General features: G+C 67.2%; 58 protein-coding genes and 1 tRNA gene (2 of these 59 running past the window's edge). 17 read left to right on the top strand and 42 right to left on the bottom strand.

The window, feature by feature from the left end; translation table 11 throughout:
* From pheT to MLP_RS08300, 7 genes are all read right to left on the bottom strand, one after another.
* On the bottom strand, positions 1–1,357 hold the 5' portion of the coding sequence (pheT, locus tag MLP_RS08335; RefSeq protein WP_013862613.1) for a phenylalanine--tRNA ligase subunit beta. The gene continues 1,166 nt to the left of window position 1, outside the view; the window shows 1,357 of its 2,523 coding nt (coding positions 1–1,357); it begins with the start codon at positions 1,355–1,357; its stop codon lies beyond the left edge, outside the window.
* Positions 1,354–2,463, bottom strand: coding sequence for a phenylalanine--tRNA ligase subunit alpha (gene pheS, locus MLP_RS08330; RefSeq protein WP_013862612.1), 1,110 nt, complete (start codon positions 2,461–2,463; stop codon positions 1,354–1,356). Before pheS ends, pheT begins: the two co-directional genes overlap by 4 nt.
* 570 nt (positions 2,464–3,033) lie before the next feature.
* A complete protein-coding gene (locus tag MLP_RS08320; protein WP_407939011.1) occupies positions 3,034–3,816 on the bottom strand; it encodes a TrmH family RNA methyltransferase in 783 nt (260 codons plus the stop codon).
* Between the two features lie 106 nt (positions 3,817–3,922).
* Positions 3,923–4,306, bottom strand: a complete 384-nt coding sequence (gene rplT, locus MLP_RS08315; protein WP_013862609.1) for a 50S ribosomal protein L20 — start codon at positions 4,304–4,306, stop codon at positions 3,923–3,925.
* Between the two features lie 49 nt (positions 4,307–4,355).
* Positions 4,356–4,550: a 50S ribosomal protein L35 gene (rpmI, locus tag MLP_RS08310; RefSeq protein WP_013862608.1), complete on the bottom strand. Its 195-nt coding sequence runs from the start codon at positions 4,548–4,550 to the stop codon at positions 4,356–4,358.
* Between the two features lie 90 nt (positions 4,551–4,640).
* The gene (infC, locus tag MLP_RS08305) at positions 4,641–5,417 is read right to left on the bottom strand and encodes a translation initiation factor IF-3 (protein ID WP_083843754.1); all 777 of its coding nucleotides are present in this window, start codon (positions 5,415–5,417) and stop codon (positions 4,641–4,643) included.
* Positions 5,418–5,624: 207 nt separating this feature from the next.
* Positions 5,625–6,161 carry an SseB family protein gene (locus MLP_RS08300; RefSeq protein WP_013862606.1) on the bottom strand — a complete coding sequence of 179 codons (537 nt, stop codon included), beginning with the start codon at positions 6,159–6,161 and terminating at the stop codon, positions 5,625–5,627.
* Positions 6,162–6,249: 88 nt separating this feature from the next.
* Between MLP_RS08300 and MLP_RS08295 the strand changes: the two genes are divergently transcribed.
* A complete protein-coding gene (locus MLP_RS08295) occupies positions 6,250–6,741 on the top strand; it encodes a hypothetical protein (RefSeq protein ID WP_013862605.1) in 492 nt (163 codons plus the stop codon).
* Between the two features lie 60 nt (positions 6,742–6,801).
* Here MLP_RS08295 and MLP_RS08290 read toward each other — a convergent pair whose 3' ends face one another.
* The 8 genes from MLP_RS08290 to MLP_RS08255 all read right to left on the bottom strand — a co-directional run bounded on the left by MLP_RS08290 (position 6,802) and on the right by MLP_RS08255 (position 12,589).
* Positions 6,802–7,272, bottom strand: a complete 471-nt coding sequence (locus MLP_RS08290) for a PH domain-containing protein (RefSeq protein WP_013862604.1) — start codon at positions 7,270–7,272, stop codon at positions 6,802–6,804.
* 3 nt (positions 7,273–7,275) lie between these two features.
* Positions 7,276–8,121 carry an ATP phosphoribosyltransferase gene (gene hisG / locus MLP_RS08285; protein ID WP_041791683.1) on the bottom strand — a complete coding sequence of 282 codons (846 nt, stop codon included), beginning with the start codon at positions 8,119–8,121 and terminating at the stop codon, positions 7,276–7,278.
* A gap of 56 nt (positions 8,122–8,177) precedes the next feature.
* Complete coding sequence (locus MLP_RS08280; protein ID WP_013862602.1) at positions 8,178–8,447, bottom strand: phosphoribosyl-ATP diphosphatase; 270 nt, start codon at positions 8,445–8,447, stop codon at positions 8,178–8,180.
* 77 nt (positions 8,448–8,524) lie between these two features.
* Positions 8,525–9,778 (bottom strand): cysteine--1-D-myo-inosityl 2-amino-2-deoxy-alpha-D-glucopyranoside ligase, encoded by a 1,254-nt coding sequence (gene mshC / locus MLP_RS08275; protein ID WP_013862601.1) that lies wholly within the window; start codon positions 9,776–9,778, stop codon positions 8,525–8,527.
* 59 nt (positions 9,779–9,837) lie between these two features.
* Positions 9,838–10,635, bottom strand: a complete 798-nt coding sequence (locus tag MLP_RS08270; protein WP_231851435.1) for an SCO1664 family protein — start codon at positions 10,633–10,635, stop codon at positions 9,838–9,840.
* The gene (locus MLP_RS08265) at positions 10,628–11,251 is read right to left on the bottom strand and encodes a DUF3090 domain-containing protein (protein WP_013862599.1); all 624 of its coding nucleotides are present in this window, start codon (positions 11,249–11,251) and stop codon (positions 10,628–10,630) included. The genes MLP_RS08270 and MLP_RS08265 overlap by 8 nt, the downstream gene beginning before the upstream one ends.
* A gap of 47 nt (positions 11,252–11,298) precedes the next feature.
* A complete protein-coding gene (locus tag MLP_RS08260; RefSeq protein WP_013862598.1) occupies positions 11,299–12,024 on the bottom strand; it encodes an MSMEG_4193 family putative phosphomutase in 726 nt (241 codons plus the stop codon).
* Positions 12,025–12,052: 28 nt separating this feature from the next.
* Positions 12,053–12,589, bottom strand: coding sequence for a flavin reductase family protein (locus tag MLP_RS08255; RefSeq protein ID WP_041791681.1), 537 nt, complete (start codon positions 12,587–12,589; stop codon positions 12,053–12,055).
* Between the two features lie 113 nt (positions 12,590–12,702).
* Between MLP_RS08255 and MLP_RS08250 the strand changes: the two genes are divergently transcribed.
* Together MLP_RS08250 and MLP_RS26210 are read left to right on the top strand one after the other, a co-directional pair.
* Positions 12,703–13,536: an undecaprenyl-diphosphate phosphatase gene (locus MLP_RS08250; RefSeq protein WP_041791679.1), complete on the top strand. Its 834-nt coding sequence runs from the start codon at positions 12,703–12,705 to the stop codon at positions 13,534–13,536.
* 96 nt (positions 13,537–13,632) lie between these two features.
* Positions 13,633–15,474 carry a sigma-70 family RNA polymerase sigma factor gene (locus tag MLP_RS26210; protein ID WP_013862595.1) on the top strand — a complete coding sequence of 614 codons (1,842 nt, stop codon included), beginning with the start codon at positions 13,633–13,635 and terminating at the stop codon, positions 15,472–15,474.
* A gap of 236 nt (positions 15,475–15,710) precedes the next feature.
* On the opposite strand, the gene MLP_RS08240 is transcribed toward MLP_RS26210, so the two are convergent.
* Positions 15,711–16,760, bottom strand: a complete 1,050-nt coding sequence (locus MLP_RS08240) for an LLM class F420-dependent oxidoreductase (RefSeq protein WP_013862594.1) — start codon at positions 16,758–16,760, stop codon at positions 15,711–15,713.
* Positions 16,761–16,899: 139 nt separating this feature from the next.
* Between MLP_RS08240 and MLP_RS08235 the strand changes: the two genes are divergently transcribed.
* Positions 16,900–17,862 carry an aldo/keto reductase gene (locus MLP_RS08235; RefSeq protein ID WP_013862593.1) on the top strand — a complete coding sequence of 321 codons (963 nt, stop codon included), beginning with the start codon at positions 16,900–16,902 and terminating at the stop codon, positions 17,860–17,862.
* A 21-nt stretch (positions 17,863–17,883) separates the two neighbouring features.
* On the opposite strand, the gene MLP_RS08230 is transcribed toward MLP_RS08235, so the two are convergent.
* Complete coding sequence (locus tag MLP_RS08230) at positions 17,884–18,081, bottom strand: DUF5703 family protein (protein WP_013862592.1); 198 nt, start codon at positions 18,079–18,081, stop codon at positions 17,884–17,886.
* A 183-nt stretch (positions 18,082–18,264) separates the two neighbouring features.
* Between MLP_RS08230 and MLP_RS08225 the strand changes: the two genes are divergently transcribed.
* From MLP_RS08225 to MLP_RS08205, 5 genes are all read left to right on the top strand, one after another.
* A tRNA-Leu gene (locus MLP_RS08225) sits at positions 18,265–18,351 on the top strand.
* Between the two features lie 194 nt (positions 18,352–18,545).
* On the top strand, positions 18,546–18,917 hold the full coding sequence (locus MLP_RS08220) for a DoxX family protein (RefSeq protein WP_013862591.1): 372 nt from the start codon (positions 18,546–18,548) through the stop codon (positions 18,915–18,917).
* 154 nt (positions 18,918–19,071) lie between these two features.
* The gene (locus MLP_RS08215; RefSeq protein ID WP_013862590.1) at positions 19,072–20,322 is read left to right on the top strand and encodes a serine hydrolase domain-containing protein; all 1,251 of its coding nucleotides are present in this window, start codon (positions 19,072–19,074) and stop codon (positions 20,320–20,322) included.
* Between the two features lie 108 nt (positions 20,323–20,430).
* Positions 20,431–21,780 carry an NAD-dependent succinate-semialdehyde dehydrogenase gene (locus tag MLP_RS08210; protein WP_013862589.1) on the top strand — a complete coding sequence of 450 codons (1,350 nt, stop codon included), beginning with the start codon at positions 20,431–20,433 and terminating at the stop codon, positions 21,778–21,780.
* 79 nt (positions 21,781–21,859) lie between these two features.
* Positions 21,860–23,254, top strand: a complete 1,395-nt coding sequence (locus MLP_RS08205; protein WP_156821086.1) for a YncE family protein — start codon at positions 21,860–21,862, stop codon at positions 23,252–23,254.
* Between the two features lie 117 nt (positions 23,255–23,371).
* Here the strand turns inward: MLP_RS08205 and MLP_RS08200 are convergent, their stop codons facing one another.
* The 3 genes from MLP_RS08200 to MLP_RS08190 are packed head-to-tail and all read right to left on the bottom strand — an operon-like array spanning position 23,372 to position 24,545.
* The gene (locus MLP_RS08200) at positions 23,372–23,596 is read right to left on the bottom strand and encodes a hypothetical protein (RefSeq protein ID WP_013862587.1); all 225 of its coding nucleotides are present in this window, start codon (positions 23,594–23,596) and stop codon (positions 23,372–23,374) included.
* A gap of 41 nt (positions 23,597–23,637) precedes the next feature.
* Positions 23,638–24,000, bottom strand: coding sequence for an SIP domain-containing protein (locus MLP_RS08195; RefSeq protein WP_156821085.1), 363 nt, complete (start codon positions 23,998–24,000; stop codon positions 23,638–23,640).
* Positions 24,001–24,059: 59 nt separating this feature from the next.
* The gene (locus MLP_RS08190) at positions 24,060–24,545 is read right to left on the bottom strand and encodes a Dps family protein (RefSeq protein ID WP_013862585.1); all 486 of its coding nucleotides are present in this window, start codon (positions 24,543–24,545) and stop codon (positions 24,060–24,062) included.
* Between the two features lie 136 nt (positions 24,546–24,681).
* On the opposite strand from MLP_RS08190, the gene MLP_RS08185 reads away from it, so the two are divergent.
* Both MLP_RS08185 and MLP_RS27920 read left to right on the top strand, forming a co-directional pair.
* Positions 24,682–25,914, top strand: coding sequence for a cation:proton antiporter (locus MLP_RS08185; protein ID WP_013862584.1), 1,233 nt, complete (start codon positions 24,682–24,684; stop codon positions 25,912–25,914).
* Between the two features lie 17 nt (positions 25,915–25,931).
* Entirely contained in the window at positions 25,932–26,111 is a 180-nt protein-coding gene (locus MLP_RS27920; protein ID WP_013862583.1) for a hypothetical protein, read from the top strand.
* Here MLP_RS27920 and MLP_RS08175 read toward each other — a convergent pair.
* The 7 genes from MLP_RS08175 to MLP_RS08140 form a co-directional block, all read right to left on the bottom strand.
* Positions 26,108–27,166 carry a toll/interleukin-1 receptor domain-containing protein gene (locus MLP_RS08175; protein WP_013862582.1) on the bottom strand — a complete coding sequence of 353 codons (1,059 nt, stop codon included), beginning with the start codon at positions 27,164–27,166 and terminating at the stop codon, positions 26,108–26,110. The two genes, MLP_RS27920 and MLP_RS08175, sit on opposite strands and share 4 nt — an antisense overlap.
* A gap of 686 nt (positions 27,167–27,852) precedes the next feature.
* Positions 27,853–31,374 carry an error-prone DNA polymerase gene (locus MLP_RS08165; RefSeq protein ID WP_041789863.1) on the bottom strand — a complete coding sequence of 1,174 codons (3,522 nt, stop codon included), beginning with the start codon at positions 31,372–31,374 and terminating at the stop codon, positions 27,853–27,855.
* Positions 31,375–31,594: 220 nt separating this feature from the next.
* Complete coding sequence (locus tag MLP_RS08160) at positions 31,595–33,172, bottom strand: DNA polymerase Y family protein (RefSeq protein WP_013862579.1); 1,578 nt, start codon at positions 33,170–33,172, stop codon at positions 31,595–31,597.
* Positions 33,169–33,855, bottom strand: a complete 687-nt coding sequence (locus MLP_RS08155) for a hypothetical protein (protein WP_013862578.1) — start codon at positions 33,853–33,855, stop codon at positions 33,169–33,171. Before MLP_RS08155 ends, MLP_RS08160 begins: the two co-directional genes overlap by 4 nt.
* A 106-nt stretch (positions 33,856–33,961) precedes the next feature.
* Entirely contained in the window at positions 33,962–35,173 is a 1,212-nt protein-coding gene (locus MLP_RS08150; protein ID WP_013862577.1) for a multidrug effflux MFS transporter, read from the bottom strand.
* Positions 35,174–36,067, bottom strand: a complete 894-nt coding sequence (locus MLP_RS08145; RefSeq protein WP_013862576.1) for a MurR/RpiR family transcriptional regulator — start codon at positions 36,065–36,067, stop codon at positions 35,174–35,176.
* 27 nt (positions 36,068–36,094) lie between these two features.
* On the bottom strand, positions 36,095–36,823 hold the full coding sequence (locus tag MLP_RS08140; protein ID WP_013862575.1) for a dienelactone hydrolase family protein: 729 nt from the start codon (positions 36,821–36,823) through the stop codon (positions 36,095–36,097).
* A gap of 85 nt (positions 36,824–36,908) precedes the next feature.
* Between MLP_RS08140 and MLP_RS08135 the strand changes: the two genes are divergently transcribed.
* Together MLP_RS08135 and MLP_RS08130 are read left to right on the top strand one after the other, a co-directional pair.
* Entirely contained in the window at positions 36,909–37,682 is a 774-nt protein-coding gene (locus tag MLP_RS08135; protein WP_013862574.1) for a trans-aconitate 2-methyltransferase, read from the top strand.
* 9 nt (positions 37,683–37,691) lie between these two features.
* A complete protein-coding gene (locus MLP_RS08130) occupies positions 37,692–37,979 on the top strand; it encodes a GNAT family N-acetyltransferase (protein WP_013862573.1) in 288 nt (95 codons plus the stop codon).
* 52 nt (positions 37,980–38,031) lie between these two features.
* Here MLP_RS08130 and MLP_RS08125 read toward each other — a convergent pair whose 3' ends face one another.
* Positions 38,032–39,279, bottom strand: coding sequence for an ATP-grasp domain-containing protein (locus MLP_RS08125; protein WP_013862572.1), 1,248 nt, complete (start codon positions 39,277–39,279; stop codon positions 38,032–38,034).
* 59 nt (positions 39,280–39,338) lie between these two features.
* Positions 39,339–40,097 (bottom strand): esterase family protein, encoded by a 759-nt coding sequence (locus MLP_RS08120; RefSeq protein ID WP_156821084.1) that lies wholly within the window; start codon positions 40,095–40,097, stop codon positions 39,339–39,341.
* A gap of 111 nt (positions 40,098–40,208) precedes the next feature.
* Here MLP_RS08120 and MLP_RS08115 point away from each other — a divergent pair, with 111 nt between their 5' ends.
* The 3 genes from MLP_RS08115 to MLP_RS08105 all read left to right on the top strand — a co-directional run bounded on the left by MLP_RS08115 (position 40,209) and on the right by MLP_RS08105 (position 42,935).
* Positions 40,209–42,197, top strand: coding sequence for a penicillin-binding transpeptidase domain-containing protein (locus MLP_RS08115; RefSeq protein ID WP_013862570.1), 1,989 nt, complete (start codon positions 40,209–40,211; stop codon positions 42,195–42,197).
* A 148-nt stretch (positions 42,198–42,345) separates the two neighbouring features.
* Positions 42,346–42,624 carry a hypothetical protein gene (locus tag MLP_RS08110; RefSeq protein ID WP_041789860.1) on the top strand — a complete coding sequence of 93 codons (279 nt, stop codon included), beginning with the start codon at positions 42,346–42,348 and terminating at the stop codon, positions 42,622–42,624.
* 50 nt (positions 42,625–42,674) lie between these two features.
* Complete coding sequence (locus tag MLP_RS08105) at positions 42,675–42,935, top strand: hypothetical protein (RefSeq protein ID WP_070100547.1); 261 nt, start codon at positions 42,675–42,677, stop codon at positions 42,933–42,935.
* 229 nt (positions 42,936–43,164) lie between these two features.
* Here the strand turns inward: MLP_RS08105 and dprA are convergent, their stop codons facing one another.
* The 11 genes from dprA to MLP_RS08050 form a co-directional block, all read right to left on the bottom strand.
* Positions 43,165–44,277 (bottom strand): DNA-processing protein DprA, encoded by a 1,113-nt coding sequence (gene dprA / locus MLP_RS08100; protein WP_013862566.1) that lies wholly within the window; start codon positions 44,275–44,277, stop codon positions 43,165–43,167.
* A complete protein-coding gene (locus tag MLP_RS08095; protein ID WP_041789858.1) occupies positions 44,274–45,827 on the bottom strand; it encodes a YifB family Mg chelatase-like AAA ATPase in 1,554 nt (517 codons plus the stop codon). Before MLP_RS08095 ends, dprA begins: the two co-directional genes overlap by 4 nt.
* Entirely contained in the window at positions 45,827–46,210 is a 384-nt protein-coding gene (locus MLP_RS08090; protein WP_083843749.1) for a YraN family protein, read from the bottom strand. The genes MLP_RS08095 and MLP_RS08090 overlap by 1 nt, the downstream gene beginning before the upstream one ends.
* 137 nt (positions 46,211–46,347) lie before the next feature.
* Positions 46,348–46,659, bottom strand: coding sequence for a DUF2469 domain-containing protein (locus MLP_RS08085; protein ID WP_013862563.1), 312 nt, complete (start codon positions 46,657–46,659; stop codon positions 46,348–46,350).
* 19 nt (positions 46,660–46,678) lie between these two features.
* Positions 46,679–47,350, bottom strand: coding sequence for a ribonuclease HII (locus MLP_RS08080; protein WP_013862562.1), 672 nt, complete (start codon positions 47,348–47,350; stop codon positions 46,679–46,681).
* On the bottom strand, positions 47,350–48,120 hold the full coding sequence (lepB, locus tag MLP_RS08075) for a signal peptidase I (RefSeq protein WP_013862561.1): 771 nt from the start codon (positions 48,118–48,120) through the stop codon (positions 47,350–47,352). Before lepB (MLP_RS08075) ends, MLP_RS08080 begins: the two co-directional genes overlap by 1 nt.
* Positions 48,121–48,147: 27 nt before the next feature.
* Positions 48,148–48,954: a signal peptidase I gene (gene lepB, locus MLP_RS08070; protein ID WP_013862560.1), complete on the bottom strand. Its 807-nt coding sequence runs from the start codon at positions 48,952–48,954 to the stop codon at positions 48,148–48,150.
* A gap of 13 nt (positions 48,955–48,967) precedes the next feature.
* Entirely contained in the window at positions 48,968–49,318 is a 351-nt protein-coding gene (rplS, locus tag MLP_RS08065; protein ID WP_013862559.1) for a 50S ribosomal protein L19, read from the bottom strand.
* A gap of 668 nt (positions 49,319–49,986) precedes the next feature.
* The gene (locus MLP_RS08060; protein WP_013862558.1) at positions 49,987–51,441 is read right to left on the bottom strand and encodes a type II toxin-antitoxin system HipA family toxin; all 1,455 of its coding nucleotides are present in this window, start codon (positions 51,439–51,441) and stop codon (positions 49,987–49,989) included.
* Positions 51,438–51,725: a helix-turn-helix transcriptional regulator gene (locus MLP_RS08055; RefSeq protein ID WP_013862557.1), complete on the bottom strand. Its 288-nt coding sequence runs from the start codon at positions 51,723–51,725 to the stop codon at positions 51,438–51,440. The genes MLP_RS08060 and MLP_RS08055 overlap by 4 nt, the downstream gene beginning before the upstream one ends.
* 70 nt (positions 51,726–51,795) lie before the next feature.
* Positions 51,796–53,364 carry an ABC-F family ATP-binding cassette domain-containing protein gene (locus MLP_RS08050; RefSeq protein WP_013862556.1) on the bottom strand — a complete coding sequence of 523 codons (1,569 nt, stop codon included), beginning with the start codon at positions 53,362–53,364 and terminating at the stop codon, positions 51,796–51,798.
* 218 nt (positions 53,365–53,582) lie between these two features.
* Here MLP_RS08050 and MLP_RS08045 point away from each other — a divergent pair, with 218 nt between their 5' ends.
* The gene (locus MLP_RS08045; RefSeq protein WP_013862555.1) at positions 53,583–54,374 is read left to right on the top strand and encodes a hypothetical protein; all 792 of its coding nucleotides are present in this window, start codon (positions 53,583–53,585) and stop codon (positions 54,372–54,374) included.
* A 22-nt stretch (positions 54,375–54,396) separates the two neighbouring features.
* Here the strand turns inward: MLP_RS08045 and MLP_RS08040 are convergent, their stop codons facing one another.
* Both MLP_RS08040 and MLP_RS08035 read right to left on the bottom strand, forming a co-directional pair.
* Positions 54,397–55,155, bottom strand: a complete 759-nt coding sequence (locus MLP_RS08040; protein ID WP_013862554.1) for a succinate dehydrogenase/fumarate reductase iron-sulfur subunit — start codon at positions 55,153–55,155, stop codon at positions 54,397–54,399.
* A 268-nt stretch (positions 55,156–55,423) separates the two neighbouring features.
* Positions 55,424–56,966: the 3' portion of a fumarate reductase/succinate dehydrogenase flavoprotein subunit gene (locus MLP_RS08035; RefSeq protein WP_013862553.1), read on the bottom strand. 425 nt of this gene lie beyond the right edge of the window; only the last 1,543 of its 1,968 coding nucleotides appear in the window; the start codon falls outside the window, past its right edge; its stop codon occupies positions 55,424–55,426.

The following is a 56,966-nucleotide window of genomic DNA, read 5'->3' as shown; positions in this document are numbered from 1 at the left end:
CACCGACCGCCTCGAGTAGCTCGATCACGGTGTCGGGGGCAACCTCCGTGCCCAGGATCCGTCCCGGCAGGTCGGCGGCGATCGTGGTCGAGCCACTCGCCGGCACCTCGCCGACGACCGTCTCGGCCGACTCGATGGTGCCACCGGCCAGCATGACGAGCAGCTCCGCGACGCGATGTGCTGCCGCGTACGCCGCCGCCGGGTCGACTCCACGCTCGAATCGCCGCGACGCCTCCGAGCTCAGCTTGTGGCGACGAGAGGTTCGGGCGATCGTCATCGCATCGAAGTGGGCGGCCTCGATCACCACGTTGGTGGTGTTCGGGTTGATCTCGGTGGTGGCGCCGCCCATCACACCGGCCAGGCCGATCGGCCCGCTGCCGTCGGTGATCAGCAGGTCCTCGGGGTCGAGATCGCGGACCACATCATCCAAGGTGGTGAGCTTCTCCCCCGGTTCGGCCCGACGGACCACGATCGGACCGTCCAGCAGATCGGCGTCGTAGGCATGGATCGGCTGCCCGGTCTCCAGCATCACGTAGTTGGTGATGTCGACGGTCAGTGAGATGGACCGCATCCCGGCCAGCTGCACCCGGCGGGCCAGCCAGCGTGGGCTGGGCCGGGACGGATCGATGCCGGTCACAGTGACCGCGGTGAAGAGCGGGCAGGCAGCTGACTTGCTGTGGACGGGGTAGCCGTCGACCCGCGGGGTTGGCGTGGTCAGCCAGACCGGGTCGGTGAACGCCACGCCGGTGGCCTGCGCCGACTCCCGTGCCAGTCCGCGCAGCGAGAGACAGTAGCCGCGGTCCGGGGTGACGGCGATGTCCAACACCTCATCTCGCAGGTGCAGCACGGTCACCGCATCGGCGCCGGACACCGGTTCCACGCCTCCCTCGGCATCGGGATGCAGCACCATGATCCCGGCGTGGTCGTCGCCGAGTCCGAGCTCGCGCGCCGAACAGATCATCCCGTCCGAGATGTGCCCGTACGTCTTCCGCGCCGCGATCGCGAAGCCACCCGGCAACACCGCACCCGGCAGTGACACGACCACCAAGTCACCGACGGCGAAGTTGTGCGCCCCGCAGACGATCCCCCGGGAGGCTGGCAGGTCACCTTCGGCCGGGTCATTGTGCTCCGGACCGACATCGACCCGGCACCAACGGATGGTCTTGCCGTTCTTCTGCGGCTCGTCGACGTAACTCAGCACTCGTCCGACCACGAGCGGACCGGTCACATCGGCGCCCGCCTGCTCGACGGTCTCGACCTCCAGACCGGCGCGGATCAACTCCTCGGCCAGACCGCGACCGTCGATATCGGCAGGCAGCGCGGCGTAGTCGCGCAGCCAGCGCAGCGGCGCCCTCATCGGGCCAGCCCCTGCAGTGAGCGGCTGTAGCGGACGTCTCCCTCGATCATGTCGCGCATGTCCTCGGCATCGTTACGGAACATCAAAGTGCGGTCCACGCCCATCCCGAACGCGAACCCGGAGTAGACGGATGAATCCACTCCGCAGGCCTCGAGGACCCGGGGGTTGACGACTCCGCAGCCGCCCCATTCGATCCAACCCTCGCTCCGGCAGGTCCGGCAGGGCTGATCCGGATTGCCCACCGAGGAGCCGTGGCACACGAAGCACTGCAGATCGACCTCGGCCGACGGCTCGGTGAACGGGAAGTAGTTGGGCCGCATCCGGGTCCGGGTATCACCGAACATCGCACGGGCGAAATGGTCCAGCGTGCCGCGCAGGTCGCCCAGAGTGATGCCCTTGTCCACGACCAGGCCCTCGATCTGGTGGAACACCGGCAGATGGGTCGCGTCGTACTCGTCGGCTCGATAGACCTTGCCCGGGCACACGACATAGACCGGCAGCTCGCGGTCGAGCAGCGCCCGGGCCTGCACAGGCGACGTATGGGTACGCAGCACCACTCCACTGTCCGGCTCACCGACGAACAGGGTGTCCTGCATGGTCCGGGCCGGATGATCGGGGATGAAGTTGAGGGCGTCGAAGTTGAGCCACTCGGCCTCCATCTCCGGACCTTCGGCGACCTCCCAGCCCATCGCGACGAAGACATCGATCATCTGGTCCATCAACGCGGTGATCGGATGGATCGCACCCTCGGGTCCGAGGTCGACCGGCAGCGTGACATCGACCCGCTCATCGATCAGCCGGTTGGCCAATTCGACCTCGGCAATCTCGGCCTCGCGAGCCTTCAACGCGGCGTTGATCTGGCCGCGGGCTTGCCCGATCCGGCGGCCGGCATCCTTGCGCGCTTGTGGTGGCAGCGAACCGATCTCCCGGTTCGCCAGCGCGATCGGCGACTTGTCGCCGGCGTGGGCCAGCCGGGCGGCCTTGAGCTCGGCCAGCGAAGTCGCCGCCGCAAACGCGGCCAGCGCCTCGGCGACGGCCGCCTCGACGTGGTCGGCGTCCAACGGAGTGACCTGGACTGGGTCGTAGCTCGTGTTCGGGCCGGACATGGCTCCTGCTTCGTACGGGGTCTGGTTCGCGGTGCCGGTGCTCGCCCGGCGCCCGGGACAGTCTAGGAGGAACAGCTTCGGTGAGTCCGCTCCTTTACCCCGCGCGGGACCGGTTCCGTCACCGAACCGGCAGGACCGGGACTGGAATGCTGACCTCGACCCGTGACAAGTGAGTGGCTCAATGATGGAATCTCGGCGTGTTGGACGTCTCCACCGTGTTGAGCCGCACGCTTGTCACCCTTCCCCCGCCACATTCCGCGCCGCCTCACGACTACCATGAGGCCTTCAAGCGAAGCGTCCCTCAGAGATCGAGAGGGGAGGACGCAGATGTCCAGCATGACCTGGCCAGATCATCTGCTCTCCCTGGACGAATGGGCCGAGCTCTCGGTGGAGGAAGACCGTCACTGTGGACTGGTCGAGCCGGGATCGCCTCCTACTGGATCGTCGACCTGGATACCACCACGGTCACCGTCTTCGAGAACACGAGCGGTGTGTACAGCATCCACAGCGACGGCCCGACCGCTCACGTGACCAGGCCCACGTCACTTCACATCGACCTTCCCGCACTGCTCACCCGCCGGTAGCTCGTTGGGCCGTGGCGCTCGCATAGAGCAGCACTGCGGCCGCGGTGGAGAGATTCAGGCTCTCAGCTCGGCCATAGATCGGCAGGGCGACCAGTCGGTCCAGCAGGGCGACGTGCTCGGCGGGCAGGCCCCACGCCTCGTTGCCGAACACCCAGAGCGTGGGTGCGGCGAGCTCACCAGCGGTCGCCAGATCGTCGACGGTGCAGTCAGCCGCACCGTCGGCGCCGAACACGGCCAACCCGGCGTCGCGGGCCATCGTGGCAGCCTCGGCGAGATCGACACCGACAGAGAGGGGCAAGTGGAAGATGCTGCCCGTGCTGGCCCGGACGGTCTTGGGGTTGTAGAGGTCGACCGACTCGGTCGAGATGAGCACGGCGTCGGCCCCGAAGGCGTCCGCGCAGCGGATCACGGTGCCGAGGTTGCCGGGGTCGCGGATCTGGTCACAGAGCACAACCAGTCGGGCGTCGGCGATCAGGGCGTGTTCCAGCGGCACGTCGACGGTGCGGCAGATCGCCAGGATGCCTTGTGGAGTCACAGTGTCGCTGAGCTCGCCGATGGTCTTGGCGGTCGCCGTCGCCACCGGCACGTTCGCCCGTGCGGCGATATTCAGCAGGTCTTGATGTGCGTCAACGGCGGTTTCGCCGACCAGCACTCGGCGTACGACCCCGTCAGCGGCGAGCGCCTCGGAGACCGCCTGGCGGCCCTCCGCCAAGAACTCGCCGAGGGCGAGCCGGTCCTTGCGGCGTAGCAGGCGACGAGCCGACCGCAGCGCCCCTGCCGAAGCAGGAGGCGGTGCGATCGGCTCGTCGAAACTGAGTTCGAGACGCGAGCTGTAGGCGCCCGAGTCGGATCCGGTCAGTATCGGTCCGGGAGCGTCAGGCAGCCGACGCGGCGGCGGCCGGGGCCGGCTGATGGGCCTTGGCGACCTCGACCAATGCGGCGAACGCCTTCGGGTCGGTGACGGCGAGGTCGGCGAGGATCTTGCGGTCGACCTCGACCTCAGCGGTCTTCAGCCCGGAGATGAACCGGTTGTAGGTCATCCCCTCGGCGCGGACTGCGGCGTTGATCCGCTGAATCCACAGCTTGCGGAAGTCGCCCTTCTTGGCGCGGCGGTCACGGTAGGCGTAGACGCCGGAGTGAGTGATCTGCTCCTTGGCCTTGCGGTACAGCCGGGAGCGCTGGCCCCGGTAACCGGACGCCTGCTCGAGGACCTCCCGACGCTTCTTCTGGGCATTGACTGAGCGCTTGACGCGAGCCATGCGAGTTACTCCTTGATATCAGTGATGGCGGTGGTGGGGTGAGGGCGCTCTAGAGGCCCAGCAGCTTGCGGGCCTTGGCCGCGTCGCCCGGCGCAAGCACCTTGTCGCCGGCCAGCCGACGGGTGCGGGTGCTCGGCTTGTGCTCGTTCAGGTGCATCTTGCCCGCCTTGCGGTGCATGAGCTTGCCCGAACCGGTCACCTTGAACCGCTTCTTCGCACCGGAGTGCGTCTTCATCTTCGGCATGGCTGCCGCTCGCTTTCTTCGTCAGTCGGCCCGTCTGCGCGGTGGCGCCCACGGGGTCATACGGGTCTTGCGTGAACTTGGTTCCCGACCTCAGAGATCGACGTCGGGATCCAGATTGTCGGCGGGTCCCCGCCGCCGGCGCGGAGCCTGCTCCGCAGCGGCCTGGATCCGCCTGGCTTCCTGCTCGGTGCGCTCTGCCTCGGCGTCGGCGGCCCGCTCCGCAGCCCGGCGATCACGCTCCGCGCGTACGTCGGCGCGTGCCTCGGTCTTCTTCTTCAGCGGTCCGAGCACCATCAACATGTTGCGGCCGTCCTGCTTCGGTGCGGACTCGACGAAGCCGAACTCGTCCACGTCCTGGGCCAGCTTGCGCAACAGGTTGTAGCCCAGCTCAGGACGCGACTGCTCCCGGCCACGGAACATGATCGTGATCTTGACCTTGTCACCGGCCTTGAGGAAGCGCACGACGTGACCCTTCTTGGTCTCGTAGTCGTGGCTGTCGATCTTGGGCCGGAGCTTCATCTCCTTGATCACGGTGTTCGTCTGGTTGCGGCGACTCTCGCGGGCCTTCTGGGCGTTCTCGTACTTGAACTTGCCGTAGTCCATGAGCTTGGCGACCGGCGGCCGGGCCATGGGTGCGACCTCGACGAGGTCGAGCTCGGCCTCACGCGCCAGGCGCAGAGCGTCATCGATGCGTACGATCCCCACCTGCTCGCCGGCTGGGCCGACGAGACGGACCTCGGGGACGCGAATGCGGTCGTTGATCCGCGGTTCAGTGCTGCTGATTGGTCCTCCATGTGCGTTCTTGTGGCGAAGAGGATCCTTCGCCGTCGGGGGCGATCGGTCCGGCTTGGCTGCTGGAGCCGCCATGCCCGGAAACCGCGAAAGGTCTCCGCGCAACGCGGAGACCCTGATTGAGCAGGCACGCGAACCCCGTAGGGCCACGGCCGCTGGACCGACCCGACCACAAGCTCTGGTGAGCTGTCGTGCGGGTGGGAGATCAGGTCTCCACTTGGCGGATCCGGCAGTGCTGCCGAATCGGTCGCAAGCCAGGTTAGCACCCCCAGCCCAAGGCGGTCACATCCCGGCGGGCATGGCCCAGCCGAAGCCGTCACCGAGATCGACCAGCCGGTGCCCCTGGGCCAACGCGGCCAACACCTCGCCATCGATGACCAACGGGTATGGCCCGCCGACATCGATCAAGACCGCCACCGCGCTCTCTGCCATGGCGGTCTCGGCGACCTTGTCGAGCGTGACCGGTACGGGACGGGCCCGCGGATCCCAGGACTGCAGCGCGTCCAGCCCGGTGAACCCGAGCAACGCCTTGCCTCCGTCGGCACGCTGCATCATCACCACCGCCATCTCGGCCTCCTTGTCCGAGGTCAGTCCGCCGGTGGTGGTGCCCAGCCGCGTGGCCGTGGCGACGACCGGGACCAGCACCCGGTCACCGCACAGAACCGCGACCGCACGCAGATAGTCCTCCGGACTGTGGCTGGCGGCGAATCGGGCCAGGGCCCGACGCACATCCTGCTGCGCCACTCCGTCGTCACCGGGGAACGGCGACGGCGCCAGGGTGCGCTCGTGGCCGCCGGGGTGTCGGGGATCAGCAGGCATCGGACCACCGTAAGAGCTTGGCGACCACGGGGCAACATGGGTGGTTATCCCCATCGTGAGGTCTGCCGGGCTGCGGCAGACTGGAAAGATGCCTGCCTCGGACCTCGTCCTCCTCCCGCTCTGCATCGGTATCGCCCTGATCGGCGTCGTCATCGCCGGGCTCGCCTGGCGCAAAGGCGAGCGCGGCCGGGTCGTCCAGGGAGCCGCGCTCGCAGTGGCGCCAGTGGGGCTCTACTTCACCGGATTGCTGCGTCTGGTGTGGGACGCCGCGGTGGCCGTCGTCGGCTGGGCCACCAGCATCATCTTCAGTCCGACGATGTGGTTCGGCATCTCCTTGCTCGGCCTGTGCGTGGTGTTGTGGGTGGTCGGCGGGATGCTGACTCGCCGGTCGGCGGCCAAGAACCCGGTGACCGCAGGCTCGACCAAGCCGGCCGTCACGAGCGGGCGTACGGCGCGGGGTTCGGCTCCGGCGGTCGCAACTCCGGCCACCAAGCCGGCCAAGGGCAAGGCAGCCGCAGCCGAGATCGATCCCGAACTGGCCGAGATCGAGGCGATCCTGAAGAACCGCGGCATCAACTGACCGGTGGGACTTCTGTCGAGCTATCCGCAACCATTGACGGTAGCTCGACAGAAGTTTGGGCTAGCCGGCGGCGTTAGCGCGGCGATTGAGTTCGCCGATCGCGTCGAGGGCGTACTGGCCGTCACCGGTCTGGATCCCCATCAGCATCCGATGCTCCAGGTCGGCCGGCTCGTCGACCGGGCGGTCCAGCGGCACCAGCAACACCTGGGCCCAGGCGTCACCGGGTCGCAGCACCACCCGGCTCACCTGTGACCAGGGGTAGCGATGCCGGCTCAGTCCGTTGCGAAAATACAGTGCGTCGGGCTCAGCGCGTACGACGCCGCTACCGACGATCAGCAGCGCACCAACGAAGAAGACCAGGATGCCCAGCAGCGTCATCGCCTGGGACAGCGTGAACTGTGCCTTCAGATTGGCCGGCAGCGCCACCCAGAACAACCCGCTGAGCAACACCAGCGAGACAGAGGCCACCAAGACCAGGACCCGCAACCGGGTCGAGCGGTAGACGATCGTGCGATCAGCTGACTCGGTCATCAGCTACAGGCGGCAGGCCGCGATGTCGGTGACCAGGATGGCCCGAGCGCCGATCGCCCACAGGTCATCCATGATCTGCTGCGCCTCGGTCCGCGGCACCATGGCCCGGACCGCCAGCCAACCCTCCTTCGCCAACCGTGCGACGGTCGGCGACTCCAGGCCGGGAGTGATCGAGCAGGCCAGGTCGACATGCTCGTCGCTGACGTCGTAGTCCATCATCACGTAGTTGCGCGCGACCAGCACGCCGTTCAGTCGGCGCTGCAACTGCTCCAGACCGGTCGGCGCCTCGGTGTCCCGCCGCTTGATCAGCACCGCCTCGGAATGCAGGATCGGCTCCCCGAACAGCTCCAGACCGGCCTGCCGCAGCGTCGTACCCGTCTCGACGACGTCGGCGATCGCATCGGCCACCCCCAACCGGATAGCGGTCTCCACGGCACCGTCCAGGGTGATCAGCCGCGGGTGGACGCCTCGCTCGGCGAGATAGCCACCGACCAGTCCCGGATAGGAGGTCGCCAGCCGCTGCTCGTGCAGATCATCGATCGTGTGCTGACTGCCGGCCGGTGCGGCGAACCGGAATCGGCTGCGACCGAAGCCGAGCGGCATCACCTCGTCGGCGTGGGCGGCGGAGTCAATCAGCATGTCCCGGCCGGTGATCCCGACATCGAGAGTGCCCTCCCCCACGTACACGGCGATGTCGCGCGGCCGCAGATAGAAGAACTCGACCCCGTTGGCCTCGTCCAGCAGCACCAACTCCTTGGGATCGGTGCGCTGGGCGTACCCGGCCTCACGCAGCATCTGCGCCGCAGCTTCGGACAGCGAGCCCTTATTGGGCACCGCGATCCTGATCAAGGGGTTCGAACTCACGGCGGTGAGTCTAGTTGCGCTGCGTCGACTGACCGGCGCGATCACAGCTGGCGGTACACGTCCTCGGGGGTCAGTTCGAGCGCCAGCATCAAGACCTGCAGGTGATAGAGCAGCTGGCTGATCTCGAGTGCGGCGTCGTCGCGCGACTGATATTCGGCAGCCATCCAGACCTCGGCCGCTTCTTCGACGATCTTCTTGCCGATCTCGTGTACGCCGGCTTCGACCCGCTTGACCGTCGACGAATCGGGGTCGCCGGCCGCCACCTTCGCGCTCAGTTCGGCGTACAGGTCTTCAAAGCTCTTCCCGGCCACGGGTGGTCACCCTATGCCACGCCTGAAATTCTGGTGTTCTGTCCACGGCTCAGGTGGACAGGAAACCGGAAATCGTTCTAGAGGCGCACACCGAGCAGCGCGTCCACGGCGCGCGCCACCAGCGAGGGAGCCTCGGTGTCGTCACCGTCGATCACGGTCGAGGCGCCGGCCCAGCCGTCGACGGCGGCCAACGCGGCCGGAGCATTGAGATCGTTCGCCAGCGCGGCCCGGATCGCAGTCACCACATCGTCGGCATTGAGTCCAGCGTCCAGCCGGACCGCTTCGCGCCACCGGTCGAGCCGCTGCGTCGCCGCGGTCAGCACCTCGTCGGTCCACATCCAGTCGTCCCGGTAGTGCTGGGCGAGCAGCGCCAGCCGGATCGCCATCGGATCGACGCCACTGGTCCGCAGCCGGGAGACCAGCACCAGATTGCCCTTGGACTTCGACATCTTCTCCCCGTCCAGGCCGACCATGCCGCTGTGCGCATACACCTGGGCGAAGGGCTCGCCGGTCGCAACCCGGCCCTCGGAGGCGCACATCTCGTGATGCGGGAAGATCAGGTCCGAGCCGCCGGCCTGGACGTCGAAGCCGGCGCCGATCCGGTTGAGTGCGATCGCGGTGCACTCGATGTGCCAGCCGGGGCGGCCGACACCGAACGGCGATTCCCAGCCCGGTTCACCGGGTCGTTGCAGTCGCCAGACCAGACAGTCCAGCGGGTTCTTCTTACCCGGTCGGTCGGGGTCGCCGCCCCGTTCGGCGAAGATCGACAGCGCCTCCTCCTCGTCGAGGTGGGAGAGCGAGCCGAACGCCGCGTCACTGTCCTGAGAGAAATAGAGGTCGGGGTACTCCGCATCGTCGACGGCATAGATCGCGCCCTTCGCCTGCAGGTCCGCGATCAGCGCGATGACCTCGGAGACGGACTCCACCGCTCCCACGTAGTACGCCGGGGGGATCACGTTCAACGCGGTCATATCGGTGCGGAAGAGCTCGGTCTGATCGGCCGCGAGCTGCTGCCAGTCGACACCGGTCGCCTCCGCGCGCTCCAGCAACGGGTCGTCGACGTCGGTGACGTTCTGCACGTAGACGACCTCCAGCCCGGCATCGCGCCAGACCCGGTTGAGCAGGTCGAAGGACACGTATGTGTTCGCATGGCCGATGTGCGTGGCGTCGTACGGCGTGATGCCACAGACATAGAACCGGGCCGGCCGGCCTTCGGCCGGAGGCGGACCGGCGGGCACCAGCTGCCGTCGCGCCGTGTCGAACAGCCGCAATCCGGGCTGCTCCGCAACACGATCGAGCCGGGGCACCTCAGGGGCGGTCCATGCGCGCATGCGGGCAACCCTAACCTCGCCTACCGGATCGGATCCGACCTTCCCAGGATCGGCACGAATCAGAAGGGCGGCCAGGGAATCGCAGGGTAATACCCGCGCTGCGGCCGCGGGAGGCGGCCGCGTTGCAGCAGCCGCTCGGCACGCAACCAGAGCTCTTCGATCTCGGGCTCGGCCAGCAGCTCGTAGAGCCGGTCAGGGGTCACGTCGCGCACTCGTCGTACGGCGGCGAGCTCGTCGTCGGTCAGCTCCGCGCCTGCCCATCCCCACAGCAGCGTCCGCAGCTTCGGATCGGTGTGGAAGCACACACCGTGGTCGACCCCGAACACCTGCCCCTGGCTGCCGAGGATGTGACCGCCCTTGCGATCGGCGTTGTTGACCAGCACGTCGAAGACCGCCATCCGGCGCAGCGCGGCCGAGTCGGCGTGAATCACCGAGACCGGCCGCTCCTGCGCGTCCTCACCCTCGACCACGGCGAACCAGCCCTCGGCCGGCACCTGGTCGCTGGGCACGAGATCAACCAGTGCATTGGTCTCGGCGGCGTCCGCATCCACCCAGGCCTGCAGCGAGCCAGGGCCGAGCGGGCCGTCGATCAGCACCGTGACCGGCACGATGTCGAAACCACCGGCACGCGACACCTCGTACGCAGCCACCTCCCGCAGCCCGAGCGTGCCGGTCGGGAAATCCCACAGCGGCCGCTCCCCGCGGATCGGTTTGTAGACGCACTCCAGCTGGTCGTCCCCGGTGGTCAGCACCGTGATGTAGGTGGCATTGGAGGCGTTCGCCAGTCGCCCGGCGAGCTGCAGCTCACCGTCGGTGAGCACAGCGCTCAGGGCCGGGTGACAACGGGGTTCAGGCACCGAAGAGTGGCCGCCGGTAGCCATTGGCTCGCGGACAGATGTGCCCAGCCGGATCCAGCGGCTGGAGGCAGAACGGGCACGGCGGCCGCCCTGCGGCGACCAGAGCCTGGGCGCGAGCGACGAAGTCGCGGGCGTATCCGGGGGTGATCTTGACCACGAACACCTCGTCGGCGTTGACCTCGTCACTGCCTTCCAGTGCGGCGGCCGCCGCGGCCGAGAGCCCCAGGTCGTCGTCAGCCTCGTCCTCGTCATCGGTGAGGTCGGAGTCCACATTGGAGAACAGCTCGATGACGATCCGGTGGATCTCGGCGTCCCAGGCGATCGTCATCGTGCCGACCCGGAACTCCTCCGTGATCGGCGCGTCGAGTGGATCGGTGTCGTTGGGCTTGTCGTGTGCCGGCGGGACCCGAGCGGACGGGCCGCTGCGCCGCAACACCTCGTCGAGCACCTTGTCCAGATGCTCGGCCAGCACCGACACCTGCTGCTTCTCGACCACCACAGAGGTGATCCGGTTGCCCTCGCGGGCCTGCAGGAAGAACGTACGCTCCCCCGGCAGGCCGACCGTGCCAGCCACAAACCGGTCCGGGGAGTCATAGCGGTGGACCAGGATCGCCATATCGCTCAGCCTAGTGCTTGCCCGCGAACCACTTCCGCCGGTGAGCACTATCCCTTGCCGGCGGTCGGTTCCTGCGCCCCGAGACCGCCGCCGACCGGAGCATCGTCGGTCGTCTGATCTGCAGCAGACCGCCCGGCAGGAAACATCCCGGCCAGGTCGGCGCCAGTGGAGTTCATCGTCACCACGTACGGTCGGGCGGCGGTGTAGCGGATCACCGAGACCGAGGCCGGGTTGACCAGGATGCGCTGGAACGTGTCCAGATGGGTGCCCAACGCATCGGCGAGGATCGCCTTGATCACGTCCCCGTGGGACACCGCGACCCACACCGCATTCTCACCGTGCTCGGCGGTGACGTCGGCATCCCAAGCACGGACCGCGCCCACGGCGCGGGCCGCCATCTCGGTCATCGCCTCGCCACCGGGGAAACGGACCGCCGACGGTTGTTGCTGCACCGTCTGCCAGAGACTCTCCTTGGCCAGCTCCTTGAGGGTGCGGCCGGTCCAGTCCCCGTAGCCGCACTCGGTCAGCCGGGACTCGATGCTGTTCGGCACCGGCACGGCGCGGCCTGCAAGCAGGGCGTGGGCCGTCTGGCGGCACCGCTGCAAAGGTGAGCTGACGAGCCTCGCCAGTGGCACCGGCGCCAACCGCTCCCCCAACGTGCCGACCTGCGCGCGACCGACCTCGTCCAGCTCCACGCCCGGGCTGCGGCCCGCGAGAATGCCCGAGGAGTTGGCGGCAGTCCGTCCGTGCCGAACCAGCAAGACCGTGGCCATGGGGTCGAATCTAGCCTCAGTCGCTGAGTCAGGGCGCGACCGGCAGATAGCGCCCGCGTAGGTGGCCCAGCAGTTGGCCATCGTCCGAGCCGATCTCGAGCTGGTCGATTCGCGCCGTCAGCAGGGTCGACCAGCCCAGCGGCCTGCTGTCGAGCACGGTCGCACCCAACCAAGCCGGTGCGTCGGAGAGCACCGGACCGTAGCCGGTATCGGTCCAGCTAGCCAGCTTGAACGGTCCACCCGGCGCCGGCGCGATGCCTGCAAAGGCATCGGGGAGCTGGCGATGCTGCCAACCAAGCAGGCTGATCGCGACCTTGCTTCCGCTTCCCTGCTCGTCATCGGATGTGATCGCCTCGGTGAGATCGGCGTCGGGATCGAGCAGACCCACCAACGCGGGCTCCGGGCCATCGACCAGAAGCACCGACGACACCGTCCAGCCGAGCGGACGCGAATCGGCGTACGTGGTCCACACGGTGACCGGCGCCAGCATCCTGCCCCGGAATCGCCGTAGTGGACTGCGTTCGCCCTCCGGCGGCAGGAACGGATGGTGATGGTGGATGGTCACCAGACAGTTGTAACCGAGATCTTGACCACAGTTGGTGCTGATCACCCGATTGGCCGAGTTGACCATCTACCGTGGTGCGGGCTCTGGATGGGCCGACCGACGAAAGGATGGCGATGGGCTGGCTCGAGGCGCTGGTATTGGGCATCGTGCAGGGATTGACCGAGTTCCTGCCGATATCCTCCAGCGCACACTTGTCCATCATCGGCCAGTTCTACGGCGGTGAGGACCCCGGCTCGGCGTTCACTGCGATCAGCCAGCTCGGCACCGAGACTGCGGTGATCATCTATTTCCGCTCCGACATCTGGAAGATCATCAGGCACTGGTGCCTGGCCCTGGTCGGCAAGATCCCGCGAGACGACCCGGAAGCCCGGATGGGCTGGCTGGTGATCATCGGGTCGATCCCGATCGTCGCGCTCGGGCTGCTGTTCCAGGATCAGATTGACCACTCGCTGCGTAACCTCTGGATCACCGTCGCGATGCTCGCCGGGTTCGGCATCATCATCGGGATCGCCGACCACTTCGCCAAGAACATTCGCCCTTTGGAGTCCCTCACCTGGAAGCACGGCATCCTCTACGGCCTGGCCCAGTCGCTGGCCCTGGTCCCCGGGGTGTCCCGCTCCGGTGCGACGATCGCGGCCGGGCTCGCCCTGGGCTACAAGCGTGAGGCGGCGGCCAAGTACGCGTTCCTGCTGGCCATTCCGGCAGTCGTGGGCTCCGGCTTCTTCAAGCTCTTCGACATCTCCTCCGACCCGGTCGAACCGGCCTGGGGCCCGATCATCCTGGCCACGGTGGTGGCCTTCGGCGTGGGACTGGCGGTCATCCATTGGCTGTTGAAATATGTCAGCACCCATACTTACAAGCCGTTCGTGATCTACCGGCTCGGCCTGGCCGCGCTGGTCGCGGTCCTGCTGCTGACCGGCGTCCTGCAGCCGCTGCCGACTGCATAGTCCGCAGCACGGTCTGCTCCGTGGCAGGATTGCTCCACCGTCGGCCGAGTCGCTTCGGGCCGTTGGGACGTCGTGGCCAGTGGAGGTGGCAGATCGGTGACAGTCATCGACGACCTCGCCGACCGCACGGACGCCGACCTGATCGGGGCGACTCGGGCCGGAGATGACCAGGCGTACGCCGAACTGTGGACCAGGCACCATCCGGCGGCCCTGCGCCAGGCCCGAGCACTGACCAGGAACGACCCAGAAGACCTGGTCAGCGAGGCGTTCAGCAGGATCCTGGGGATCCTGCGCGCCGGCGGCGGCCCGGAGACGGCGTTCCGGCCCTATCTGCTCACCTCGGTTCGCCGGCTGAGCATCGACCGGGCCAAGAGTGCCCAACAACGCGAGGTGCCCACCGGCGAGGAATCCGACCTCGACCTGCCCACCCAGGAGAGCCTGGAGGGTCAGCACGTCGAGGGCGTCGATGCCGCACTGGCCTGGTCGGCCTGGACCTCGCTGCCCGAGCCGACCCGCGCCCTGCTGTGGCATGCGGTCGTCGAGGAGGAGCGGCCTGCCGACATCGCCCGGACCCTCGGCGTGTCCGCCAACAGTGTCGCCTCCCGGACCAAGCGGGCCCGGGAACGGCTCCGGCAGGCGTACCTGAGCGAGCATGCCGCCGCCACCGACGACGAGGAATGCCGGCGGGTCCGGGCCCGGCTCGGCTCCTACGTCCGACGTGCCGTCAGCCCGCGCGGCAGCCGCCAGATCCGCGATCACCTGCACACCTGCCGGGAGTGCCGCGCGGCCTATGCCGAGGTCCGCAATATCGACAGCATGGTGCTCGGGACCGTCGCCGCGATCATCACCGGCGCGGCGGCGTTGTACACGATCTCCCGGGTGCTGGCTCCGACCACCGCCGCGGCGGCAACCATCGCCTCCGCATCCGGTGCCGGTGAGGCCGGGGGCGGTACGGCAGCTGGCGTAGCGACCGGGTCAGGCGGCACTGGTGTAGGCGGCGCCGGGTCAGGTGGCGCCGGGTCAGGTGGCGCCGGGTCAGGTGGCGCCGGGGCCGGGACCGCGGTGGGCGGTTCTGGCGCGGCGGACAAATCGCTGCCCTCCAGGGTCGCTGAGGTGGCGAGCACGCCGGCCGGGCGGGTCCTGATCGGTCTGACGGCGGTTGCCACGGTGGCTGTGGTCGCCGTGACGGCCTTCGCCCGACAACCGCCACCATCGCCGTCCAGCACGGAGCCGGTCGCTGCCGCACCAACCTCCGCACCGACGTTCGCACCGACCTCGGCGCCGACCAGCAGCGCGCCGTCCTCCGCTCCCCCGTCGCGCAAGGCGAAATCGAGTCCAGCCGCCACCGCCCCGGCACAGCAGGCCCTCGATCTCGATACCGGCGGTGTCCCCGCACCGACCAGCCAAACCACGGTGCGGCGGTCCACCGTACGCAGCACGACGAGCCCGGATCGTTCGACGAGCGAACCGACAAGGCCGGCGCCGAGGCCGACCCGTACGCGTCCCGCATCACCCAGCCCGACCACAACGAACAGCCCGACCACCTCACCCAGTCCGACGGCGACAGCCACTCCGACCGCCTCGCCGACTCCGACCGCGTCACCCACACCGACCTCGGAGCCGACAGAGGAACCGACGGACGAGCCCACCGAGCCGATCGAAACCACCTGCAAGTTCGTCGCCGAGACCGAGACCATCTATTGGGCTCACCTGGAGGTGCCGACCGGGTTCCTGCTCATCTCGGTCCAGGACCTCCACGACGGAGAGCCGTACGATCACCTCGAGGAGCCGGACCGGACCTTCAACCAGTTGGTGCAGCCTGGACCGCTGACCGTTGTCGTCCAGCGGGTCGAAGAGGGCGAGGGCGAACTGCAGGCCAGGTTCTTCTCGCTGACGGGCCGACCGCTTGACGGCGGCGGCACCTGCCCACTGAACTGATCAACGATGTGACTCAGATCACATCGAGGTTCCCCGACATTCTCCCGAAACTCGCGACATGGTTCCTGCCCTGCCTCGTCCTTATCTGTGAGCGGCCGACAGGTTGAGGTGGGTGAGCCGAAGGGGATCATCCGCAACAAGCCGCCAGGGGATGCCCCTCCGCTGCCTGACCTGGGCGGCGGAGCAGTCCGGTGGTGAGTGATTGCACCTCATCACTCACCACCGGCACGCGGCAATCAGCCCAAACCAGCCAACTGCAACGCCTCGGCAGCCGTGGTCAACGCGGCGAGCTTCTCTTCGAGCGACTTCCCGTACGGCGCCACCGCCGCCGTCGTGACACCGGCCGCGGCGAACTCGGTCAGCCGGGCGGCAATCCGCTCCCTGGAGCCCAGCAGCGAAGTCGAGTCGATGAACTCGTACGGCACAGCCGCCATCGCATCGCGGGGTCGCCGCGCCAAATAGAGATCCTGCACCGTGGCGGCAGCTTCCGCGTAGCCCATCCGCACCGCCAGCTGGTTGTAGAAGTTCTTCTCCCGGCTGCCCATGCCGCCGACGTAGAGGGCGGCGTATGGACGGACCGGATCAGCACAGGCCTGCGGGTCGTCGCCGACCACCAACGGGATCGTCGCCACCACATCGAAGCCGACGCGGTCGCGGCGGATGACCGCCCGACCCGCATCGACGTGGCTCAGCTGCTCGTCGGCGAAGCCGGGAGCCAGGAAGATCGCCAGCCAGCCGTCGGCGATCTCTCCCGCAAGCTCCAGATTCCTGGGACCGACAGCGGCCAGATAGACCGGGATCCGGTCGGCTTGCGGCGCGATGGTCAGCCGCAGTGCCTTGCCAGGGCCGTCCGGCAGCGGCAACTGGTAGGTGCGGCCCTCGTACGCGACCGGCTTGCGGCTCAGCGCGAGCCTGACGATGTCGACGAACTCGCGAGTCCGGGCCAGCGGACGATCGAAACGCACGCCGTGCCAGCCCTCCGACACCTGCGGGCCGGAGACACCCAGGCCCAGCCGGAACCGCCCCCCGCTGAGCAGGTCCAGACTGGCCGCGGTCATCGCCGTCATGGCTGGGGTCCGCGCCGGGATCTGCATCACCGCCGAGCCGATCCCGATCGTCGAGGTCTGGGCGGCCAGCCAGGCCAGCACGGTCGGGCTGTCCGAGCCGTACGCCTCCGCAGCCCACACCACCTCGTAGCCGAGGGACTCCGCGTGCCGGGTCAGCGCCAGCTGCCCGCGCGCCTCGTCGGCGCCGACCATGTAGCCCAGATTCAGTCCCAGTCGCATTGCTCGAACCTATCCCCCTCCGTTCCCCTCGCCCCTACCCGATTTGCTCGATCTTGTTGGTTCTGCTCGATCTGCAGACCGAGCGACGCCAACAATCCCGAGCAGATCCATGGGGCTATCCCCGCTAATCTCTCCGGTCATGGAGACACGTCGGGTCGGGACCAGCGGGTTGCGGACGTCGCGGCTCGGTCTCGGCACCCTCACCTGGGCTCGGGACACCCCCGAGGAGCAGGCCCGTGGGCTGCTCGAGTCCTTTGTGGAGGCCGGCGGCACGCTGATCGACACCGCGGCGGCGTACGGAGCCGGCGACGCGGAGCGGCTGGTCGGCAAGCTCGTCAGCGAGGTGGCCCAGCGCGAAGATGTGGTGATCGCCACCAAGGCCGGATTTGTGGTGCGCGACGGCAAGCGGGTGGTGGACACGTCCCGGCGTGCGCTGCTGCGCGATCTGGCCGGGTCGCTGGAGCGACTGGGCACCGACTACGTCGATCTGTGGCAGGTCCACGCGTGGGGTGAGGCTCCCATCGAAGAGACGCTGAGCGCGCTGGACCACGCCGTACGTCAGGGCATGGCCCGCTATGTCGGGGTCAGCAACTTCGTCGGCTGGCAGACCGCACAGGCCGCCACCTGGCAGAAGGCGGTGCCAGGCCGAGCGGCACTCGCCAGCGTGCAGGTGGAGTACTCACTGCTGGCCCGCCGAGCCGAGATGGAGGTGCTGCCGGCGGCACACGCCTTCGGCATGGGCGTGTTCCCGTGGTCTCCGTTGGGGCGCGGCGTGCTCACCGGGCAATACCGGGCGCGCTACCCGAAAGGCTCCCGGGCCGCGTCCGATCACTTCGCCTGGTTCGTGCATCCCTATCTGGAGCAGCGCAGCAAGGGCGTGGTCGAGGCGGTGGCCCGGGCCGCCGAGGGGCTGGATCTCACCCCGTTGCAGGTCGCGCTGCTGTGGGTACGCGATGCGCCCGGAGTGACTGCTCCCCTGCTCGGGGCCCGTACCGTCGGGCAGCTCGCACCGGCGCTGGCGACCGAGGAGATGACGCTGCCCGAGGAGATCGTCTCCGCGCTCGACGACGTGTCCGGCGGACCGGACCTGCTCCGACAGTGAGCCGGATCGGGTCGGCAGAGGTCAGACGGTGAGCGGCACCCGAATGATCTTGCGACGGATCCAGACATCCCGGGTCCCGTCTCGATAGCGACGCAGCCTGGTCAGCTCCCAGCCGCCGTACTCAGCCTGATCGGTCAGCAGCTTGCGGACCGCACTGCGCGGGAGCGTGCGGTCCAACCGGACCTTGGTCTCCTCGTACTCCACTGTGCGGATGCTCATCGCCGACCAGCGTAGTGGGCGACGGTTCGCCGGGTGCGAAGGCGGTCGCCCGTTCCCCGGAAACCTGTCGCGCGTTCCTGCATCGACGCCAGACCAGCGACGGCGAAGTCCGGGATGTCCGGAATGTTCGGTGACCCCGGGGAGGCTTGCTATAGTTCTCGTCGCTGTCCACCGGGCAGCGAGGTCCGGGTGGCGGAATAGGTAGACGCGCTAGCTTGAGGTGCTAGTGCCCCTTATACGGGCGTGGGGGTTCAAGTCCCCCCTCGGACACTCTTTTTACGAGAAGTAGCGCGTGGTCCCGTTCGCCCGCGATTTCAGAACCGCACGCTACTTCTCGAGCAGTCACGGGCCAACGAACCCGGCGACGACGGCGACGCAACTCAGCGACGACACCTCACTCTTGAACGCTCAAATCGCTGCCCTACAGTTGGTTGAAGAGTCAACTCACTGTGGGAGGGCATGTCATGAACATCGCGCTGTGGATCGTCGCCGGCGTACTCGCGTTGGCGTTTCTGGCGGCCGGCCTGATGAAGGTCAGTCAGCCCAAGGAGAAGCTCGCCGCCTCCATGGGCTGGGTCGACGACTTCTCCCCCGGCACCGTCAAGTTCATCGGCACCATGGAGATTCTCGGTGCGATCGGACTCATCCTGCCCGCGGCGACCGGCATCGCGCCCGTGCTGACGCCACTCGCTGCGACGGGACTCGCCATCACGATGATCTTGGCTGCGATCGTGCATGGTCGCCGCGGAGAACCTCAGATGATCATCGTCAACGCCGTGCTGCTGGTCCTGGCCCTCTTCGTGGCGATCATGAGGTTCGGTCCGCAGGCCTTCTGATCCGCAGACCCTCTGATCTGCTGGATCTGCTCGCTGACCTGCCGACCCAGGCTCAGTGCAGAGCGTGATCCTCATCCTGCCCGGTCGCCATACCTGCGCGACCAGGTGGCGCAGATCCATTGCAGACGCAGCGGGAACCCGCGATCGTGGACCCATGCAGACGCAGCAGCTCCTCGGCCGCCGGACGGTGTTGACCCGTGGCCTCCTGTTGGCGGGCGCGGCCTGGGGCCTCGCCGCGTGCGGGACGACCGGATCGGACCGTACGACGTCATCGACCACGCCGAGCCCCAGCTCCACCGGAACCGGCGCCGGATCGGATCTGGACAAGCTCCGCCCGATAGTCGAGTCGGCGATGAGCGACCTGCTGGTCCCGGGTGTCGTCGTGCTGGTGCGAACGCCCGAGGAGACCTGGCAGCAAGCCTTCGGCAAGCGGTCGCTGGCTGCTGACGCCGAGGACATCACCGTCGGCGATCACTTCCGGATCGGCTCGAATACCAAGACCATGACCGGCACCTGCCTGCTCCAGCTGGTCGATGAGCGCAAAGTCGCTCTCGACGACGAGGTACGCGAGCATCTGCCGCAGTTCACCAGTGACAAGCTGCGCGGCGTGACGATCGCCCAGCTCCTCGACATGCGCAGCGGTCTTCGCAGCTACACCGAGCTGAAGTCGTTCAACGCGACGATGGACGCCGAGCCGGCGAAGGCGTGGCATCCGGAGGAGCTGGTCAAGATCGGGCTGGCCGAACCGGTCGACTTCGCCCCCGGACGCGACTGGCACTACTCCAACACCAATACCGTGCTGGCCGGCCTGGTCGTGGAACACCACGACGCCAAACCGCTCCAGGAATCCTTCCGCAGCAGGATCCTCGACACGCTCGAGCTGGCCGACACGTCCCAGCCACCGATCACCTCCGCCGCGATTCCGGACCCGCACCCGCGCGGCTACATGTACGGCACCAACGTCTCGACGCTGACCTCCACCGCACTGTCGGAGGCCGATCAGCAACGTGCGCGGAGCGGCGAGCTCAAGCCGGGCGACTACACCGACGCCAACCCGTCCTGGGGTTGGGCGGCCGGAGCCGGGATCTCCACCGCGGCCGACCTGACCACCTACGTCGAAGCACTGGTCGGCGGTGGCCTGCTTTCGGCGGACCTGCAGAAGCAACGGCTGGACAGCGTCAAACCGGTAGGCAGTGCCGGTGCCGGGTACGGGCTCGCCCTCGCCAGCTTCGGGCCCATGCTCGGTCACGACGGCTCGCTGCCCGGCTTCACCTCCTTCATGGGTCACGACCCCAAGAGCAAGACGACGGTGATCGTGCTGACCACCCTCCAGTCCTCACCGGACGGCCGGATGGTGGCCAACGAGATCGCCCGGCCGATCATCGGTGCGGTCATCCCGGGATAGCTCCGGACACACCATCGCGCAGTGGTGAGGGATGCGGTGGTGAGGGATACTGACCGAAGCCGAGGCTCGGCACACAGACGACGGACACGGAAGGTAGGCAAAGAGGCTATGTACGCTGTCACGAATCCTGCGACAGGCGAGGTCATTCGCGAGTACCCGGATGCGACGGACGCGGAGATCGAGCAGGCTTTGGCCTCGGCTCGGCAGGCGTACACATCCTGGGCCCGCACCAGCACTCTGGCCGAGCGCGCCGCCCTGGCGCAGAAGGCGGCCGACCTCTTCCGTGAGCGCCAGGACGAACTCGGCGCCATCATCAACCGCGAGATGGGCAAGCCTCTCGACCAGGCCGTCGGCGAGGCCGCGTTCGCCGGCGACATCACCGAGGCCTTCGCCCAGCATGCCGCCGAATGGCTGGCCGACGAGGAGCTCGAGGTCTCTGACGGTCTGCGTACCTTCATTCGCAAGCAGGGCATCGGCGTCATCCTGGGCATCATGCCGTGGAACTATCCGTACTATCAGGTCGCCCGCTTCGCCTCCCCGAACCTGATCCTCGGCAACACGATCGTGCTCAAGCACGCCGAGATCTGCCCGGAGTCCGCGCTTGCCATCGAACAGATCTACCGCGACGCGGGCTTCCCTGAGGGCGCCTACGTCAACGTCTTCGCCACGCACGACCAGATCGCCGACATCATCGCCGACGACCGCTTGCAGGGGGTCTCCCTGACCGGCTCCGAGCGCGCTGGGGCCATCATCGCTACCCAGGCCGGCAAGCACCTCAAGAAGTGCGTCCTCGAGCTCGGCGGCTCCGACGTCTTCCTGGTGCTCGACACTGATGACCTCGATCATGCCGTCGCCCATGCGGTCGCCGGCCGGATGGAGAACTCCGGCCAGGCCTGCAACGGCTCCAAGCGCATCGTGGTGCTCGACACCTATTTCGACGAGTTCGCCGAGAAGTTCAAGACAGCGATCGGCGGCCAGTCGTACGAGAAGGGCAACTTCGGCCCGCTCTCCTCCGCGAGCGCGACCAAGGGCCTGACCGCCCAGGTGCAGAGCGCGCTCGAAGAAGGGGCGGAGATCCTGGTCGGGAACAACAGCCCCGACGGCAACGTCTACACCCCGACGGTGCTGACCAACATCACCCCCGACATGGCTGTCTACAGCCAGGAGCTGTTCGGTCCCGTCGCGCAGCTCTACAAGGTGTCCAGCGACGAGGAAGCGATCGAGCTCGCCAACTCCTCGCCGTACGGCCTCGGCTCCGTAGTCATCTGCGACGATGTCGAGCGCGCAGAGCGCGTCGGCGACCAGCTCGACGTCGGCATGGTGTTCATCGGCGCTGCCGGTCTCGAGGGCGCCGACATCCCGTTCGGCGGCGTGAAGAAGTCCGGTTACGGCCGCGAGCTCGGCAAGGGAGGCATGGAGGAGTTCGCCAACAAGAAGCTCTTCCGCTTCGCGGGCTGACCCTCTGACCCAGTCGACCGTCCAGAACCCCGTAGTCACGGTTGCCATATAAGTCAGACCTTACTTAGGGTCACCTAATGTGACTTCCATACTCTCTCGCTGGTCCGGGACCTGGCGCCGACTGGCCGTCATGCTCGCCGTCCTCGGACTCGCGGCGCTGCTGGCCGTTCCTGCCGACGCCGGTCCCAGAAGCTCGCCGGTGGCCAACCGGGACTACCTCGTGGTCGCCGACCCGCAGGCCAAGGCCTTGCACGTCTATCGCGCCTCCGGCAACAGGCGTACCGGCTCGTTGCACGGCATCGCCATCTCCGCCCATGGCGGCACACTGCCGCTGCCCGATGGCCGGTTGATTGTCGTCGACGATGCCAACGCCCGAGTCGTGGCGATCTCGATCAATTCCCGAGGCAAGCCCCGAATCGTCAAGAGTGTCGCGATTCCCGGTTCTCGCTGGGGCGGCATGACCTGGGGTGCGGCGGACCCGAGCCTGCGCTACTTCGCCTTCAGCGGTCAGCCCAGGGATGCCGTCGTGAGCCCGATCGTGGTGGTGGATCTGGACACCTTCGACATCTGGCACCACGACCTCCAGCTCACTCTGGATGGCACCGGCACGACACCGGAGACCCAGGTCTACCTGGCCGGCGACCCGCTCCGGCTCGTCATGTTGGGCGGGTCCGGCTTCAGCAGCACGTTGCTGTCCGATTTTCTGGAGACCGAGTACGTGGCAGGCTGCGCGATGGGCCGGCCCAGGTGCTTTCCCATCAAGGCCGGCAACGTTCCGTCCGGCAACGGCGCCCATGGGCCGGTCGTCGCTCGCGACGGCTCGGCCGTCTTCACCACCACCGCAGAAGGTTTCGCCGGCGCCAAGGTCGCGGCAGACGGCCTGACCGATGCCCGTCGGGTTCCCTACGCCACTGACATCCGCGACATCCCCAACAGCTTCCACCCACGGCTCGCCGCCGACGAACGAACGGTCTGGGGTGCGGTCACCGAGAACCCGGCGGTGCCCGTGGAGCGCTGGGCCACCGCGAGAAACGATGTCAGCATCATCGACTCCGTCAGCTACGACACCCGGTTGGTCCGAGTGCCCGACGGAAAGGTCAGCAAACTGGCCATCTCATCGACGTACGCGGCAGTCAGCACCATCCACCCCGAGGGCGACGCGCTGACGCTGCTGGATGCGGACCGCGGCTCTCCCACCTTTGGCCGGATCGTTGGCACGGTGGCGCTCCCCTCTTCCACCGATGGACCCAGGGAAGGCAGGTCCATCGTCGGAACGCAGCCGCATGTCGTCACTCTCGATCCGGACGGTCGACGCGCCTACGTCACCAATGGCGGCGACGGCACGATCACCGTGGTCGACACCGAACGCCGCCGTATCGTCAGGACCATCCGCACTCCGACACCATTGAACGATGGCGGCTACCTAGTCGTCGTCGAGCCAGGGGCGCCGGTCCACGACCTGATCCCTCGCTGATCTGGATCGGCCTCGGCATTCAAGACATAGATCGGCCCCTGACGGTCACACCGTCAGGGGCCGATCTCATACGGTTCGCAGGCGGACCGCCTGTGGTGGCCCCGGACTCCGGAGGCCCTACAACATTCCGAGAGTCTGGCGGGCCCAGGCCCTGGCTTCGTCCGGAATACCGCCGATATCGACGATCATCTCGTCCACCGCTTCACGCGCCGCGACCCAATCGGGCTCCCGTTCGGCGAGTTCACCGAAGTACGCCGACACGCTCTCAGCGTTTCCGGATTCCACAGCGCGCCGCGCCTTCTCGGCGATCTCGTCCGAGACACTGATCGTCAAACGCTTCATACCGAAAGCGTACGGAGTTCACGCGCGACTAACGCCGACTACTACAGGCTCCGAATGGTCGCGCCGGCGAAATGGTACGGGTCGCAGGCAACGCCACCGACCCACGCCGTGACGGTGCGGGCCGGGTCGGGCTCCGCGGGAGTCCACTCCTCGAGCCAAGCTTGAACGGCCGTGGCGACCAGGGAACCGGGTTCATCGTCCAGGCCGCGGGCGAGCCGCGCGATCGTCATCCGCGGCGGCAGTTCGAGTGCGGGCAATTCGAGGTGCTCCGGCGTCTCCACCAGCACCTGTCCGTACGCCGTCTTGGGCAGCAACAACAGCACCGCTTCGATGACAGGCAGTTCGTCGAAACTGCCCGCCACGAGCACGTGCTGCAAGGGTCCGCGGCGCCGATGAGGCCTCATAGGACAAAGTATAGGTGAGGCTAACCTGTTCTAGTTACCGGCTCCGCGGATATCCCGCATCAGGAGGCGAGGTGCGCCTGGAGCAGCCAGCGATCCTTGGTCAGCCCGCGCTCGATCTCGATGGCGACATCCTGGCTGGACAGGTCGATGTCGTCGAGACCGGCGACAGCGGCCCGAACGGTGACCAGGGCGGCGTCGATCTGACCGACGACGGCCGCCACCGTGTTCTCCCAGCTCTGGAAACCGTCGGCGAGAGTCGGCAGCGTGGCCTTCGCGGCTACGGTGGCGACCCTGGAGTCAAGCGGCAGACCGAGGGCGACGACCCGCTCTGCGGCGGTGTCGGCGAAGTCCTGGGCGTGGTCGACGACGGAGTCCAGGAGCTCGTGGATGCCGATGAAGCTGCCACCGCGGACGTGCCAGTGCGCCTGCTTGCCGTTGACGACGAGCGCCTCCAGGTCGATGACGACGGGGGTGAGGAACTGCGCAGCACCGGCGGCGACCTCCGAGGTCGCAGCGAGATTGGACGGTGCGTTCACGATGACCATGATGATTCTTGCCTTTCCATTGGAAGCTCAGTGCCTACGATGCTCCCTTATTTGGAACTATTCAAGGAAGCGGAGGCTGCCCTACGTTCACCGCTCCTGGGGCCGGCGAACGCTACTGTGAGCGGCAGGAGGGCGCGTGGAGTCATCATTCATATCGCTGTTGTGGATCGCCATCTGCGCCGTGGCAGCTCCGCTGCTCGCGGGGTTGGTGCCACGCCGCCTGGTCCCCGAGGTCGTCATCCTGCTGGTGGCAGGCGTGATCATCGGACCCTTCGGGATGGGGCTTGCGACAACCGACGACGCGATCGGGCTGCTCCGCGAGCTCGGTCTCGGCATGCTGTTTCTGCTGGCCGGCTATGAGATCGAGCTCTCCGAACTGACCGGACGAGCGGGTCGCCGAGCCCTCGTCACCTGGGCGATCTGCCTTGGCACGGCGCTCGCCCTGGTCTTCCTCGTCTCCCTGACCGGAGCCCTCCATGCCGAGGTGGCGCTGGCGATCGCCCTGTGCTCGACGGCGCTGGGCACGCTGCTGCCGATTCTGAAGGACGGCGGACTGCTCACCAGCCCGGTCGGGAAGTCGGTGATGAACCACGGCGCGTACGGGGAACTCGGCCCGGTGATCGCGATGGCGGTCCTGCTCGGCACCGGCGGACCTGCCGAAGCACTGGTGGCGGTGATCATGTTCGCGCTCCTCGCAGCCGCTATCACCCTGCCCTGGCGGCGGATCCGTCGCGAGACCTCGAAGATGATGTCACTGATCCGGGCGGGGTCGGAGACCACCGGACAGACCACCGTCCGGCTCACGGTGCTGTTGCTGGTCGCGCTCTGCGTCCTGGCCGAGGTCTTCGATCTCGATGTGGTGCTCGGCGCCTTCGCCGCCGGCTTCATCCTCCGCCGAGCACTCCCCAGCGGCGATGAGCAGTTGGAGCACAAGCTCAACGGCTTGGCCTTCGGCTTGCTGATCCCGGTCTTCTTCGTCACCTCAGGAATGGCGATCGACCCCGCCGCGGTCGCCGCGCAACCGCTCACGCTGGTCCTGTTCGTGCTGATGATCATGCTCGTCCGCGGTCTGCCCGTGTTCCTTTCCAGCAAACTGGAGCGCGATCCGACCACGCGTCAGCAGATATTCGACACCCGGGACAGCGCCCGGATCGGGCTCTTCGCGGCAACCGGGCTGCCGATCATCGTGGCGGTCACTTCTACCGCTGTGTCGGCGGGCCAGATGAGCCCGGCGAACGCATCCGTGCTGGTGGCGGGCGGGGCGATCACCGTCCTGACCATGCCGTTGGCGGCAACCCTGCTGGCTGGGCACAACAAGGATCGGTTGGATCCTCCGACGTCGGAGGTCAGTCCGTCTCGCCCCGTTTAAACGGAGGTGAGCAGGAGTTGGGCGATGTCGAGGACTTCGATGTCTTCGCGGGCTTGGCCGATAGCTTGCTGGGCGGTGAGGCCGTCAGCGAGGATCACGCGGCAGAAGGGGCAGCCGACGGCGATCTGGTCGGCTCCGGTGGCGACGGCTTCCTTGGAGCGCGGTGCAGTCCGTCCGGCGAAAGCGGGCGGCGCTAGTCGGTGTGCTGAATCGGAAACCTCTCGAGGAGGAAGTCGATCTCCCTGATTCTCGTCTCTGCCCTATGGATGACGTCCCGGACCTGCTGCTGCGGCACCCCGTAGAAGCTCTGGAAGACCGACGGAGTCCAGCCGGTGAACCACTCAAGCGCGAAGGCGAGCGTGTCCTTGTAGTTCAGATTGTGGATTGCCGCACTCTCTGGCGAGAGCCGATCTGAACTCGCTCCCTTCATCGAAAACGGGGGTTGTCTCACGAGCTCGGCAAATGAGTTGAGCGCCTCGACGCCGATCGATGCATCCTGCTGATTCAGCTGCGCCAGTGCGATGAAGACATGACACTTCCCGGACAGGATTTGAGCGAGGAAGTACGGGCGTCCGTCCCACACCGGACTATCGAGGTCAAAAAGACGGTGCTCACGAAGCGGCTGCCAGACGGTCAACACCTTAGCGTAGTCTCTCGCCTCCATCGCATCGATCCCAGAGTCCATCCGGCCCCGCAGCAACTGCTTGAACTCGAGCTCCTCCTGGCTGCCGGCCTCCATCCACGGATCCGAGTGGATCACGGCTCCGCGTTCGATCGCGTCGATAAAGAACTCCTCGAAGGCGCTAGGGGCAGAGGCCTCGTCGACGGGCGGAGCGCCAGGGGCAGCACGGACAACGGCACCGAGGGCGGTCGTCAGCTTCTGGTAGCCGGACTCCGTGTCGAGTTGGACTGCATGCAGATCCCTCAGTTGCTGGGGAAGGTCAACGAGATGATCTAGCTTGACGGGAATAATCCAGGTGTCATTCCACGGCCTCACTTGCGATGCCTCGACGATCATCCGCAGCTCCTTTTGGACATAGCCCTTCTGATGAATCCACTGAGAGGAGAGGCAGACCAGCACGGCTCGGGCATCCTCGACCGCACAACGTATCTCGTCGGCCCATTTCTGGCCCGCCAAGATGGCGTCTCGATCGAACCAGACGTCGAAGCCGTCCTTTCTCAAACGGTCGACCAGCCGACGCACCTCTATCTCATTCTTGCGCGAGTAAGAGACGAAGATCTTGTCACTCACTACCTGCTCCCTCCAATCGCAGCCTCTGAGACTGAACGGAACGCGAGTGGCGGTCCGGGGTACTTCGACAGGATCCGGGCCGGTGGGAACCAACGCCTCCGGAACACCAGCATGCCGAGCGTAAACGCGCCGCGCATGCCGCCACCGTCGAACGCGAGCATTGCCTTGGGCGGGACGTCCTTCTCGACACGCAAACTGGTGGTCACTGGGCCGGACGCGGTGGCTTCGACCGGTGCCGCCTTGGTCGGCGGTTGGTCATTGGGCACGCGGCACCTCCCGATAGGCTCCGGGGATGGATCAAAGAGTGCAGTCATAATGGCACGCCGACCTCTTCGCTGCATAGGTCTCGCGCCGGAGCAGCACCAGTATTGGCCTCGACATGGTGACCACATCGATCCAATAGCCACTGAAACAGCAAGTACCCGAGTTGGGAGAATACGGGCCAGCCCACTAACACGTTGGACAATCTCGGTCGCCGCCATGGACCGTGGCAGGGCCAGCAGATCTTAACAATAGGCGCTCTCCCTGTCATCAAGGAATCGTCAGACCCTGGCCGCACCAAGGATTGAGAGTGATCAGATGTTGGTTGGGATCGAACGAAAGGACACCTGCGCACCTAATCCGATGGCATACCGGAGCAGAAGACGTTCCCGCGGGAACGTTTCTGCCCGGATCTGCTGCTGAGATCAGTGGAAATCGCGGGACCGATGCTGGCCGAGAGCCCTAGCGGTCGGCAGCACCAGGGCGAGCGGATCGAACCGCTCGGCGACCAGGTTGGTGACGCCGTCGGCATGCTCCACCCGGCCGCGAATGACCAGCGCGTTGCTCTGCCGGCCGACCCGGCGATAGCGGTTCCACATCGGTGCCGAGCAAACGATGTTGAGCATCCCGGTCTCGTCCTCCAGGTTGAGGAAGGTCACCCCACCCGCCGTGCCTGGACGCTGGCGGTGAGTGACCAGCCCGGCGACCCGCACCCGGCAGGTGTCGTCTGCCTCCCCGAGCGTGCCGACCTGCCGGATGCCCAATCCGTCCAGGGCGTCTCGCAGATGGGAGACCGGGTGCTCCCCGGGTGAGATCTTGGTCGCCCAGAGATCGGCCACGGTCAACTCGACATCGCTCATCCCGGGCAGCTCCGGTGGGGCGGCATCGATCGCGGTGCCGGGCAGGGTGTCGGCGGAGTCGGCATACCCGGCATTCCACAGCGCCTGTCGCCGGCTCAGTCCGAAACTGTCGAACGCTCCGGCGGTGGCCAACGCCTCGGTCTGGGCGACGGTCAGGCCGGCGCGGCGTACGACGTCGTTGATGTCGGCGTACGACTGCCGCTCCCGTTCGGCCAGGATCCGCTCGGCCACCGCCCGGCCGATGCTGGTGACCGAGGTCAGTCCTAGTCGGACCGCCGTCGAGCCGTCCCTGCGGTGCTCGGCACTGAGATCCGGTGCCGATCGGTTGAACTTTCCCACTTCGGGCTGGTCGCGATCCAGGCAACTGCTCATTCCACCGGGGATCATCGTCTCCCCCGCGACCAGCGGCTCCAGATCGGCATCTATTCCAGAGAGCGCGATGTCGGGGCGGCGTACCTCCACCCCATGCCGCCGGGCGTCGGCCACCAGCGACTGCGGTGAGTAGAACCCCATCGGCTGCGCCCGCAGCAGTCCGGCCAGGAACGCGCCCGGATAGTGCAGCTTCAGCCAGGAGCTGGCATACACCAACAAAGCAAAAGAGATCGCGTGGCTCTCGGCGAAGCCAAAACTGGCAAACGCCTGGATCCGGGCGTAGATGCCGTCGGCCACCTCGCCGACGATGCCGTTCTCCTTCATCCCGTCGTACAGCTTGTCCTTGATCCGCTCGATCTTCTCGATCCCGCGTTTGGAGCCCATCGCCCGCCGCAGCAGGTCAGCCTCCTCGCCGGTACAGCCGCCGACTTCGGTAGCGATCTGCATCAGCTGCTCCTGGAACAACGGCACTCCCAGCGTCCGCTTCAGCACCGGCTCGAGCGCCGGATGCGGAGGCATTGCCTCATCCCGACCCGTCGCGCGCCGGATGTACGGGTGTACGGCTCCACCCTGGATCGGGCCAGGCCGGATCAGCGCGATCTCGATCACCAGGTCGTAGAACTTACGCGGCTGCAGCCGGGGCAGGGTGCCGATCTGAGCCCGGCTTTCGATCTGGAACACTCCGATCGAATCTGCCCGGCAGAGCATGTCGTAGACACCGGGCTCCTCCTTGGGGATGGATTGCAACGTCCATGACTCACCAACCCGCTCAGCGATCAGGTCGAAGGTGTATTGCATCGCGCTGAGGATTCCCAGGCCGAGAAAGTCGAATTTGACCAACCCCATGTAGGCGCAGCTGTCCTTGTCCCACTGCAGCACCGTGCGGGCATCCATCCGGCCGCGCTCGATCGGCACGACCTCGCCCACCGGCCGCTCGGTGAGCACCATCCCGCAGGCATGGATGCCGAGATGTCGCGGGGCACCGAGCAGCTGATTGGCCAGCTCGGTCACCGGTTCGGGGATGTCGTGAGTCTGCTCGTCGCGCGGCGGAATGCGTCCCCAGGAGTCGATCTGCTTGGACCAGGCATCCTGCTGACCGGTGGAATAGCCGAGCGCCTTGGCCATGTCGCGAACCGCGGACTTGGGTCGGTAACTGATCACATTGGCGACCTGGGCGACCTTGTCCCGACGATAGCGCCGGTAGACCTCTTGGATCACCTCCTCGCGCCGGTCGGAGTCGAAATCGACGTCGATGTCGGGCTCCTCGTCCCGGGCCGCGGACAGGAACCGTTCGAACGGCAAGTCGTACAGGACCGGGTCGACCGCGGTGATCTTGAGGACATAGCAGACCACCGAGTTGGCTGCCGACCCCCGGCCCTGGCAGAGGATCCCGCGTGCGCGCGCAAAGGCAACCATGTCATGCACGATCAGGAAGTAGCCAGGGAAGTCCTTTCCCTCGATCACCGTCAGCTCGCGTTCCAGCCGCTCGGCCGCCTTCGCTCGATCGCCACCGGGATAGAGCTCCTCGAATCCTTCCCAGCACAGCTGCCGCAGATAGCTCGCCGGTGTGTGGCCGTCCGGCACCTCGAGCTTCGGCAAGCGAGGCTTGGCCAGCTTCAGGTCGAAGGCGCAGTCTGCGGCCACCGCCAAGGTCTGCTCGATCACCCCGGGATAGCGGGCAAAGATCTGCGTCATCTCCTCTCCCGACCGCAGATGAGCTCCAGGGACCGGCAGCCAGCCGTCCATCTCCGCCAGGCTGCGCCGAGCCCGGACCGCCGCCATCGCCGTGGCCAGCCGGTAGTTCTTGGGCTGGGCATAGTGCACCGCATTGGTGGCAACCACCGGCAGCTCGTGCACGCGAGCCAACTCGACCAGCTGGTCGTTGATCGTGGAGTCGTCAGGGCGACCGTGGTCGAACAGCTCGACGACCACCCGGTCGTGACCGAACAGGGCGGTCAGCCGGTCCAAGTCCGCGGCAGCAGCCGACGGCCCGCCGGCTGCCAATGCCTGCCGGACGGCACCCTTCCGACAGCCGGTCAGGATCGTCCAGTGACCCTCGGCGGTGGCGGCGAGCTGGTCGAGATCGTAGAGCGGGCGACCCTTCTCATCGCCGTCCAACTGGGCGTCCGTGATCGCCTTGGCCAGCTGGTGATAGCCCTCGACGCCGCGAGCCAGCACCAGCAGATGCGAACCCTCCGGATCGGCGACCCCGTTCTGCGGCGTACGCAGTCCCAGCGACAGCTCGGCACCGTAGATCGTCTGCAGCTCGACTCCCGGTGCGGCAGCACCAGCGCGCGTTAAATTCTGCGCCGACTCGGCGAACCGTGCCACCGCATACAGCCCGTCATGATCGGTGATCGCCAACGCGGACAATCCGAGCGAGACCGCCTCGGCGATCAGCGCCTCCGGATCGGAGGCCCCGTCCAGGAAGCTGAAGTTGCTGTGACAATGCAACTCCGCGTACGGAACCACCGGCGTCGTGCTGGGAGTCGCGGGCCCCGCAACCGTAGCAGCGCGCCGCCGACTCCACGGCGGCACCGGATCCCCATTGCGATCCAGCGGGGCCGCCTCATCAGGCTCGGACTCAGACGTAGCCCGCACCCGCGGCTGGTCCCGCCCCGCCCACTCCGCACCCAGCGGCTCATCCGGACCGACCTTGCCCGACAACCGCGCCTCATACTCCCGCCACGAAATCGGCGGATTATTCCAACCCATCAACAACCACCTCCGACGAGCGATCGGGCACTACACCTGCGACGCACAAGAACACCGGTGGGCACAAGCGGTGGGGTCTCGGGGCGTCTCGAAGGGACGTGGATGGGCCTGGCGGGAGCGCCGGAGCCTGCGGAGGCGCGGATGGCTGTCCCAAGAGATGCCCCGAGACCCCACCGCGACCCACCCACCGCAACATCGCGCACCGCAAGTGCCCGATCGCTCAGTCATAGCGCGCTTCAGTCCACCATTGGCCCCGTTCGACGACGAGCAACCAGGCGCTGCCGTCCACGCCGACGAGTTGGAAGCGGGCAACCTGGCGGGCATCTGCCGGGTCCCACCAGAGCTCGTCGATCGGCCATGGCCCGGCCCAGGCCTGCACTCCGAGCACCGGACCGGCCGGATCGGGCCGGAATCGGGTCGGCTCGCCTACCACCAGACCACGATCCGACACCGTTACCCGACGCCCGTCCTGACCGACCACCATGGCCGGTCGCGGTTGAGTGAAGACCCTGGTAGGCGCAGGTGGCGGTATGCTGCCGGGCCAGGGCAGCGAGGCCGACCGCAACCCCTCGACCCGCTCCCCCCACGGGACCGACGCCTGGCGCCGCGCCGGCCCTCGACCCCCCTGAACGGCCGGCGCGACGACTGCCTCCGGACCAAGCATCCCCTGCAAGCGGGAGACCCCCCGATCGACCCGGTCGTCGGCGGCGCTGCCCCACAGCCCGTCGCCGTGATCCCCGAGCGACTCCACCGCCTCCGGCACCAGCCGGACCTCACCGACCGGCTCCGGTGCCGGATCACCCTGCAACTGCCAGAACACCCGGTCGATCAGATCGGCCGAGGAGAACCAGCGCGGATGCCCCCAGGTCCGCATCCCCTGCCATCCCCGATCGCCATGCACCTCGATGGTCACGGTGGTGCAGACCAGGCCATGACGAGACAGTTCGGCGACGAACCGGTCCGCGGTCTGCCGGGTGCTGAACGCGATCGGCTCGATGGTCTCCAGCGGTGGCTCGAACATCGCCCGCTGGGTCAACTCCAGCGGCGGACGTCGACCGGCGGCAACCCGAGCATCCGCACCCCGGCATAGTCGGTGCAGCCAGGAACCGTGCGTACCGAATCGGGTGGCGACGTCCCTCACCGACAGCGCGGCGAACTCCCCCAGCCGTCGGATCCCCAGCCGGCGCAACAGACTGACCAGCTCGGAATCCTGTGGTGCCCCGGCGTCCAGGGCGCCGATCTCCAGGTCGGCCAGGAACCGCGCCGACCCGCCGGCCGGCACCACGAACCAGCTCTGCGCCTCGGCTCGCCGGGCGGCCTGCTCGGCGGCGAACATGCCGTCGGCGACACCGACCCGGCAGTCCCACACCCCGTACTCCACCAGCATCTCCGCAATCACCGCCGCCGCCTGTGGCTCACCGCCATAGAACCGGCGCGGCACCGGCAGCGCACATAGCCCCGGCCGCAGCGGCGTGACGGTGGCGACCAACTGCTCCAGTCCGGACAGCACCTGCTCGTACGCCCGCTGGTCCCGCGCCTCGTTGCCCTCGATGCAGCTCAGCTCGGGACAGCGCGCCACCGCGTCTCGGCGGCGCATGCCACGCCGCACCCCGTCGAGGCGAGCGCTGGACGAGCAGAAGAGCACCTGATTGCCGGCCAGCACGGCGACCGGGGCCTCGCTCGACAGTTCCTCGGCCGCAATGGCGGCGACCACCGGCCAGTCGGGACACCAGACCACCATCACCCGCGGCGACGTGGCCACCGAGTCCGACAACTCCGACAGGGTGCCGACACTCATCCGGCTGCCACCTCGCTCTCGTACCCAGCCGCCCCGTACCCAGCGCCACGGCTCGGCTCCACGCGCACGTCGAGCCGCTCGTCCGGCAGCCACAGGTCGACGGTCCGGTCGGGCACCCCTCCACCCCACGACCGGACCGTCACCTGCCGCCCCCGCAGATGGCCGTGCCCCCGACCGAGGCCGGTCCAGCGGTTGTCGGCCACCGTCAGCCGGCGCTGCGGCCGAGGCCAGGCCCGCTCCCCCAGCAAGCCCGAGTCGACCAGCAACGCGGCGTCCTTCTGCCGCAGCCTGGCCAACATCCGGGTCGCCTGCTGCTCGGTGACCGGGACGGGCGGTCGGACCAGCACCAGGGTGGTGATCTCGATCAGCCCCGCCGTCACGCTCAGCCAGTGCTCCCCCGGCTCTGGCACCACGATGCAGCGACCCAGGTCGACCCCGAACGCCAACGCGGCGTCGAAGCCGAACTCCGACACCCCGACCACCGAGGTCCACTCCCCGGCGCGAGACGGACCGGCCATCAGCGACATGGCCAGGGCCGGGCTGTCCAACGTGGCGACCATCCCGGTGTGCAGGCTGACGACCTCACTGAGACCCGACAGCAGCGGCAGCCGACGGGAGACCGCAGCCCCTTGCATCCGGTTGACCCGCTGGCGCAGGTCGGCGATGGTAGGAGTGGCGGTCACCCCTCCATATTCGAACTTTTGTTCGAGATAGTCAAGTGCCAGTCACATGCGGCCGTTCGCGACGACGACGTGCATTCACCGGCTACGTCGTCTTCCCGCTCACGTCCTAGACGATCTCACCACGGCTGCGCAACGTCCGCACCACCAGGAACCAGAACACCAGACCTGCCGCCACACTAACCCCGACCACCACCACTCCCATCGGCACCGCGGTGTGCTCGCCCGCCAGCCCGACCAGCGGGGCGACCAGGGCGCCGCCGATGTACTGCCCCAGACCGAGCAGCGAGGAAGCCCGCCCAGCCTGATGGGGATAGTCGGCCAGCGCGATGGTGGTCGCCGTCGGGAACACCAGTCCGACCGAGCTGACCATCACCCACAGCGCGATCAGCAGCGGCACCAGACCAGCGCCGAAGAGCACACTGACCAGGACGCCGACAGCGCCGAGCAGGTTCAGTCCCAGGCCGAAGCCGAGCACCCGGACAGTCGGCCAGGTGCGGGCCAGCCGGGCGCCGACCTGAGCCATCGCCATGATGCCGAGCGCGTTGATGCCGAAGGCGTACGAGAAGCCCTGCGGCGACATCAGATAGATCCGCTGCAGCACGAACGTCGCCCCGGCGATGTAGGCGAACATGGCCGCGCCGGCCAGCCCGGAGGCGAAAGCCGCGCCGAGAAACAGCCGGTCGGCCAACAGCTCACGAAAGCCGGCCAGGTTGGCCTGCAGTCCGCCGGCACTGCGCTGCTCCGGCGGCAGTGACTCCGGCACCCCGAGCAGTCCTGCGAGCACCAGCACCAGACCGAACCCGGCCAGCACCACGAAGATGCCACGCCAGTCCATCACCCGAGCCAGCTGTCCGCCGAGCAGCGGTGCGACTACAGGCGCCAGCCCGGAGACCAACGTCAGCCGAGCGAAGAAGATCAGCAGCGCATTGCCGCTGTACAGGTCACGAGCGACCGCCCGTGCGATCACCAGCCCGGCCGCACCGGCCAGACCCTGCAACAGCCGCAGCACGATCAACAGTTCGATGGTCGGGGCGAACGCACAGGCCAGCGAGGCGAGCAGGTACGCCACCAGACCGATCAGCAGCGGTCGGCGACGGCCGAACTGGTCCGACAGTGGACCAGCGATCAGCTGCCCGACCGCCAGCCCGAGCAGACAGGCAGTGATGGTCAGCTGGGCGCTGGAGGTGGAGGTGTTCAGCTCGCTGGAGAGCTCGGGCAGCGAGGGCAGATAAAGATCCAGGGAGATCGGGCCGAACGTGGACAGCATGCCGAGCACGACGATGGTCCGGCGAGGATGGGCATCGCCGCTCACCGGCATTCACTCACCATGCCGGCTGCGAACCACGGCGTAGGTGCTCTCCAGAGCTTTGATCGCCTGATCGTACGAGCGCTGCGCGACGCCGGCGAACAGGCAGTCGACCAGCGCCAGCTGAGCGATCCGGCTCGACATCGCCCCGGACCGGAACGTGGTCTCCCGGGCTGCGGTGAGCAGCAGCAGGTCGGCATACTCCGAGATGGGCGAGCCGGCGAAGTTGGTGATCGCGATCGTCGTGGCGCCTCGCTGCTGGGCCACCCGCAGGGTGTCGACAGTGTCCACCGTGGTGCCGGTGTGGGAGATGGCGACCGCGACGTCACCGCTCTGCAGCACTGCGGCGGAGGTCAGCGCCAGGTGCGGATCGGTCCAGACATAGGAGATCTTGCCGATCCGATGCAGCTTGTGATGCAGATCGGCGCCCACCAGGCCACTGGCCGCGACCCCGTAGATGTCCACCCGAGGCGCTGTGGCCACGGCGTCGACGGCGCGCTCCAGCACCGCCAGATCGAGGACGGCGGCGGTGTCGGCGATCGCCCGCTCATCGGCACGGGTGATCTTGGCGACCACATCGGCCAGCGAGTCCTCCGGGTCGATCTGACCGGTGGTGGGCTGGCCAGATGTCTGCTCCGACTCCTCCGCCAGCGCGGCGCGGGCCAACGCGATCCGCAGGTCCGGGTAGCCGCCCAGTCCGATGGCGCGGCAGAACCGCAGCACCGTGGTCTCCGAGGTCTGGCACCGCCGGGCGACAGTGGTGATCGAGCTCTCCGAAACACCCGCCGGGTCGGCCAGCACCAGCTCGGCGACCCGCTGTTCGGCCGGTCGGAGGTTGGGCAACGTGCCCCGCACCTTGATCAGGATCGACAACGCGGGCCGGTGCGGGTCGCTCGTTTCGGCCATGACAGCTCTCCTCACGCCCGGTCTCGGTCAGTCGGTAGCGTACTGCTCACGGTTCCGCAGATGAGTGGCGAGGAACCGGACAGTGCTCGTCCAGGCTTCCGCGGAGGCCTGCGCGTGGTGGAACATCGGCGCCGGATTGTCGAACGCGTGTCCGGCCCCGGCGTGGAGTTCGAAGGTCACGTCCGGCTGCGCGGTCACCGAAGCTTCGATCTCACGGACGGTCGCCAGCGGGATGTACGCATCCGCGTCACCGAAGTGGTGCAGCCCGGGCGCGTCCACCTGCGGCGCGAGCGGGTGCAACTGCGGGAGCGCCGAGCCGTAGTAGCTCACCAAAGCATCGACATGCTCGATCGCCGCCACGTTGAACGCCAGCCCACCACCGAAGCAGAAGCCGAGCGCGCCGACATCGCCGGTGACCTCGATCATGCCTTTGGTGTGGCGAACTGCGGCCACGCCGTCGGCGACCGCCGCGTCCCAGTCGAGTTGCTGCATCAAGGACATGCCCTGTTGCAGCAGATCGTCGGCATCCTCGTCCACGGCGGCCACACCCAATCGCCAGTAGATCTCCGGTGCCACCACGACGTAGCCCAGAGCGGCCAGGTCGGCGCATCGCGATCGGATGTAGCGGCCCACGCCGAAGATCTCCTGGAAGACCACGACCGCGGCCCCGGTCCCGGTCGGCGGCCGCCAGACCTGAGCCGGCAGCAGCCCGTCGGCGGTGACGATCTCGATCCGCTGGTCACTCGTCTCACTCACGCTGGCCAACCTATCCCCGCCCTCCCCGAGCCCGATCACTACGATGACCGCGAGTCGTGGAGGAACTGCGAGCCGAGGAGGAACATTGGCTGACTGGGATCCAGAGCACTACCGACGATTCTCCGACGAGCGATCGCGTCCGTTCGGGGACCTCGTCGCTCGGATCCGGGCCGACTCTCCTCGGCAGGTCGTCGATCTGGGCTGCGGCCCCGGCGAGCTGACCGCCTCGCTGCGCCGGCTCTGGCCGGACGCCGAGATCCTCGGCGTCGACTCTTCACCAGCCATGATCGCCAAGGCACAGGCGTTCGCGGACGACGGACGGCTTCGATTCCTGGAACGAGATCTGCGGACCTGGCGACCGGACAGCGACACCGACGTCATCCTCAGCAACGCCGCCTTGCAGTGGGTGCCGGGACATCGCACGCTGCTGGCCGGCCTCGTCGAACGACTCTCCTCGGGTGGTTGGCTGGCGTTCCAGGTGCCCGGCAACTTCGCTGCGCCGAGTCACGTGCTGCTGCATGAGCTCGCCGACACCGACCCGTACGCGGCCTACACCACGGGGCTGCTGCGACCGGCCTCGGCCGAGCCTGTCGACTATCTTGCCGATCTGTCCACGTTGGGCTGTCGGGTGGACGCGTGGGAGACCACGTATCTGCATGTGCTGTCCGGCCCCGACCCGGTATTCACCTGGATCTCTGCGACCGGCGCCCGCCCGGTTCTGCAGGCGCTGCCCGACGATCTCCGGGGGCGCTTCGAGCTCGAGTACCAGCGTCGGCTGCGGGAGGCGTACCCCGCACAGCCGCACGGCACGGTGCTGCCCTTCCGCCGGATCTTCGTCGTCGCGCAGCGAGAGGGTTAGGCTCCCGCCATGAGCACGATTCAGGTGGAGAGGAACGATGCGCGCTGCCGCTATGAGGGAACTCATGACGGCGAGTTGGTGAGTCTGGTCGACTATGTGCTCCGTGGCGACACCATGATCGTGATCCACACCGGCACCAATCACCGATGGCGGGGCCAAGGATTCGCCGGCCAGGTGACCCAGGCTGCACTCGACGACGCCCGGGATCGCGGTCTGCACGTGGTCGCCCGCTGCCCCTTCACCGCCGACTTCATCGCCCATCATCCCGACTACGCCGACCTGGTGAGCAAGAGCTGAACAAGGTGAAGCCTTATCCCCGAGGTTGGGGACAAGGCTTCACCTTGCCGGGTCAGCCGACCAACTTGGCGCTCTCGTCGGTGACCCACAAGCCGACCAGACCACGGAAGTGCGCCAGGAACCGCTCCCGCTCGTGCTCGGGATAGGTCGTGGTGACAGTGTCGACCAACATCTGATCGAAGTGCGGTGAGGCCACCCAGTCCAGCACGATCTCGTCGATGTGCGGCAGCGCCGCCGCGGCGAACTCCTGGTAGTGCTCGGTGTCGAAATGCTCATCGGCCAGCCGCTGATAGTGCCGCAGCTTGGCCCCATAGTCCAGGTCAGGATCGTCGGCGATGGTGAACCAGGGTGCCGGGTCGGCCTGCAGCCTGGCCGGGCGACCGGTCGCGGCACAGAAGGCCGACCACTTCACCAGCGCTTTCATCGCCCACGGGAAGTAGTAGTGCAGTGAGGTGACGGCGACGTCGGGGCAGGCGTTGGCATAGTCGATCGGCATCACGGTGTCGCCTTGGACCAGCATCTCGCAGGAGTTGAACTCCCAGCGGAAGAAGGCGTTCACCGTCTGTGCGATGGTGATCGCCTCCTGACCGGCGGCCGGGGACAAGAAGTCGTGGCTGACCGCGTACCGGTCGTGCATCGGCTCGTCCGGCCGGAAGTGCATCACCATCGTCTCCGGCCCGATGGTGAGCGCGCGGGCGAACACGTCGTACGGCTCGACCGACTTCTGCAGGTGCATCAACATCTCGCCGGACTGGTCGTACGCGGCCATCAGCGCGGCCTCGTCCTTGATCCGCGACACCCCGCGCCAGCCGCCACCGTCGAACGGCTTCATGAACAGCGGATAGCCCATCTCGGCAGCGATGGTAGGCAGGTCAAACGAGTCGTTGTAGTTACGCGAGGTGTAGGCCCAGCGGGTGTTGTCGATCGGGTTCTTGTACGGCACCAGCACCGTGTCCGGGACATGCATGCCGAGCCGCATCAGCGCGCAGTAGGCGGAGTGCTTCTCCATCGACTGGAAGGTGAACGGGGAGTTGAGCAGATAGACGTCATCCATCAACGCCACCTTCTTCAGCCACTCCCGCGGATGGTAGTACCAGTACGCGAGCCGGTCGATGACCAGGGTGTGCCGAGCTTTGTCGCGCAGATTGAACGGCGAGATATGCACCCGCTCGGTGTCCAGGTGGTGGGTCTGGTTGCCGTAGGCGAACGGGCCGAGGCGCTCGACGATCGCCTCGAAGGCGCGCGGCCAGTCCTCCTCCGCACCCAGCAGCAGACCGATCAGATGACGTGTGTCGGACACCTGGATTCCTTTCGTGGTGGGGTTGCCGTTCAAAGAGATTGTGAACCCGGGGTGCGGGGTCAGCAGAAGCGGGGCAGGTGATGCGCAAGCTGCTTGCGCCACCACTCCCAGTCGTGGCTGACGTCGAAGCCCCACAGGTCCAGCTCACAGCGAATGCCCTTCTCCTGCACCAGTTGGGCAAACCGGACCGTGGACGGCAGCGACCCGGTCGGCTGGGTCTCCCAGGCACCCTGTCCGACGACCAGCAGCACCGACAGCCGGCTGCGCAGCCACTCCAGGTGATCGCCGTGCAGGTTGGGCACGTAGTCGGTCGGGTTGGCGAAGTAGGTCGCGTCCCCGCGCTCGCCCCACGACCGCCAGGTCATCACGTCGTAATTGCCCGACAGGCCGATGGCCAACGGCGCCAGATCCGCGCGCTGGAAGGCGAAATGTACGGCGTGATAGGCGCCCATACTGCAGCCGGTGGTGATCAACTCAGCGCCGGCCGAGGTCTCGTCGTGGATGTAGGGCACGACGGTATGGGTGAGCCAGCGGGTGTAGACCTCGTGCCGCAGTGCCCGTTCCTCGATCGGCAGCCCTTTGTCCGACCAACTCTCGGCGTCGAGGGAGTCGACGCAGTAGAGCTTCACCCGGCCGCCGTTGACGAGATCGGCGATGGCATCCACCATGCCGTTGTTCTCGAAGTCCCACGCTCGGCCGGCCTCGGATGGGAACACCAGCACCGGCCGGCCGTAGTGGCCGTAGCTGATGATGTGCATCTCGCGGTCGAACCCGCTGCCCAACGGTGTCTCGATCTGATGGCGCCTCACGTGACTCATCCAAGTGGACTCAAGCCGATGGAACAAGGCTTGACAACGGCGGGTCGCAGCACTTGTGGTCGGGGCGCCGGGTGGCAGGATGGCCGGGATGTTCGGTACAGATGATGACTCATGCGTCGGCTGACGGCCGCTCTGCTCGCTGGACTCGCGTCGACGGCTCTGCTGTTGGCCGGGTGTACGAACGGCGGAGCACCCAACCCAGGAGGTGACGATCCCGAACGGGCTGCAACCGAGTTGGCCGCCGGACTGACCAAAAAGGACCTCAAACCGGTCGAGTTCGTCGCCGCTACCAGCGAAAACGTGGATGCGGCCTTCCAGACTCTCGTCCGCGGGATGGGACCGGTGGCGCCTCAGGTCAGTGTCGATTCCGTCGACCGCTCGGGCTCGGCGGCGACTGCATCACTGGATGTCAGCTGGACGTTCCCCGGCGTCCCGGACAAGTGGACGTACACGACCACGGCGCAGTTGCAGAACGACGGCGGTCGCTGGAAGACGGCCTGGCAGGCCTCGATCATGGAGCCGCAACTCAACGGCTCGAACCGGCTGAGTCAGCGCCGGGTCGCGGCCGATCGAGGCAAGGTGCTCGGCCAAGACGGTGAGGCGCTCGTCAAGAGCCGCTCGGTCGTGCGGATCGGCATCGACAAGACCGCATTCGACAAGGACACCGACGAAACCGGTGCGGTCGGTGAGGCCGCGCAGAAATCGGCGACCGCGTTGGCCAAGCTCGTCGGGATCAACCCGAAGGCGTACGGCAAGTTGGTCGCCGGAGCTGGTGATCAGGCGTTCGTCGAGGCGATCACCTTCCGAGCCGACGACGATGACCGGCCCAGCAACAAGGCCGTGTACGCGATCAAGGGGGCGCTGCCGATCCAGGGCGAGGCCATGCTGGCCCCCACGCGCGACTTCGCGCGACCCATCCTGGGCACGGTCGGCGATGCGACCAAGGAGATCGTCGACGACTCCGACGGTGCGATCGTGGCCGGTGACCAGGTCGGGCTCTCCGGTCTGCAGAAGCGCTATGACGCCAGTCTGCGCGGTACGCCGGGTGTCGAGGTACGGCTGCTGCCACTGAAATCCCCCTCGGCGTCTCCCTCCGCATCTCCCACGGCATCGCCGTCACCAACTCCTTCGGCGTCCCCCTCGGCGACCCCGGTCGTCGTCTTCGAGGTGCAGCCGGTGGCCGGCAAGGATCTGCAGTTGACCCTGAACCGGTACCTGCAGGAACTGGCCGAAAAGACCTTGGCCGACACCAAGCCGGCCAGTGCGATCGTGGCCATCCGGCCCTCGACCGGCGCCATCGTGGCGGCCGCGAACGGTTCCGGGAATGCCGACCAGAACCTGGCCACCATCGGGCAGGCAGCGCCGGGGTCGACCTTCAAAGTCGTCTCGTCGCTGGCGTTGCTGCGGGCAGGGATGAAGCCGTCGTCGATGCTGAAATGCCCGGAGACGATCACCGTCGACGGGCGCAGGTTCAAGAACTACAGCGACTATCCGAGTGGCTCCCTCGGCACGATCACCTTCCAGACCGCCCTGGCCCAGTCCTGCAACACCGCCTTCATCGGTGCCCGAACCAAGTTGGACGACGGGGACCTCGCCAAGGCCGCCGCCTCGCTCGGCGTGGGCGTCGACTACGACACCGGCTTCCCAAGCTTCTTCGGCAAGGTCCCGAAGGACTCCTCGGGCACCGGTGGCGCGGCGGCGATGATCGGCCAGGGCACCGTGCTGGCCTCACCGATGACCATGGCCGGCGTCGTCGCCTCGGTGGCCGGCGGACGAACCATCATTCCCACGCTGGTCGAGGGCCAGACCGCCAAGAGCACCGCCGCTCCGCTCACCGCGAGCGAGGCCAAGGCACTGCAGACGATGATGCGCGCGGTGGTGACCGAAGGCAGTGGCCGCACCCTGGCCTCGCTCCCGGGCCCCAAAGCGATCGCCAAGACCGGCACTGCGGAGTACGGCAGCAGCGAGCCACTGAAGACCCACGCCTGGATGATCGCAGCGCAGGGCGACCTGGCCGTCGCGGTGTTCGTGAACACCGGACAATCAGGCTCCAAGACCGCCGGCCCGCTGCTGAAGAAGTTCCTGGCGGGCGCCCAGTAAGGAGGCAATCTGAGAGGTGCGCAGATGTAGTTCCGTTCCGCTGAAGCTACATCTGCGCACCTCTCGATTCCTCGATCTCGACCGCCAACGTGGGTATTGCCCATTTCCCCATCCCTGCATACTGGTCATAGCGATCGAGGAAGTCACCATGAGTGCAGCAGCAGGGTTCGAGCCACTGCTCGAGGTCACAGCGGATGACCGAGCACGAATCCCGTTCGGGCGGGTCGGCGTCCATCGGAACGAGCGGTTCCTGGTGTCACGGAACGCCGCCGGAGACCTCCTGTTGACTCCGATGGCCTCGATTCCTCGGCGCGAGCTGATGATCTGGGAGAACGAATCCGTTCGCGAGTCATTGCAGCGTGGACTCGATGACGTCGCCCAGGGCCGGGTCGCACCACTGGACGACCTGCTGGCTGACGACGAGTGAACGCACCACCCTTTCAGTTGGTGTACACCGACGAGGCAAGAGCGGTACTCATGGACCTCGAACGACCGCGGCACAGCGTGAAGCGCAAGAAGGTGCTCAAGACACTCCGGTTGCTGCGCGACATCGGTCCTGCGCATCCCGGCCTCAACTCGCACAAGTACCACTCCCGGAGCGGTCCACAGGGTGAAGACCTCTGGGAGTCGTACGTCGATGACCGCACGCCCGGAGCCTGGCGGATCTGGTGGATCTGGTGGATCTACGGACCCGAGGACGACATGATCACCATCGTCACCCTCGGACCACATCCGTAGCTCCCAAAGTCGGATCTGCTCGGGGTTGTCGGATCCGCTCGGGAAGCACCGAATAGACGGTGCAGAACCGACGATATCGAGCAGAACCCGCTTGGCCGGCTTCTGGCCGGCACACGTGTTCCACGACCCCACGCGATCATGGCTCTACGACGCCCGCGACAACTCGCTGGGGCTGCGCAGAGTCGTGCACCTAGACTGGCTACGGCTGGAGGTCATCAACCCGCTGACTTCACCGTGACACCACCGCTCGCCAGCCCTCCGGCTCGCCGACCACCAGCCCGGCGTCCTCCAACGCGGCGAGCTGCGCCAGCACGCTCGGCACGGATACTCCCGCCGCCAGGGCGATCTCACCGGCGCTCACCCGGCGCCGAGCCGGCACCGCCTCGTACACCGAGAGCTGCACCGGATCCAACGCGTCGGTGACTCGATTCGGCCCATGCTCGATCGGCAGCATGGCCTGCCCCGCGCCGGAGACCAACTCCAGCACCTCGGCAACGCTGGTCACCAGCGTCGCCTGACCATTCCTGATCATCAGATGTGGGGCCGCGGACATCGCCGACTCGACCGAGCCGGGCACAGCCATCAGCACCCGGTTGCAGCCGACCGCCCAACTCGCCGTGTTCCTCGCGCCGGATCGCAGGGCCGCCTCGACCACGACCGTGCCGATGCTCAGCGCGGCGATCAATCGGTTCCGAGCAAGGAACCTGACCCTGGTCGGATGATTGCCCGGAGCCAGCTCGGACACGATCAACCCGTGCTCGGCGATCCAGTCGAAGATCTTCCCGTTGCCCTGCGGATAGTCGACGTCGACGCCATTGGCCAGCACCGCCACGGTCGGACCACCGACCGCCATCGCGCCTCGGTGCGCGGCGGCGTCGATCCCGTAGGCACCGCCGGAGACCACGGTGAAGCCGGCCTCGGCCAGCTCCGCGCCGAGATCGGTGGCGACACCCTCCCCGTACTGGGTCGCAGCCCTGGAGCCGACGATCGCCACCGACCGCTCCACCAGGTGCGCGAGGTGGCCCGGACCACGCAGCCACAGCCCGAACGGCACACCTCCTCGGCGTTGTACCTCGTCGCAGTAGCGCAGATCCGCCAGACGTTCCGGCCATTCGTCATCACCAGGCACGACAAACCTGGCACGGCAGCGGCCCGCCCGGCTGAGGACGCGATCCAGATCCAGGTGTGCGGCCCGCTCCGCCAATCCTTCCCCGAACTGGCCACTGGTGATCTGTTCCCAGGCTGCGGCCGCACCGGACACCAGCGCCACCTCGGCGACCGCCGGTTCCCCGGCCTCGACCACGCAGCTGAGGGCCATGCGAGTCGCCCGGTCCGAGCTCATGACACCTCCCGGATCCCGCTGCCGAGTCGGTCGCCCTGCCGCATCGCCAGCGCTATCCCGATCTCGTCGACACCCGGCCTGTCTTTGCCGGCCAGGTCAGCGATCGTCCAGCTCACCCGCCAGGCCTTGTCGATCCCACGGGGACTCAGCAGTCCGCGTTCGGCTGCCCGGTCCAGCAGGTGCAGACCGTCCGGCTGCGGCAGGTGATGCCGCAGATAGGCGCCCGTCACCTCGCTGTTGGCATGCCAGCCGGTCCCAGCCAGTCGTCGCCACTGCCGTTCTCTGGCCTCGGCGACTCGAGCCGCCACCGCCGCGCTCGGCTCGCCTCGGCCGAGGGTCGCCTGCAGTTGATGTCGCTTCAGCGGACGGAAGTGCTGGGTGATGTCCACTCGGTCGCGGATGGGTGCCGAGAGCTTCGTCGCGTACCGCCGGATGGCCATCGGCGGGCACACGCAAGACGCCCCGGCCGTGCCCGCTTGGCCGCACGGGCAGGGATTGGCGGCCAGCACCAGCTGGAAGCGCGCCGGATACCGCGTCATGCCGTGGCTTCGATGCAGGTTGACCTCGCCCGACTCCAGCGGCGTACGCAGCGCCTCCAACGCCTTGGGCGAGAACTCGGCCGCCTCGTCCAGGAACAGCACGCCCCGGTGGGCGACGGACACCGCACCCGGGCGGGCAAGTCCGGCCCCGCCTCCGATCAGGCTGGCCATCGACGCCGAATGGTGCGGGTCCGCGTACGGCGGGCGCCGGATCAGACCCCCGGTGAGATCGAAGCCGGCCAGCGAATGGATGGCGGAAACCTCCAGCGCCTCCGGAATGGTCAGCTCAGGCAACAGCCCCGGCAGCCGAGCCGCGATCATCGTCTTGCCGACCCCCGGCGGCCCGGTGAACATCAGATGGTGGCGTCCGGCAGCGGCCACCTCGACAGCCCATTTGGCCTCCAGCTGCCCAGCGACATCGGCCAGATCCAAGGCCGGGTCACCACTGTCGTGAGCCGCCTCCACCGGCAGGTCGACGGGCTCGGCATCGGGCACCGGCTCGTGGGCGAGCAACGCGATCAACTGGGCGAGCGAGGCCACTCCCAACACGTCGATTCCCTCGACCAGCTGCGCCTCGGCGGCCTGCCGATAGGGCACGATCACTCGCTGAAAGCCGTGCTGCACAGCAGCCAGCGTCGCGGGCAGCACCCCGCGCACCGGCCGCACCCGGCCGTCCAGCCCCAGCTCACCGACCAGCACCGTGCTGCGCAACTCGGATGCGAAGATGACATCGGACGCGGCCAGCACCGCCGCCACGATCGCGAGGTCGTAGCTCGAACCCTGCTTGGGCAGCGTGGCCGGCGACAGGTTGATGGTCAACAGGGTGCTCGGCCAGGACTGACCGCTGCTGTGCACGGCGGCCTTGCAACGGTCCCGAGCCTCGTACAACGACGTGTCCGGCAGCCCGACCAGAATGGTGCGCGGCAGCCCGGGCCCGGTGTGCGCCTCGACCTCGACGATCCGGCCGTCCAGCCCGACCAGGGCAACCCCGTACGCGCAGGCGAGACTCATCACTCACCGATCCCGACGACATGGGTCAGCACCGGCTGCCGATCACGCTCCAACAGCACCCCGATGGCGTCCAACCGGACCCCGTCCAGCGCCAGACCGGGATGCTGACTCAGCCACTCGGCGGCCAGCTTGCGCAGTCGGCTCACCTTCGCGTAGGTGAGCGACTCCAGCGGATCGCCGTAGCCACGGCCGGTGCGGCACTTCACCTCGCAGAACACCGCGGTCCGCCTGCCGCCGCTGGGATCCAGCGCCACCACGTCGAGCTCGCCCCACCGGCACGACCAGTTGCGATCCAGGATCTCCATCCCCTGGCTCTGCAGCTCCAGCGCCGCCAGGGTCTCCCCCGTCGCGCCGATCTCGTTGCGGGTCCGCCGCATTGTCATCGTCCACCTCCGCCTCAGACAGTTCTGTCCTAGACAATGGGGACGTCGGCGAAAATCGACCGGGGTCTCTGCGAATCTGTGGATGACGCTTCGGGCTCGATCGAGCCTGTGGACAACTGCGCCTGAAGCGGCGCACCTCAGCTGGGCTTGGGAACCTCGAGGTCGCTGTGCGCGATCTCCTCGATGGAGACGTCGCGGAAGGTGAGCACCTTGGCGCTCTTCACGAATCGGGCCGGGCGATACATGTCCCACACCCAGGCGTCGGCCATCGACACCTCGTAGTAGACATCGCCGCCCTCGGAGCGGACCTTCAGGTCCACCGCGTTGCAGAGGTAGAACCGCCGCTCGGTCTCCACCGCGTAGGTGAAGATGCCGACCACGTCCTTGTACTCGCGGTAGAGCTGGAGCTCCAGCTCGCTCTCGTACTGCTCGAGGTCTTCCGCGCTCACACCAATCCCTGCACTCTCGTCATGACGCCTCGACTCTAGCCGTCCGGGCGACGTTCTCGAACCTCATCCGATGCGTGGCTGACGGACCGTACGCATCCAGTCGCTCCTGGTGCAGCGGCGTGCAGTAGCCCTTGTGGATCTTGAACGCGTACGCCGGATAGACCTCGTCCAACTCACACATGATGCGGTCCCTGGTCACCTTCGCAATGATCGACGCAGCCGCCACACACGCCGCCACCCGGTCACCCTTCCACACCGCCAGGCCAGGCACGCCGAGGCCGTCGACGGGGAATCCGTCGGTGAGCGCGTACGTCGGCGGCACCGCCAGGCGGTGCAGTGCCCGACGCAGCGCTTGGACATTGGCGACATGCATCCCGAGCCGGTCGCACTCCCCCGGTTCGATGACCACCACCGACCAGGAGATTGCTTTCCGGACGATCTCGTCGTAGGCCCGCTCACGTTGCGCCGCCGACAGCAGCTTGGAGTCGCGCAGCAGGCTGATCTGCTTGGACCGCGCATCGGACAAGATGGCCGCGGCAGCGACCAGCGGCCCCGCACACGCGCCCCGCCCCGCCTCGTCCGCGCCCGCTACCGGAGCCAGGCCAACCCGGCCCAGCGCCCGCTCGTAGCCGTACAGCCCGCTGTCCCGGCGAACGCGGACCATCGTCGGCACCCCGCTGGATCGAGCCATCAGCAGCTGATGCCCGCGGGCTTGATCACCGCCTGCGCCGGCGGGGGCTCGGTCGGCGCAGGGACCTTGTCGAAGATGGCTGGTCGGTGCAGGATCTTGGCCCGACTGAACGGTGCCGCAATCGCGAAGGCAGGCCCCACCACCTTGTCGAGAGGAACAAAGGCGATCGTGCCTGCCGGCCCGTCCAAGGACAGGTCGGAGAGATGACACCGGGAGTCGGCGCTGAGGTCGCGGTGATCACCCATCACGAAGATTCGGTCAGCCGGCACGACCAGGTCGAAGGCGATGTCGGAGGGTGCGATCTGAGTGCCGTCCGGTTCCTTGTAGAGGTATTCGCTCTCGTCCATGGCCTGATCGTTCACCTTGATCCGGCCCTGATTGTCGCAGCAGACGACATGATCGCCTGGCATCCCGATGATCCGCTTGATCAGGTGCTCAGGACTGCTTGCGGTAGGAAAGCCGATGAAGTCGAGCACCTTGTCCAGCGTCGTCGGGTCCGGCGCCGGCCCGGACTCCAGCCAACCACCCGGATCCTCGAACACCACCACGTCGCCGCGCTTCGGATCGGTGAGCTTCTGCACCACCACCCGGTCCCCGACCAGCAGCGTGTTCTCCATCGACTCCGACGGGATGATGAACATCTGACCGACGAACGCCCGCAGCAGCGAGGAGACGATCAATGCGCCGACCACCACGATCAGCAGTTCCTTGACGAACGAGCCGAACCGGCTGCCGCCGCGCTTCCGCGTGGTCATGGTGTCGATGCTCACCGACTCTCCTTCGTCACCGGGGACGGCTCAGCAGCTGGCGTCCGATCCAGCATGCACCACTGGGCGCGCGGGCGCAGGTTGCACCGCAGCCGGTACGCCAGCGTACGTCGCCGGGATCGGAAGTCGATGCGCCTGGCTCACCGGCCAGGCGACCGCGATCGCCCGCCCGACCACCAGATCGAGCGGGATGAAGGCGTTCTCGCCCTTCTGCTGCCCGTCACCGGTGTCGTTCAGGTGGCACCGTGAGTCGCGGCTGGCCGCCCGGTTGTCACCCAGCACGAAGATCCGGCGATCGGGCACCACGACGTCGAAGCGGATCTTCGAGGGATCGGCCTGCACCTTGTCGGGATCGGTGTAGAGATAGGAGGTCTCGTCCAACGGCACATCATTGACGGTGATCCGACCCTTAGTGTCGCAGCAGACCACGTGGTCGCCAGGCATCCCGACGACCCGCTTGATCAGATGCTCGGTGCCGGTGTCGGGCAGGATGCCGACGAACTCCAATGCCTTGCCGACCCGCCCGCGCTCCTCGGTATGGACGCCCGTCAGCCAGCCGCCCGGATCGGCGAACACCACTACCTGGCCACGCTTGACCGAGCTGAGCTTCTCCACCACCACCCGGTCACTGACCTGCAGGGTGTTCTGCATCGAGATCGACGGGATGATGAACATCTGCCCGACGAAGCCGCGCAGCAGCGAGGCGACGATGACCGCGCCGATGACGACAGCCAGCAGCTCTTTGATGAACGCGCCGACATGCTGCGCGAAAGTCTGCTTGCCTCGTGACGGCAGGATCGACGGGTCGTTGTCTGGATCGACGGTGGAGTCCGGCACGTGCGGCGACGGATCAGGCGTCGCGCTTCTCCTTGATCTTGGCTGCCTTGCCGCGCAGACCACGCAGGTAGTACAGCTTGGCGCGCCGCACGTCGCCGCGACGGTCGACCTCGATCTTGTCGATGATCGGGCTGTGCAGCGGGAAGGTGCGCTCCACGCCAACGCCGAAGCTCACCTTGCGGACGGTGAAGGACTCGCGAACACCGTCACCGGAACGGGCGATGACCACGCCGGCGAAGACCTGGATGCGGGAGCGGTTGCCCTCGACGACCTTGACGTGCACCTTGACGGAGTCACCGGGTCGGAAGGCGGGGATGTCCTCGCGGACGGACTGGGAATCGACAGCGTCGATCAGCTTGCTCATTGTGTGATGTCTTCCTCGCAGTGCCGCAGGTCACCGAGTTGGGTGCCAAACCAAAGGCCCACTAGCGTGATCGATCCCCCCACGGCAGGAGTCACATCCAGTAGGCAACCCGAGCAAGTTTGCCACATCTGACTGGTGGGCAGAAATCCTGGTGGTCGGCGGTGGTGGTTGGGTACGCGATGGGTCTGGGGGTGGGGGTTTCGGGACAGCCATCCGCGCCTTCGCAGGCTCGGGCTCCCGAGGGTGTGTCTCCCCGGCCGGGGTCGATAGCGAGCGGTGTCCAGGGCGCGAATGGCAAGGCGGAGGAGGAGTCCGTAGCGGGGTTCTACGGACGACGACGACAACGCAGCCAGTCGCGTTCTGGGCGCTGCGTAGCCGGCCCGGGTCGGGGAGACACACCCACGCCCGTCCACGTCCCTTCACCCCACCCCCTGACCCATCGCTTTGCGCTCCTCATCGCCCGGCTGCCGGTGTGGATTTCTGCCCCGTCGGTCGATGTGGCTTGGCACGGGTTGCGACTGGCGTTCGATGGGTTCATGGGTCAGCGTTGTCGAGAAGGAGCAATTACATCCCAAAATCGCGAATTGACCTGTAATCACGCCTTCTCGAGGGTCTCATCTCCTTCTCGGCGAACCATGATCCCGGTGTGTGGCTTGCAGCGAGCAAAGTCAGCGCTGCGTCGACCGACTCCGGTAGTGCCCACTCCGCCAGGAGTCGCGGACCCACCGCCCCGGCACCCACACGTGCCCACTGGTCGCTCCCGCTGCCACCTGTTCGGTGGGGGCGAAGGTCGGTGTGTTCTCGCGTGCCAGATCGGAAGCAGACACCCTGCCGACAACGCTGTTCGCGAAGTCGCTGACGTGCTCGGGGAGGCGCAGTGCGCGCTCATCGGCAATTCCCTTCGGCAGCTCGGCAAGAGCCGCCTCGAATGACTCCGGCAATGCCCGGCCCAGATCACCGAGCAGTTCGACAAAGCCCTCACGGTCAGTGCCGAGCACGTCTGCAGTCCGTGCGATATCGCGGCCGGTGATGCTTCTGAAGCGGCGCGAGTTGCCGTACTTGACCGCAGCGCTCGACTTGTGGCGCACCCGATCCGCGTCCCAGATGCCGTGCGCCGAGATCAGATCGTAGGCGGGCGCCAGACGCACCCCCTGACCCGCGAGGAGCAGGCTGTGGTTCTTGGCATGCGCATCCACGCCCGCCGTAAGCAGGTTGAAGGCAAATAGCCGGGTCAGCGCGCGCTGGTCGTTGTCGAGATACGCCAGCGACGCCGCTTCCCGCACCAGGCGCGCCATGTCCGCCATCGTGGGCCCGCCGTCTTCTTCGTACTTGCGTGCGGGAAACACGCCGAGCGCCTGACAGAAGTCCTCTTGATGGATCCGCAGCACACTGCCATCGCCTTGGACCCGGCGATCGTAGCGGGTCGTCACGAAGGCGCTGATGCCCGCGAAGTCACAGATCTCGACCGCCGCGGCGGGCACGCCCACGAGTCGGGCGGCGCGCATCGTGACGTACTCGACCGCCTGAACAGCCGCGTTCGTGACTCCGGACACGATCGCCATGCCGGGCTTCACGATGTGAGTGCTCGCGGCTCGACCGTTCGGCTCGAACCAGCGCTCCCCGATCCTGGCGAGCGCGAACTTGCCCTGGATCCCACCGAGCGAGAAGCGACTCTCATCCTGGTCACCATCGTCCACCCAGTGATCCGGATCGACGAGAATCCCCTGGACACGTTCGGCGATCCTGGCGTCGCTGATCGAGGAGAGGCTTCCGGCCGACGCCGGCATCATCCCCTCGGGCACCACCTGCACCGATCCTGGCGCGTCCTGCCCCATGTGCCGCAGCAGCGTGAAGGGATCGTTGCGGCGCTCGCCGAACTTCGCGGCCCACCTGTCTCGCACCTCCACCGCGTCGGGCAGCAGGTTCGACAGCCAGGGCATCACCCGATCCGGGCCGTGCCCGGCTTGGGTCTTCGGCATGCTGACCGAGAGCGGCGTCGTCTCCGCGTCACTCCGGTAATCGGCGTCGTAGAGGAACTCGACCTGTCCCTCTGCTCCGCGCAGGAGCTGGCCGATGTGCCGGGCATCGAGCCAGAGATCCAGCACGTCCTGCCGCCGTGTCATGGCAGGTCTGCGAACACGTGATCCAGGACGTCGGTCGGCTTGGCGCGCTCAGCGACCAACTCATAACCGAGCGCGGCAACGAGATCCATGGCCGCCGACAGCGACGGAGCGACCTTGCCCTGCTCCACGTCCTGCAGCCAGCGCCGGCTCTTGCCCACGGCCTGCGCGAGCTGTTCCTGAGTCAGGCCACGCCGGATCCGGGAGCCGCGCGTAAACGCGCCAAAACCCGCCCGAGTACGGAGGGATACTCGATCCGGAAGCGCAGCATCCTTCCCATCAGTCACAATGGGAAGCATAGTGCGCCTTCTCGGCAATGAGAAGTAATCTGCACATTCTGAACGAGCGGTCTCGGGCTCAGGAAATCGAGAGGACGATGCGGCCGGTCAGCTGGAGGTCGGCGAGGAAGGGTTCGTCGTGGCTGACAACCAGCAGGGCGCCTTGGTAGGCGTTCAGGGCAGCGGTCAGTTGGGCGACGCTGTCCAGGTCGAGGTTGTTGGTCGGCTCATCCAGGATCAGCAGCTGCGGAGCCGGTTCGGCGAGCAGCAGCGCGGCGAGACTCGCACGGAAGCGTTCACCACCGGAAAGCGAGCCCACCGGGCGGACGATGGTCGCAGCGTCGAGCAGGAACCGGGCCAGTTCGGCCCGCAGAGTGTTGTCATCAGCGCTGGGCGCCAGTCGGGACACCCCGGCCAGCACCGTCTCGCGATCGTCCAGCACCGTCAGCCGTTGCGGCAGGACGCGGGTCGGCACTCGTAGGTCTACTCGGCCGGCCACCGGCGACGCCGCGCCAGTGATCGCATCGATCAGCGTGGTCTTGCCGATCCCGTTCGGGCCGACAACGGCGATCCGGTCCGGGCCGCGCAGGTGCGCTGACACGCGGACCCCGGTGCGCAGCACCACCTCTTCCAGCAGCAGCACATCTCGGCCAGCGGGTACGGCCGTGCGGCTCAGATCGATCCGGATCAGATCGTCATCGCGTACGGCATCCTCGGCCTGCTCCAGCCGCACCCGAGCCTCTGCCACATCGGCTTCGTGTCCGCCCTTGAGCTTGCCGGCCGACACCTGCGCCATCCGCTTCTTGCCGTTGGCCACGATCTTCGGGATGTTGCCGGCTTGTGCCTTGGCAAACCGCTGCCTGCGGTCCAGCTTGATCCGCATCTCGATCAGCTCGCGTTGCTGCCGCTTGAGGTCACCGTCGGCCGACCGCACCGCCCTCCGGGCAGCTTCCTGCTCGACCTCGAGCGCAGCCTGATAGGCCGAGAACGGACCGCCGAAGAACCGCAGCTCGCCATCGCGAAGTTCGGCGATCTGATCGACGGTCTCCAGCAGCTCGCGGTCGTGGCTGACCATGAGCAGCGGACCGCGCCAGCGACGTACGGCCTCGGTGAGCAGGCCACGTGCCCGACGGTCGAGGTTGTTGGTCGGCTCATCAAGCAGCAAGACGTCCGGCTCCGCCAACAGCAGACCAGCAAACGCCAGCAGCACTGCCTCACCGCCCGAGACCGTGCCGATCCGACGACTCAGGTCGAGCCCGGAGAAGCCGAGCCGCTCGACAGTGGCCAAGGCCTCGCCCTCCAAGTCCCACCGATCGCCGATCAGCTCGAAGTCCGCCTGCTCTCCCTCACCCGCCGTGACTCGCTCGAGAGCTTCCAGCGCAGCAGCCACACCAAGAACATCGGCGAGCGTCCGGTCCGCCTGCAAGACCAGTTGCTGCGGCAGGTAGCCGATCCGAGAGGGTCCCTGTACGGACCCCGAGCTGGGCGGCAGATCTCCGGCCAGGATGCGAAGCAGCGTCGACTTGCCGCTGCCGTTGCGGCCGACCAGTCCGGTGGCCCCGTCGGGAAAGGTGGCGTCGAGGCCGGCGAAGACCGACTCGCCGTTGGGCCAGACGTAGGACAACTGATGACAAACAAGGGACGGCATAAGGTGCTCCTGGAGTCGAGTGACGGAAGGGTCAAGGACTCACAGGGACACAGGCGTCTACCTTTCAACGGGAACGCCAGCCAGACTAGCCCTCTCGGACCCCGATCGCACGGGCTTTTTGGCGCGAAACCCCGCGGACGTGAGGGAAATGGACCAGAACTCGCGGCGGCGGGGTAAGGATGGAGCCTGCCAACAGCGCACGACGAGGAGCACGACTGATGAGCGACTACTCGCAGAACGGGCGCCGGGCGCGCTCCCGTCTCCCCTTGGTGGTCGGAGTGGTCCTCGCCGGACTCCTCGCCGGCTGCAGCCCGACCTCCAACGGCGGGAACAACCAGCCGTCCCCCACCCCAAGTGCCGCACCGGCCCGATCGGTGACCGCGACCAACCTGCTCACTGTCGAGGACGTCGAGGGCACCAACGACGATCCGATGACCAAACAGGCGGTTGAGGCTGCCGAGGGCCAGGGCCGGCCGGTCTCACAAAGCTACATCTGCCTGCCGCAGGACGGACTCGCCTCGCTGGGTGCCACGTCGATGGTGACTCGCGACTTCACGTTCAAGATCATCAACGCTGACAGTGACCCGCACCCGAAGAGCCCCCTGAAGAACAAACCCTCGGTCTACACCCAGGCTTTGCAGTTCGCCGACGAGCCGGCTGCGACGGCGGCGAGGGCGACCTACGCCGGCTGGATCAAGGACTGCCCCAAGACATTGCTTGACCGCGGATACGGAGTTGACGACGGCCAGAGTCTGAAGCTGACCACCTTGAAGAAGGAGGGTGGCAGCGCACAGGCCGGCATGGTGGCCTACACCGAGCCGGCCGTCAAGGACACCGAGGACCTCTACTGGGAGAGCGCCGGCCTCACCCAGGTGAAGGACCGGTTGATGGTCACGATCACGGTGGGCTGGGGCATGGACACACCTGGCACCTTCGACGAGAGCGAAGGCGACTTCGTCAACCCACTGGCTTATCTGATCGAGTACAGCATCGAGCGCCTGCAGGCCTAGCGACCAAGGATCACTCGCGCGATCAGGTCTGCGGGTTCACCATCGCGCCGAGCAGGTCCCGGTTGAGCCGGGAGATCGTCTCCAGGGGGATGCCCTTCGGGCAGACGGCAGTGCACTCGCCGATGTTGGTGCAGGCGCCGAAGCCCTCCTCGTCATGGGTGTGCACCATGCCGACCACCCGGGACTTGCGCTCCGGCTGGCCCTGCGGCAGCAGCCCCAGGTGGGTGATCTTGGCGGCGGTGAACAGCATCGCCGAGCCGTTCGGGCAGGCCGCGACGCAGGCCCCGCAGCCGATGCAGGTGGCAGCGTCGAAGGCATGGTCGGCGGCCGCCTTGGGCACCGGCGCCGCATTGGCCTCAGCGGCGCTGCCGGTCGGGACCGAGATGAAGCCGCCGGCCTGGATGATCCGGTCGAACGCGCCGCGGTCGACCACCAAGTCCTTGATCACCGGGAACGGGTCGGCTCGCCACGGCTCGATGTCGATCACCGCACCATCGGTGAAGGAGCGCATGTGCAGCTGGCAGGTGGTGGTCTGCACCGGTGACTCGCCGCGACCGTGGGGGATGCCGTTGATCACCACGCCGCACATGCCGCAGATCCCCTCACGACAGTCGCTGTCGAACGCGATCGGGTCCTCGCCCTTCAAAGTGAGCCGCTCGTTCAGCACGTCGAGCATCTCCAGGAACGACATGTGCTCGCTCACGTCGGGCACGTCGTAGGAGACCATCTTCCCGGACGCCTCCGGCCCAGACTGCCGCCAAACCCGCACAGTGATGTTCACAGTGTTTCCTCCAAGCTCGCACTCACTCCGCGCCTCAAGACTCTGTCTTCCTCACTCACTCGCAGACGAAAAGCGCGTCCGCTCGACTCGCTCGTCCAGACAGAGCCGGCGCTCCGCTCCCACGAGCGTCGGGTTTCCTCCAAGCTCGCACTCACTCCGCGCCTCAAGACTCTGTCTTCCTCTCTCGCTCGCAGACGAAAAGCGTGTCTGCTCGACTCGTTCGTCCAGACAGAGTCGGCGCTCCGCTCGTGCGAGCGTCGGATAGTAATCACTTGTAGCTCCGCTGCTTCATCTCGACGTACTCGTACTCCAGCGGCTCCTTGTGCAGGATCGGCTTGCCGCCGTCGCCGCCGAACTCCCAGGCCGACACGTACGCGAACTCGTCGTCGTGCCGCAGCGCCTCGCCGTCCTCGGTCTGCGACTCGGCCCGGAAGTGGCCGCCGCAGGATTCCCGCCGGACCAGGGCGTCGATGCACATCAGCTCACCGAGCTCGAAGAAGTCGGCCACCCGCCCGGCCCGCTCCAGCGCCTGATTGAGCTCGTCGTTGGTGCCGAGCACCTTCACGTCGGCCCAGAACTCCGCCTTCAACTCACGGATCCGCGTGATCGCCTTGCGCAGACCCTCCTCGGTCCGCTCCATCCCGCAGTATTCCCACATCACCCGACCGAGTTCCTTGTGGAAGGAGTCGACCGTACGGTTGCCATTGATCGACAGCAGCTTGTCGATCCGGGACTTGACCGCCTCGACGGCCTCGACCGCGGCCGGGTGGGACGCGTCGATCTTCTCGAACGGCCCGGCGGCCAGGTAGTCGTTGATCGTGTTCGGCAGCACGAAGTAGCCGTCGGCCAGCCCTTGCATCAGGGCCGACGCGCCGAGCCGGTTGGCACCGTGGTCGGAGAAGTTGGCCTCCCCCGCCACGTACAGGCCGGTGATCGAGGACTGCAGGTCGTAGTCCACCCACAACCCGCCCATCGTGTAGTGCACGGCCGGATAGATCCGCATCGGCGTCTCGTACGGGTTCTCGCCGGTGATCTGGGCGTACATGTCGAACAGGTTGCCGTACTTCGCCTCGACCGCCGGGCGGCCCAGCCGCTTGATCGCGTCGGCGAAGTCCAGATAGACGCCCAGACCGCCGGGACCGACACCACGACCCTCGTCGCAGACGTACTTCGCGGCTCGAGAAGCGATGTCGCGCGGCACCAGGTTGCCGAAGGCCGGGTAGATCCGCTCCAGGTAATAGTCGCGGTCGGACTCCGGGATCTGGCGCGGATCGCGCTTGTCCTCCCCCGACTTCGGCACCCAGATCCGGCCGTCGTTGCGCAACGACTCGCTCATCAAGGTGAGCTTGGACTGATACTCGCCGGTGACCGGGATGCAGGTCGGATGGATCTGGGTGTAGCACGGGTTGCCGAAGTACGCGCCCTTGCGGTGGGCCCGCCACGTGGCGGTCACATTGCAGCCCATCGCATTGGTGGACAGGAAGAACACGTTGCCGTAGCCGCCGGTGCACAGCACCACCGCGTCGGCGAAGTGGGTCTCGATCTCGCCGGTGACCATGTCCCGAACGACCACACCACGGGCCCGCCCGTCGGCCACGATCAGCTCGAGCATCTCGTGCCGGGTGTTCATGGTCACCGTGCCGGCCGCGATCTGCCGCTCCAGCGCCTGATAGGCGCCGATCAGCAACTGCTGCCCGGTCTGGCCGCGCGCATAGAAGGTACGAGAGACCTGTACGCCGCCGAAGGATCGATTGTCGAGCAGCCCGGCGTAATCCCGAGCGAACGGGACGCCTTGAGCGACGCACTGGTCG

The organism is Microlunatus phosphovorus NM-1 (assembly GCF_000270245.1).
GTDB classification, from domain to species: domain Bacteria; phylum Actinomycetota; class Actinomycetes; order Propionibacteriales; family Propionibacteriaceae; genus Microlunatus; species Microlunatus phosphovorus.
This window is presented reverse-complemented; position numbering and strand designations above follow the sequence as displayed.

Coding starts and splice junctions, on each gene's coding strand:
- MLP_RS08220 (WP_013862591.1), top strand. CDS start 18,546: ATGAACATCGCGCTGTGGATCGTCGCCGGCGTACTCGCGTTGGCGTTT.
- mshC (WP_013862601.1), bottom strand. CDS start 9,778: ATGCGCGCATGGACCGCCCCTGAGGTGCCCCGGCTCGATCGTGTTGCG.
- MLP_RS08265 (WP_013862599.1), bottom strand. CDS start 11,251: ATGGCGATCCTGGTCCACCGCTATGACTCCCCGGACCGGTTTGTGGCT.
- pheS (WP_013862612.1), bottom strand. CDS start 2,463: ATGTCCGGCCCGAACACGAGCTACGACCCAGTCCAGGTCACTCCGTTG.
- MLP_RS08095 (WP_041789858.1), bottom strand. CDS start 45,827: ATGAGTCTCGCCTGCGCGTACGGGGTTGCCCTGGTCGGGCTGGACGGC.
- MLP_RS08060 (WP_013862558.1), bottom strand. CDS start 51,441: ATGACACGGCGGCAGGACGTGCTGGATCTCTGGCTCGATGCCCGGCAC.
- MLP_RS08210 (WP_013862589.1), top strand. CDS start 20,431: ATGTACGCTGTCACGAATCCTGCGACAGGCGAGGTCATTCGCGAGTAC.
- MLP_RS08120 (WP_156821084.1), bottom strand. CDS start 40,097: ATGAGTCACGTGAGGCGCCATCAGATCGAGACACCGTTGGGCAGCGGG.
- MLP_RS08045 (WP_013862555.1), top strand. CDS start 53,583: ATGAGCGACTACTCGCAGAACGGGCGCCGGGCGCGCTCCCGTCTCCCC.
- MLP_RS08160 (WP_013862579.1), bottom strand. CDS start 33,172: ATGAGTGTCGGCACCCTGTCGGAGTTGTCGGACTCGGTGGCCACGTCG.
- MLP_RS08240 (WP_013862594.1), bottom strand. CDS start 16,760: ATGCGACTGGGACTGAATCTGGGCTACATGGTCGGCGCCGACGAGGCG.
- MLP_RS08200 (WP_013862587.1), bottom strand. CDS start 23,596: ATGAAGCGTTTGACGATCAGTGTCTCGGACGAGATCGCCGAGAAGGCG.
- MLP_RS08150 (WP_013862577.1), bottom strand. CDS start 35,173: ATGCCGGTGAGCGGCGATGCCCATCCTCGCCGGACCATCGTCGTGCTC.
- MLP_RS08145 (WP_013862576.1), bottom strand. CDS start 36,067: ATGGCCGAAACGAGCGACCCGCACCGGCCCGCGTTGTCGATCCTGATC.
- MLP_RS08235 (WP_013862593.1), top strand. CDS start 16,900: ATGGAGACACGTCGGGTCGGGACCAGCGGGTTGCGGACGTCGCGGCTC.
- MLP_RS08090 (WP_083843749.1), bottom strand. CDS start 46,210: ATGACAATGCGGCGGACCCGCAACGAGATCGGCGCGACGGGGGAGACC.
- MLP_RS08050 (WP_013862556.1), bottom strand. CDS start 53,364: ATGCCGTCCCTTGTTTGTCATCAGTTGTCCTACGTCTGGCCCAACGGC.
- MLP_RS08080 (WP_013862562.1), bottom strand. CDS start 47,350: ATGGCTCGATCCAGCGGGGTGCCGACGATGGTCCGCGTTCGCCGGGAC.
- MLP_RS08290 (WP_013862604.1), bottom strand. CDS start 7,272: ATGACCGAGTCAGCTGATCGCACGATCGTCTACCGCTCGACCCGGTTG.
- MLP_RS08190 (WP_013862585.1), bottom strand. CDS start 24,545: ATGGTCATCGTGAACGCACCGTCCAATCTCGCTGCGACCTCGGAGGTC.
- infC (WP_083843754.1), bottom strand. CDS start 5,417: ATGGCGGCTCCAGCAGCCAAGCCGGACCGATCGCCCCCGACGGCGAAG.
- MLP_RS08195 (WP_156821085.1), bottom strand. CDS start 24,000: ATGAGGCCTCATCGGCGCCGCGGACCCTTGCAGCACGTGCTCGTGGCG.
- rplS (WP_013862559.1), bottom strand. CDS start 49,318: ATGAGCAAGCTGATCGACGCTGTCGATTCCCAGTCCGTCCGCGAGGAC.
- MLP_RS08300 (WP_013862606.1), bottom strand. CDS start 6,161: ATGCCTGCTGATCCCCGACACCCCGGCGGCCACGAGCGCACCCTGGCG.
- dprA (WP_013862566.1), bottom strand. CDS start 44,277: ATGAGCTCGGACCGGGCGACTCGCATGGCCCTCAGCTGCGTGGTCGAG.
- MLP_RS08260 (WP_013862598.1), bottom strand. CDS start 12,024: ATGGCCACGGTCTTGCTGGTTCGGCACGGACGGACTGCCGCCAACTCC.
- rplT (WP_013862609.1), bottom strand. CDS start 4,306: ATGGCTCGCGTCAAGCGCTCAGTCAATGCCCAGAAGAAGCGTCGGGAG.
- MLP_RS08165 (WP_041789863.1), bottom strand. CDS start 31,374: ATGGGTTGGAATAATCCGCCGATTTCGTGGCGGGAGTATGAGGCGCGG.
- MLP_RS08115 (WP_013862570.1), top strand. CDS start 40,209: ATGCGTCGGCTGACGGCCGCTCTGCTCGCTGGACTCGCGTCGACGGCT.
- MLP_RS08105 (WP_070100547.1), top strand. CDS start 42,675: ATGGACCTCGAACGACCGCGGCACAGCGTGAAGCGCAAGAAGGTGCTC.
- MLP_RS08230 (WP_013862592.1), bottom strand. CDS start 18,081: ATGAGCATCCGCACAGTGGAGTACGAGGAGACCAAGGTCCGGTTGGAC.
- MLP_RS08110 (WP_041789860.1), top strand. CDS start 42,346: ATGAGTGCAGCAGCAGGGTTCGAGCCACTGCTCGAGGTCACAGCGGAT.
- MLP_RS08215 (WP_013862590.1), top strand. CDS start 19,072: ATGCAGACGCAGCAGCTCCTCGGCCGCCGGACGGTGTTGACCCGTGGC.
- MLP_RS08295 (WP_013862605.1), top strand. CDS start 6,250: ATGCCTGCCTCGGACCTCGTCCTCCTCCCGCTCTGCATCGGTATCGCC.
- rpmI (WP_013862608.1), bottom strand. CDS start 4,550: ATGCCGAAGATGAAGACGCACTCCGGTGCGAAGAAGCGGTTCAAGGTG.
- MLP_RS08130 (WP_013862573.1), top strand. CDS start 37,692: ATGAGCACGATTCAGGTGGAGAGGAACGATGCGCGCTGCCGCTATGAG.
- MLP_RS08250 (WP_041791679.1), top strand. CDS start 12,703: ATGGGCTGGCTCGAGGCGCTGGTATTGGGCATCGTGCAGGGATTGACC.